This is a genomic window from Streptomyces sp. NPDC007189 (assembly GCF_040703635.1).
In the GTDB taxonomy this organism is placed as follows: Bacteria; Actinomycetota; Actinomycetes; order Streptomycetales; family Streptomycetaceae; genus Streptomyces.
Window position 1 is genome coordinate 56,801 of the sequence record NZ_JBEYEY010000005.1, and the last position, 57,671, is coordinate 114,471.

Consider the following 57,671-nt stretch of genomic DNA (forward strand, 5'->3'; position numbering starts at 1 on the left):
CCCGTACCGCCCGGTCCGGCCCCGCCGAGCCCCGTACCGCCCGGTCCGGCCCCGCCGAGCCCCGTACCGCCCGGTCCGGCGCCGCTGAGCCCCGTACCACCCAGTCCGGCGCCGAGCCCCGTACCGTCCGGTCCAGGACCACCCGGCTCCGCACCCGGCCCCGGATCTCCCGGCATCAGAAGGCGGCGCTGCTCGCCTCCGCCGTCTCCGTCTGCCTCCTCGCCGCCGCGGCCCAGGCCGAGCCGCTCGGCATCGGCGACCGGCTCTACCCGTACCTGGGCAACCCCGGCTACGACGTGGCGTCGTACGACGTGTCCCTCACCTATCCCGGCAGCAACGACAAACCCCTCCAGGCCGTCACCACCATCGACGCCCGGACCACCGCCGACCTGGACCGGATCAACCTCGACTTCGCGCACGGCACCGTGCGGTCGGTCGACGTCGACGGGCGTCCGGCGTCCTTCACCAGCACCGGCGAGGACCTGGTCGTCACCCCGGAGAGCCCCCTGGTGGAGGGCAGCTGGACCCGGATCACGGTGCGGCACACCAGCGATCCCGTCGCCGCCAAGAACCAGGACGGCGGCTGGGTGCGCACCACCGACGGTCTCGCCATGGCCAACCAGGCCGACGCCGCCCACCTGGTCTTCCCATGCAACGACCACCCGTCCGACAAGGCGCTGTTCACCTTCCACGTCACCGCCCCGAACGGCTACACCGTCGTCGCCAACGGCCTGCCCGCCGGAGCGGACCGGGCCGGCCGTACCACCACCTGGACCTATCGCACCCGGCACCCCATGGCCACCGAACTCGCCCAGGTGTCCATCGGCCGCTCCGCCGTGCTGCGCCGCGAGGGACCGCACGGGCTGCCGGTGCGCGACGTCGTGCCCGGCTCCGACGCCAAGGCCCTCGAACCGTGGCTTGCCAAGACGCCCGGGCAGATCGCCTGGATGGAGAGCAAGGTCGGGACGTTCCCCTTCGAGACGTACGGCCTGCTCATGGCCCAGGCCTCCACCGGGTTCGAACTCGAGACACAGACCCTCTCGCTCTTCGAGAAGAACCTGTTCACCGAGCCCGCGTACCCGAAGTGGTACGTCGAGTCGATCATGGTGCACGAGCTGTCCCACCAGTGGTTCGGCGACAGCGTCAGCCCCCGCACCTGGTCCGACGTCTGGCTGAACGAGGGGCACGCCACCTGGTACGAGGAGCTGTACGCCCAGGAGACCGCGCACCGGCCCATGGAGGAGCGGATGAAGGCCGCCTACGGCGCCTCCGACCGCTGGCGCCAGGCGGGCGGTCCGCCGGCCCGGCCCAAGCCGCCCGCCCCGGGCCAGAAGATCGGCATCTTCCGGCCCAGCGTGTACGACGGCGCGGCCCTGGTCCTCTACGCCCTGCGCCAGGAGATCGGCCGGCCGGCCTTCGAACGGCTGGAGCGCGTCTGGGTCAGCGAGCACCGGGACTCCACCGCCGGTACCGCCGACTTCGTGCAGCTGGCCTCGGCGGTCTCCGGCCGCGACCTGACCGGCTTCTTCAAGGACTGGCTGTACGGCGAGAAGACCCCGCCGATGCCGGGCCACCCGGACTGGAAGCCCCTGGCCCCGGCCAAGGCCGCCGGACCCGCGGGCCGCGCCGCGCACGGCCACACCGCGGCTCACGGCGGCGGTGCGGGGAAGCCGGGCAGCGCGCGGTGAAACCGGGGCCGTGAGGCCGGGAGCGCGCGGTGCGGCCGGGGCCGTGAGGCCGGGGAGTGTGCGGTGAAACCGGGGCCGTGAAGCCGGACGGTTGGCGGCCTGGCGAGAGCCCGGGCACCGCGGGCGCGCGATAACACGGTGACGGGGCGAGCCGCCTCGTGCGACCATCTTCGGGTCGGGCGGGACGGGACACGGGAATCTCCCGGGGCACTCGTACGTTGAGACATACACGCGGTCCCGCAGGGCCGCGCCACCGACGCCGCAACGGCATCCCATCGACGTAAGGATCCAATGACCTCCTCTTCTTCCCCTTCCCAGGAGACCAAGCGCCTCGCGCACGCCTATCCCGAAGGTCTTCGGGCCGATGCCCTGATGGAAGAGGACGTCGCCTGGAGCTACGAGATCGACGGCGAGCGGGACGGCGACCAGTTCGACCGCTCCGAGCGCGCGGCCCTGCGCCGCGTGGTGGGCCTGTCCACCGAGCTGGAGGACGTCACCGAGGTCGAGTACCGACAGCTCCGCCTGGAGCGGGTCGTGCTCGTCGGAGTGTGGACCACCGGCACCTCGCAGGACGCCGAGAACTCCCTCGCAGAGCTGGCCGCCCTCGCGGAGACCGCGGGCGCGCTCGTGCTCGACGGCGTGATCCAGCGGCGCGACAAGCCCGACGCGGCCACCTACATCGGCTCCGGCAAGGCCGCCGAGCTGCGGGACATCGTGCTCGAGACCGGCGCGGACACCGTGATCTGCGACGGTGAGCTGAGCCCGGGCCAGCTGATCCAGCTGGAGGACGTCGTCAAGGTCAAGGTCATCGACCGTACGGCCCTGATCCTGGACATCTTCGCCCAGCACGCCAAGTCCCGCGAGGGCAAGGCGCAGGTCGCGCTCGCGCAGATGCAGTACATGCTGCCCAGGCTCCGCGGCTGGGGTCAGTCCCTGTCCCGGCAGATGGGTGGCGGTCGCGGCGGCCTCGCCACGCGTGGCCCCGGTGAGACCAAGATCGAAACGGACCGGCGCCGGATCCGCGAGAAGATGGCGAAGATGCGCCGGGAGATCGCGGACATGAAGACCGGCCGCGAGGTCAAGCGCCAGGAGCGCCGGCGCAACAAGGTGCCGTCCGTCGCCATCGCGGGCTACACCAACGCAGGCAAGTCCTCCCTGCTCAACCGCCTCACGGGCGCCGGCGTCCTGGTCGAGAACGCCCTGTTCGCGACCCTGGACCCGACCGTCCGCCGGGCCCAGACCCCGAGCGGCCGGCTGTACACGCTGGCGGACACCGTCGGTTTTGTCCGGCACCTGCCGCACCACCTGGTCGAGGCGTTCCGCTCCACCATGGAGGAGGTCGGCGACTCCGACCTGATCCTGCACGTGGTGGACGGCTCGCACCCGAACCCGGAGGAGCAGCTCGCCGCCGTGCGCGAGGTGATCCGGGACGTCGGCGCCACCGACGTGCCCGAGATCGTCGTGATCAACAAGGCGGACGCGGCCGACCCGCTGGTCCTCCAGCGGCTGCTCAGGGTCGAGAAGCGCTCCATCGCCGTCTCGGCCCGCACCGGCCGGAACATCGACGAGCTGCTCGCCCTGATCGACAACGAGCTGCCCCGTCCCTCGGTCGAGATCGAGGCGCTCGTGCCGTACACGCACGGCAAGCTCGTCGCCCGCGCCCACACCGAGGGCGAGGTGATCTCCGAGGAGCACACCGCGGAGGGCACCCTGCTCAAGGTCCGGGTGCACGAGGAACTGGCAGCGGACCTGGCGCCGTACACCCCGGTCTCAGCGGCCTGACCCACGGCTGCACCAAAAGGCCCGCTCCCTCTGTACGAGGGGGCGGGCCTTCGTGCACTCCGTCAGGGGCGCAGGGCCGTGTCAACATGCGGCTTCGCCACGTGTGCGCGAACAGCCGCAGACGACAGTCTGCCGCCGGCGCACAGCACCCCTATGGCGAGACGTCCAAGCTTGCCGCCCTTACTGCCCGGCGAACTTCTTGCTCACCGACGCGTACACATCCTTGGCCACCGGACCCAGCCGAGGACCGGCAAGCCATCCCGAGGTCACCGGACCAATGGACGTGTTGGACACGAGCGCGGGCTTGCCGTCGGCACCCGTCTCCACCCAGCCGCCGCCGGAGGAACCAGCCGTCATCGTGCAGCCGATCCGGTACATCGTCGGGTCCGACTGGTTGATGGACAGCCGGCCCGGCTTGTCCTTGCACTGGTACAGCAGCTGACCGTCGAACGGAGCCGCCTCCGGGTAGCCGGACGCGGTGATGCTGCTGACCTTCGGCACCGCCGGCGCGTCGAAGTTCACCGGCAGCGCCCCGCCGACCGTCTCCTCCAGCGACTTGCCGCCGTTGCCCTGCTCCGGGGTCACGTGGATCACCGCGAAGTCGTACGGCGCACCGTTGCCGCCGCTCTCACCGCCCTGGTCGATCCACTGCTGCGAGGTACGCGCCCCATCGGCCCACCAGACGCCGTACGGCGCGATCTCGGACCGGCTGGCGTTCTGCAACTGGGCAACCGACTTGCCGGAGTTGTTGTACGACGGCACGAAGGCCATGTTGCGGTACCAGCCGCCGTTCTTGCCGGCGTGCACACAGTGCCCCGCCGTCCACACCAGGTTGGACTTGCCCGGGTGCGCGGGGTCCTCCACGACCGTGCCCGAGCACACCATGTGACCCTCGGGCGAGTCGAAGAACACCTTGCCCGAGGTGGCCGCGTTGGTGTGGTACGGCGGCACGACCGCCTGGGCCTTCACCGGCTGCGGGGTCGGGTCCGTCACGCCCTGGTCACCGGAGATGTCGTTGTCGTGGACACCCTTGTTGGGGTCGTTTGCGTGACGCATCCGGTCGGGGTCCCACAGACCCTTGATGATCGGGTTGATGAAGTCGTTGGCCTCGCGCAGCCAGTCCTGCTTGTTCCAGTTCTTCCAGGCGCCGTTCTTCCACTTGTCGATGTCGATCCCGTGTTCCTTCAGCCTCTGCTTGAGGTCGTCCGGGATCTTGATCTTGCCGTCGCCGCCACTGGCCGCGGTCGCCGAGGCGCTCGGCTTGCCGTCGGCCGTGTCGTCGCCGTTGCAGGCGGTGGCGGTCAGCGCCAGCACCGAGGCGAGGGCGACCGCCGCCAGTGCGGGGGAGGTCCGGCGGGGGCCACTCCCTCGCCGAACGGTGAACGACGGCCGTATGGATCGCATGCTCTGACTCCCCCTGAATGAAGGTACTCGGCGCTTCGGCCGTGCCACCGGCCGTGAACTCATGGGGAGTTCATGCCGGTCTCACGACCGTCTAGGAACGGCATCACACACTATGCGCTCGCTGTGGGGGACTGCCGCCGGAACGGCAACGGTTCGGCTACAAGCCGTCTGACCAGGCCCGTCATCCACGGATTGCCCGATTTGACGTTCACTCACCGGTGCGGGCGTCATCAGGCCAGTGCCTTCGGGGCGGGCGAGTCCGGCGCCGAGGCCGCCCTCCGGCCCGCCGCCCACGCCCGACAGCCGCCCCTGCCCTTCCGGCCGCCGGTGTTCGCCTCAGCGTCCCGTGTGTTGTGCCGCCGGGCGGTGTTCGCTGCACGGTCCCGTGTGCTACGCCGCCGGGCGGTCTTCCCTTTACCGTCCCGTGTGTTATGCCCCCGGGCAGTCTTCGCCCGACGGATCCGTGTGTTGTGCCGCCGGGCGATCTTCGCCCCACGGATCCGTGCGTTGTGCCCCCGGGCGGTCTTCGCCCCACCGACCCGTGCGTTCTGCCGCCGGACGGCCCCCCGGCTATCGCGCACCGCGCGTGCCGCCTTCCCGTCCCGGTAATGATCTTGGGTGAAACCGTAACCCGTCGAACCCTTCGCGGTTGTAGCGGTGGGGGGCCAGCTGCCTGCACCCGGTCCCCGCCGACCAACACGCCTGTGGACAGCCAGGAGGACAGCGAGCCGTGGCCGTTACGGAGTCGATGGCCGGGGGCATGCCCGGGCAAGCGCGTGCGCTGCACGAGGGGATCCTCAGACGTCAGTCGGCGCGTGAATCCTCCGCCCGCACCTACGCCCGGGCCCTGCCCATCGTCCCGGTCCGGGCTCGCGGGCTCACCATCGAGGGCGCCGACGGCCGCCGCTACCTGGACTGTCTGTCCGGGGCCGGCACCCTCGCCCTCGGACACAACCATCCGGTCGTGCTGCAAGCCATCCGCAGGGTCCTCGACTCCGGCGCGCCCCTCTCCGTCCTCGACCTGGCGACCCCCGTCAAGGACGCCTTCATCACCGAGCTGTTCCGCACCTTCCCTCCTGGCCTCGCCGACCGTGCCCGCGTCCAGTTCTGCGGGCCGGCCGGCACCGACGCCGTCGAGGCCGCCCTCAAACTGGTCCGCGCGGCCACCGGCCGCACCGGCATCCTCGCCTTCACCGGCGCCTACCACGGCATGACCGCCGGCGCCCTGGCCGTCTCCGGCGACGCCCGCGACGTGCAGGTCGCCCGCCTGCCCTATCCCCAGGACTACCGCTGCCCCTTCGGCGTCGGCGGGCCGCGCGGCGCCGAACTCGCCGCCCGCTGGACCGAGTCCCTCCTCGACGACCCCAAGTCGGGCGTTCCCCTGCCCGCCGGGATGATCCTGGAACCCGTCCAGGGCGAGGGCGGGGTGATCCCGGCACCGGACGACTGGCTGCGCCGTATGCGACAGCTCACCGCGGACCGGTCCGTCCCGCTGATCGCCGACGAGATCCAGACCGGAGTGGGCAGGACCGGTGCCTTCTGGGCCGTCGACCACAGCGGCATCACCCCCGACGTCATGGTCCTGTCCAAGGCCATCGGCGGCAGCCTCCCGCTGGCCGTGATCGTCTACCGGGACGACCTCGACGTCTGGCCGCCCGGCGCCCACGCGGGAACCTTCCGAGGCAACCAGCTCGCCATGGCCGCAGGCACCGCGACCCTCGCCTACGTCCGGGAGAACGGCCTCGCCGCACGAGCCGCCGAACTCGGCGCCCGCATGCTGGACCAACTCAGGGAGCTCTCCGACACGTTCGCGTGCGTCGGTGAGGTGCGGGGGCGTGGGCTGATGATCGGGGTGGAGCTGGTGAACCCGGAAGGCACCGGATCCGAGCCCCACGACCACCCCACGCCCACCGGCCCGAAACCCACCGTCCCGGAATCCGTCGTCCCGGAATCCGTCTGCCCGGACCCCGCCAGCGCCCCGTACCCGGCCTCGCCCGAACTCGCCGTGGCCGTCCAGCGGGAATGCCTCCACCGCGGTCTGATCGTCGAACTCGGCGGCCGGCACTCGGCCGTGGTCAGGCTGCTGCCCCCGCTCACGATCAGCGACGAGCAGGCCATGGCCGTGCTGGACCGCCTCGCGGACGCGGTGGCCGCGGTGGCCCGCGCCTACGAGGAGCACGGCCCACACCGCCGTCCACACCACGGCCCTGCCCAGCGCGCGGGCTGAGACCCGCGCCCGCACCGCCCGGCTCCCGACGCCCGCCCCAGCCCTCGGACCGCTTGCCTTCCCCATCCAAATTCACCTCCTCTCAAGGACCTTCAGGCCGAAGCCGGCCACCCCTGTCACATCCACAACCCACTCGTGCACGCCCGCTCTCCCCACCGGCCTGGTCCTCGGCCGCGGCAACCGCCGACACCGCCGAGGCAACCGCCGGCCGCGCAGGAACACCGCCCGAGCGACGGCACGAGCCCCGCACCTCCCCAGCCAGCCACGAGGAGCCGTCATGAACGCCAGCCCCACTCCCGACGGCAGCTCCGGCGCTCCCGACGAACAGGGAGACTCCGGCGCCCCGGCCTCTCCGGTGCCGCTCGTCGAGTCGGTTCCCCAGCAGAAGCGCCGCACCGCTGATCTCACCCGAGTCACCGAGCCGGGCGCCGACCTGCTGGAGCATCCCGACCCGCGCACCGCGGCCCAGGCGGCCACCGTGGAGAACCTTCTGCGGTGCTGGGTCCGTGAGACAGCCCCCGCCGCCCCGACCGCCGGCACCCTGCGCCTCCCGCTTCCGGCCAGTGGCACCTGCCTGCTCGTGCCGGTCCGCTACTGGTCCCCCACGGGCACGCACCGCTTCGGCCCACCGCGCCTGGCAAACGCCCCCGACACCGCCCCCGCCGTCGACGCCGTCACCCTGGCGGCGCTGCTCACCCGGGAGGCGGCCGGTGACACGAGCGCCACGTCCGGCACAGAGACTCGTCCGGGCACCGCGGATCCCGGCGACGGCGGTGACCTCGTGGCCAGGGTGGCCGACTCCCTCCGCCGCACCGCGACCTTCCTCCGCGAGCGGCGCGAGCACCCCACCGATGTCCCCGACCTCTTCCTCTCCGCCGAGCAGGCGCTCGTCCTCGGACACCCCCTGCACCCGACTCCCAAGAGCCGGGAAGGCCTGACCGAGGCAGAAACCTGCCTCTACTCACCGGAGTTGCGCGGCTCCTTCCCGCTGCACTGGATGGCTGTCGCCTCCTCTCTCCTCGCGACCGACTCGGCCTGGACCGAACGCGGCCGACCCGTGCCGGCCGGCCACCTCACCCGACGCCTCGCCGAGATTGGCCTTCCGCTGCCCGACGGCTACGCCGCCCTGCCCCTGCACCCCTGGCAGGCCCGTGATCTGCGCCACCGCGAGTCCGTCGGCGCCCTGCTCGACTCCGGCCTCCTGCGCGACCTCGGCCCCCTCGGCGCCCCCTGGCATCCCACCTCCTCCGTACGCACGGTCCACCGGCCCGGCGCCCCCGCGATGCTCAAGCTGTCGCTGGGCCTGCGCCTCACCAACTCCCGCCGCGAGAACCTGCGCAAGGAACTCCATCGGGGAGTCGAGGTCCACCGGCTCCTGCGCTCCGGCCTGTTCAAGCAGTGGCAGGCCGCGCACCCCGGCTTCGACATCGTCCGTGACCCGGCGTGGCTCGCCGTCGACGACCCAGAGGGCCGGCCGGTGCCCGGACTGGACGTGGTGATCAGGCACAACCCGTTCACCCCGACCGACAACGTCGGCTGTGTCGCCGGATTCGTCTCGCCCCGGCCCGTCCCCGACGGCGCCGACTCCTCGACGCCGCCGACGGCCTGGCCCATGCGTTCACGGCTGGCCGAACTCGTGGAAAGGCTCGCCGCCCGCACCGGCCGACCGGTCGGAGCCGTTGCCGTGGAGTGGTTCCTCCGCTACCTGGAGCAGGTCGTCCGCCCCGTGCTGTGGCTGGACAGCGAGGCCGGCATCGCCCTCGAGGCCCACCAGCAGAACACCCTGCTCCTGCTCGACGGCTACGGCTGGCCCGTCGGCGGCCGCTACCGCGACAACCAGGGCTACTACTTCCGCGAGTCCCGGCGGGCCGAGCTGGATGCCCGGCTGCCAGGCCTCGGCGAGCGCAGCGACACCTTCGTCTCCGACGAGGTCACCGACGAACGCTTCGCCTACTACCTCGCCGTCAACAACGTGCTGGGCCTGATCGGCGCATTCGGCTCCCAACGCCTCGCCGACGAGCGGCTCCTCCTCGCGTGCTTCCGCCGCTTCCTCAGCGAGGTCGCCGCGGGACCCGCAGCACTGCGCACCCCCCTGCCACGGCACCTGCTCGACTCACCCGTGCTGCGCTGCAAGGCCAACCTGCTGACCCGGCTGCACGGCCTGGACGAACTCGTCGGCCCGGTCGACACCCAGTCCGTCTACGTCACCATCGCCAACCCCCTTCATTCCTGAGCGAATCGAACCGTCTCCCCGCCCTGCCGAGGAACATGACCCACCTCGTCTCCTGAGAGGAGCGCACCATGCCTCCCACCGACGCGAACGCCGGCCCCGGCCCTGCCCGTCCCGGCGCCCCCACCCACGCGGGCGCGCCTGCTCACCAGGCCTCCGGCGGCCCCGCCGCGGACCGAACGGGCAGCCGGAGTGCCCCCTTCGCGGGCTTCGCCATCGAGGACGACGACGGGGACTGCGAGGAAACGCTGGACCTGCATCTGCCCACCGATTTCCTCGCGCTCCTCGCCGGAGGCACCGGCTATCTCCTGGGCCGGCTCCACACGTGGGGTCCGGTGGTCACTCGCGTCGGCTCCTTCCACCTCGTTCCTGTGCGTATCGATCACGACCTGCCGCTCGTCCATCGCTGGATGAACGACCCCGCCGTCGCGGAATTCTGGGAGCTGGCCGGGCCCCCGAACCGGACGGAGGAGCATCTGCGCGCGCAACTCGACGGCGACGGACGCAGCGTGCCCTGCCTCGGCGTACTGGACGGCACACCGATGAGCTACTGGGAGATCTACCGGGCGGACCTGGATCCACTGGCCCGCCACTACCCGGCCCGGCCGCACGACACCGGCATCCATCTCCTCGTCGGCGAAGCCGCGGACCGAGCGCGGGGCGTGGGCTCTGCTCTGCTGCGGGCCGTGGCCGACCTGATCCTGGACCGGCGCCCCGCGTGCGCACGGGTCGTAGCAGAACCCGATCTTCGCAACACCCCCTCCGTCGCAGCGTTCCTGAGCGCGGGATTCCGGTTCGCGGACGAGGTCGACCTACCCGTCAAGCGGGCCGCCCTCATGATCCGGGACCGGGTCCTGCGCGATGTCCTGTAGCGCTGCGTGAGCGCGCTGTCACATGTAGTACGACTGGCGTGCCGGGCGAGTTCCCGCCGATCCCAGAAATTTTCTTCGGCCCACCACCACTCTCTCGTCCCCCCGCTCATCCACTGCCTGATCCACCCACTCACCCATCCAGGAGCCCGGCCGTGATCCCGCCCTCCCTCCCCGTCTTGGTCGCCCGTTTGTCAGTGCCGGGCCGTAGGGTGGTCGGGCTATGACGAAGCCCTCACTCCCCGAACTCCTGCACGCCGCTGTCACCGCTGTGGGCGGCACGGAGCGCCCCGGCCAGGTGACCATGGCCGAAGCGGTCGCCGAGGCGATCGACGACGGATCCCACCTGCTGGTCCAGGCCGGTACCGGCACCGGCAAGTCGCTCGGCTATCTGGTGCCGGCGCTCGCGCACGGGGAACGGGTGGTCGTCGCCACGGCCACCCTCGCGCTGCAGCGCCAGCTCGTGGAGCGCGACCTGCCGCGCACGGTGGAGGCCCTGCACCCGCTGCTGCGCCGCCGCCCGGAGTTCGCGATGCTCAAGGGCCGGTCGAACTATCTCTGCCTGCACCGCCTGCACGAGGGCATGCCCCAGGACGAGGAGGACAGTCTCTTCGACCAGTTCGAGGCCGCCGCGCCCACCAGCAAGCTCGGCCAGGATCTTCTGCGGCTGCGGGACTGGTCGGACGAGACGGAGACCGGCGACCGGGACGACCTCACTCCGGGCGTGTCGGACCGTGCCTGGGCGCAGATTTCCGTGTCGTCTCGGGAGTGCCTGGGCGCGTCGAAGTGCGCCTACGGCGCCGAGTGCTTCGCGGAGATGGCCCGGGAGCGTGCCAAGCTCGCCGACGTCGTGGTCACCAACCACGCGCTGCTCGCCATCGACGCCATCGAGGGCGCACCCGTGCTGCCGCAGCACGAGGTGCTGATCGTGGACGAGGCCCATGAACTCGTCTCCCGCGTCACCGGCGTCGCGACCGGCGAGCTCACGCCCGGCCAGGTCAACCGGGCGGTGCGCCGCGCCGCCAAGCTCGTCAACGAGAAGGCCGCCGACCAGCTGCAGACCGCCGCCGAGGGCTTCGAGCGGCTGATGGAGCTGGCCCTGCCGGGCAGTCTGGAGGAGATCCCCGAAGATCTCGGCTATGCCCTGATGGCCCTGCGGGACGCCGCGCGCACGGTCATCACCGCGCTCGGCTCGACCCGCGACAAGTCGGTGCAGGACGAGGACGCGGTCCGCAAGCAGGCACTGGCCTCGGTGGAGACGGTGCACGACGTGGCGGAGCGGGTCCTGAACGGCTCGGAGTGGGACGTCGTCTGGTACGAGCGGCACGACCGCTTCGGCGCCTCCCTGCGGGTCGCGCCCATGTCGGTCTCCGGACTGCTCAGGGAGAAGCTCTTCTCCGACCGCGCCGTCGTCCTCACCTCGGCGACCCTCAAGCTGGGCGGTGACTTCAACGGCGTGGGCGCCTCCCTGGGGCTCGGCCCCGAGGGTATGGAGGGCCAGGACCTGCCGAAGTGGAAGGGCATCGACGTCGGCTCGCCCTTCGACTACCGCAAGCAGGGCATCCTCTACGTCGCCCGGCACCTCTCGCGCCCCGCGCGAGACGGGGAGCGCTCCGACATGCTGGATGAGCTGACCGAGCTGATCCAGGCGGCCGGCGGCCGTACCCTCGGGCTGTTCTCGTCCATGCGGGCCGCGCAGCTCGCGGCGGAGGAGCTGCGCTCGAGGATTCCCGAGTTCCCGATCCTGCTCCAGGGCGAGGAGACCCTCGGCGAACTGATCAAGAACTTCGCGGCCGACCCGAAGACCTGTCTGTTCGGCACCCTTTCCTTGTGGCAGGGCGTCGACGTGCCGGGGCCGAGCTGTCAGCTGGTCGTGATGGACAAGATCCCGTTCCCCCGTCCCGACGATCCCTTGATGAGCGCCCGGCAGAAGGCGGTGGAGGACGCGGGAGGCAACGGCTTCATGGCGGTGGCCGCCACCCACGCGGCCCTGCTGATGGCCCAGGGCGCCGGCCGGCTCGTCCGTGCCTCGGGAGACCGGGGCGTGGTCGCCGTACTGGATCAGCGGCTGGCGACCGCACGGTACGGCGGCTATCTGAAGGCGTCACTGCCGGACTTCTGGTACACCACGGACCGTAACCAGGTGCGCAAGTCGCTCGCCGCGATCGACGCGGCGGCGAAGGCGGCCGAGGCACAGCAGACCGCTAAGTGATCGCGGGGTCGCCCGACCGCCGCCGGTCCGCCGGTCGGGCCGCCCCGCGATGCGGCGAGTGCCGGGAGCCAGACCGGACAGGGCAGGGCCCCGGAACCGGCGCAGGGGTTCCGGGGCCCGGTCAGGGAGCGAGCGGCCGTACGGCCCGCCCGCAGCGTCACACGCGCCGCAGTACCGCGACGACCTTGCCCAGGATGGTCGCGTCGTCGCCGGGGATCGGCTCGTAGGCCGCGTTGTGCGGGAGGAGCCAGACATGGCCGTCCTCGCGCTTGAAGCGCTTGACGGTGGCTTCGCCGTCGAGCATCGCGGCCACGATGTCGCCGTTCTCGGCGACCGGCTGGCGGCGCACGGTGACCCAGTCGCCGTCGCAGATCGCGGCCTCGATCATGGAGTCGCCGACGACCTTGAGGACGAAGAGTTCACCGTCGCCGACGAGCTGGCGGGGGAGAGGGAAGACGTCCTCGACGGACTCCTCCGCGAGGATGGGTCCACCGGCGGCGATACGGCCGACCAGCGGGACGTACGACGCGGCGGGCTTGCCGGCGGTGTCCGTGGGCTGCATGGTCACGGCCTGGTCCGAGCCGCGCACCTCATACGCGCGCGGGCGGTGCGGGTCGCGGCGCAGGAAGCCCTTGCGCTCGAGTGCCATCAGCTGGTGCGCGACCGAGGAGGTGCTCGAGAGGCCGACGGCCTGGCCGATCTCCCGCATGGACGGCGGGTAACCGCGCCGCTGTACGGAGTCGCGGATGACCTCGATCACGCGGCGCTGCCGGTCGGTGAGCCCGGAGCTGTCGGCCCGGATGCCTGGAGGTCGGCCTGGCAGGGAGCGCTTGGGCCCCTCGGGATTCGTGGCTTCATTCATCACGTGTACCGCCTCGACTCGGCCCTGGGAGCGGTCCTGGGCGGTGATGGTGGCACTGTCTGCGGTGGTGGTCACGTCGGCCCCTCTCGATGGTCTCCCTGCTGCACAACGGTAGTTGCTTTCGAAAGGTTGCGCCAAACACACGTTCGAGTGAAAAAGTGCGATTCACCTGACGCGATCATGTGTCTGGGTGTATTGCTGACGCGCCACCTGGCGGGCAAAAGCGCCCATTGTTGTACTCTTCACCGCCGGGGTTGCCGACCTCGTGGGTCGCGGCCCCAGTCTGCCATCCGGAGCCCGGCCGTCCCGGCTCCGGGTCCCTTCTGTGCCGGAGTCCCACGCGTCCTCCGTGTGGCGCTCACGGTATCTCCGTAAGCCGCACAGCGATACGGTTCTGCGGCCCGCGTGTCCCTGGGCGGGCCTTTCGCAGCCGGTGTGCGCGGCGGCCCCGCGCGACACGCGATTCTGCCTCGATGTATGAGCCAATCCCCACATCTAGTGGTTGGATGGCTACAGCAGCCCAGAAGTTGTGGTCCCCCGGGTCTGAGACGGCTCCACGATCGCCTATGCTTAGGGCTGCTTCGCGGGGCCCCTGTGGCTCGGTGAGGTTGATGAGTCTGCTGTGAGGAGGGTTGGAGATCATGCACTGCCCCTTCTGCAGGCACCCCGACAGCCGTGTGGTCGACAGTCGTACGACCGACGACGGCACGTCGATCCGCAGGCGCCGCCAGTGCCCTGACTGCTCCCGTCGTTTCACGACCGTGGAGACGTGCTCGCTCATGGTGATCAAGCGGTCCGGGGTCACCGAGCCGTTCAGCCGGACCAAGGTCATCAACGGCGTGCGCAAGGCATGCCAGGGGCGGCCTGTCACGGAGGACGCACTCGCCCAGCTCGGCCAGCGGGTCGAGGAGGCGGTACGGGCCACCGGAAGCGCCGAGCTGACCACCCACGACGTAGGGCTGGCCATACTCGGCCCGTTGCAGGAACTCGACCTCGTCGCCTATCTGCGATTCGCCTCCGTCTACCGGGCGTTCGACTCGCTCGAGGACTTCGAGGCCGCCATCGCGGAGCTGAGGGAGGCGACGGGAGGCCCCGGCGCGGACGAGGAAGACGCGGGAACGGGGAGCAAGGAAGACGATCGCGGGCCGGGCGGGACCGGCGAGGTCCCCGTGCCCGCTCACGCCGCCGACTGACGGCGGGCCGGAATCCGGGAGGAGAGCCGGGTTCCGGCCGTAAGGCGGCCAACGAAGACCTGTCGCGGGTGGCAGCTGAGGGTGCCCGCGACACACGACAGAACACCGTGCCACGGGAACAATCGGGGCACTTCAGGGCGTTTTTGCCCGTACAGGGAGGCGGCATGACAGAGACGGCGAGCGGTCCGGCACGAGGTTCCCGAGCCAAGGGCGCCAAGGCCACCAAGGGGCTGCGTGTCGAGCGCATCCACACCACCCCCGGCGTACACCCGTACGACGAGGTGTCGTGGGAGCGCCGAGACGTCGTCATGACCAACTGGCGCGACGGCTCGGTCAATTTCGAGCAGCGTGGCGTCGAGTTCCCCGACTTCTGGTCGGTGAACGCGGTCAACATCGTCACCAGCAAGTACTTCCGCGGTGCCGTCGGCACCCCGCAGCGCGAGACCAGCCTCAAGCAGCTGATCGACCGCATCGTGAAGACGTACCGGAAGGCCGGCGAGGACTACAAGTACTTCGCCTCGCCCGCCGACGCCGAGATCTTCGAGCACGAGCTGGCGTACGCCCTCCTGCACCAGATCTTCAGCTTCAACAGCCCCGTCTGGTTCAACGTGGGCACCCCGCAGCCCCAGCAGGTCTCCGCCTGCTTCATCCTGTCCGTCGACGACTCCATGGAGTCGATCCTCGACTGGTACAAGGAAGAGGGGATGATCTTCAAGGGCGGCTCCGGCGCCGGCCTGAACCTCTCCCGCATCCGCTCCTCCAAGGAGCTGCTGTCCTCCGGCGGCAACGCCTCCGGCCCGGTCTCCTTCATGCGCGGCGCCGACGCCTCCGCCGGCACCATCAAGTCCGGTGGCGCCACCCGCCGCGCCGCCAAGATGGTCGTGCTCGACGTCGACCACCCCGACATCGAGGACTTCATCGAGACCAAGGTCAAGGAGGAGGAGAAGATCCGCGTCCTGCGCGACGCGGGCTTCGACATGGACCTGGGCGGCGAGGACATCACCTCCGTCCAGTACCAGAACGCCAACAACTCGGTCCGTGTGAACGACGAGTTCATGAAGGCGGTCGAGGAGGGCGGCAAGTTTGGCCTGCGCGCCCGTATGACCGGCGAGGTCATCGAGGAGGTCGACGCCAAGGCGCTCTTCCGCAAGATCGCCGAGGCCGCCTGGGCCTGCGCCGACCCCGGCATCCAGTACGACGACACCATCAACAACTGGCACACCTGCCCCGAGTCCGGCCGGATCACCGCGTCGAACCCGTGCAGCGAGTACATGCACCTGGACAACACGTCCTGCAACCTGGCCTCGCTGAACCTGATGAAGTTCCTGAAGGACGACGGCAAGGGCAACCAGTCCTTCGAGACCGAGCGCTTCCAGAAGGTCGTCGAGCTGGTCATCACCGCGATGGACATCTCGATCTGCTTCGCGGACTTCCCGACCCAGAAGATCGGCGAGAACACGCGCGCGTTCCGCCAGCTCGGCATCGGCTACGCCAACCTCGGCGCCCTGCTGATGGCCACCGGCCACGCCTACGACTCCGACGGCGGCCGCGCCCTCGCCGGCGCCATCACCTCCCTGATGACGGGCACCGCCTACCGCCGCTCCGCCGAACTGGCCGCGGTCGTCGGCCCGTACGACGGCTACGCCCGCAACGCCGACGCCCACAACCGCGTCATGGCGCAGCACGCCGACGCCAACGGCAAGGCCGTCCGCATGGACGACCTGGACACCCCGGTGTGGGCCGCCGCCACGGAGGCCTGGCAGGACGTGCTGCGTATCGGTGAGAAGAACGGTTTCCGTAACTCCCAGGCGTCCGTCCTCGCCCCCACCGGCACCATCGGCCTCGCGATGTCCTGCGACACCACCGGTGTCGAGCCCGACCTTGCGCTCGTGAAGTTCAAGAAGCTGGTCGGCGGCGGCTCGATGCAGATCGTCAACGGCACCGTCCCGCAGGCCCTGCGCCGCCTGGGCTACCAGGAGGAGCAGATCGAGGCGATCGTCGCCCACATCGCCGAGCACGGCAATGTGATCGACGCCCCGGGCCTGAAGCCCGAGCACTACGAGGTGTTCGACTGCGCCATGGGTGAGCGCGCCATCTCCCCGATGGGCCACGTGCGCATGATGGCCGCGATCCAGCCGTGGATCTCCGGCGCCATCTCCAAGACGGTCAACATGCCGGAGACGGCGACCGTCGAGGAGGTCGAGGAGATCTACTTCGAGGCCTGGAAGCTGGGCGTCAAGGCGCTCGCGATCTACCGCGACAACTGCAAGGTGGGCCAGCCGCTGTCCGCCAAGAAGAAGGAGCCCGCGGAGGACAAGGCCGAGGAGCCCGCCGCCGAGCCCAAGGTCGAGAAGGTCGTCGAGTACCGCCCGGTCCGCAAGCGCCTGCCGAAGGGCCGCCCGGGGATCACCACCTCCTTCACGGTCGGTGGCGCCGAGGGCTACATGACCGCCAACTCCTACCCGGACGACGGTCTCGGCGAGGTCTTCCTGAAGATGTCCAAGCAGGGCTCGACCCTCGCGGGCATGATGGACGCCTTCTCCATCGCGGTCTCCGTCGGTCTCCAGTACGGCGTGCCGCTGGAGACGTACGTCTCGAAGTTCACCAACATGCGCTTCGAGCCGGCCGGCATGACGGACGACCCGGACGTGCGGATGGCCCAGTCGATCGTCGACTACATCTTCCGTCGTCTGGCGCTGGACTTCCTGCCCTTCGAGACCCGCTCCGCGCTCGGCATCCACTCCGCCGAGGAGCGTCAGCGGCACCTGGAGACCGGTTCCTACGAGCCGTCCGAGGACGAGGTCGACGTCGAGGGCCTGGCCCAGTCGGCGCCGCGCGCCCAGGAGCTGAAGGCGGTCGCCACGCCTAAGGCCGAGACCGAGGCGGCCAAGCCCGCTCCGAAGCAGGCCCACACCAGCGCCGAACTGGTCGAGATGCAGCTGGGCATCCAGGCCGACGCCCCGCTGTGCTTCTCCTGCGGCACGAAGATGCAGCGGGCCGGTTCCTGCTACATCTGCGAGGGCTGCGGCTCGACCAGCGGCTGCAGCTGACGGTCGTGAAATGAGGTGAGAGTAAGGGGCGCCGGCCATTGCCGGCGCCCCTTACTGCTAGGGCTGGGCCCTGCCCATGACGCGGGTGAAGGCCGCCGGGTCCTCCTCGAAGCCGTGCACGCCGGGACGGAAGGCCCACTCCCCGGCCTCGTCCCGCACGAACTCGGCGATCGTGGCGGCCGTCGCACCCGGGATCGAGCCGAAGTCATCCTGGGCGAGCACGGTGTAGCGGCCCTCCCGGATGCGCATACCCGGGTTCAGCACCTGGGCGAACGTCCTGGGCCCGTAGCGCTGCTGGATGACGACACCGACCACCACGCGCGCGTACCGGCCGTCCAGCCGGTCCAGTTGCAGCGTCATGACCTCGTCCCAGCCGAAGCCCTTGCCGTCCGGGCTGTCCCGGTTGAGGAAGATCGTGCCGTCCGGTGAGCGGCTGTCGAAGTGCACCACATACGCCGGGCTGCCGTACGCGTCGCCCGAAACGAAGGTCGCGGCGACGAGGTCCAGATCGCTCGGAGGCTGACCCGCCGGACTGGGGTCCCACTTGAGTCCGACCTCGACCTCGCGCATTCCCTTGCTGAAGCCGGTCAACAGGTTTCCCCTTCCCCCAGTGGCTGCCTCGTTCCCCAACTCCCGCGGAGAAGGGGCCTCTTGTTCATCGTGCCACGCGCGCGTGGGCATGTGCGCGGGTGATGTGCGTCGGAGCGTGACCGACGCCACGTCCCGTGGCCTTACGATGGCGCGGTGCTGGTCAAGTGGATTCGCTGCACCGTGGTGGACCGCCGCGGGTTCGAGCGGGGGCAGCGGAAATGGGCGGGGCTTCTGGGGGAGCCGGGATTCCGGGGGCAGGGGGGCGGCTGGAGCCGGCGGCGACCGGGCGTGGCGCACATCTTCGCCTTCTGGGAGAGCCGCGCCTTCTACGACTCCTTCATGGCCCGCTCGCACGACCGGCTGGCGTCCGCCCAGGCCGGCACGTTCAAGGACGCCCAGGCCAAGCTCTTCGAGTACCGCTTCGATGTGAAGACGGGCTTCGAGCCGAGGTTCACCGACGCCGATCTCATCCGCGTGGCCCTGTGCCGGATCCACGAGGAGCGCGCCGAGCACTTCACCCTCATGCAGGAGAAGGTCTGGAATCCCGCGATGGCCGGTTCGCCCGGCATGATCCGCGGCATGTTCGCCGAGGCGCCCGGGCAGGAGTTCATGATCCTGTCGATGTGGCGGTCGGCCGCCGAGCACGGCAAGTACCGCACCGAGCGTGTGGAACGCCTCGCGCTGCGCGCCCAGACCGAGGCCGACGTCGCGGCCCTCTCCGGCGACATCGTGGAGATGGAGCCGTCCTGGACGGTGTGAAGCCCGGGTGCGAGTTTGAAATTCAAACCCAGCGTTACCCGGGTGCCCGGAGTGGTCCTCGGGGGCGGGTTTCGTGTGACATACGCTGTATGAGCCCGCACGAGTGCGTTGATTTCCGTCGCTCGATCTAGGGTTTTGGCATGGCACGACCACGGCGCATCGTCCTTGTCCGGCACGGCGAGTCCACGGGCAACGTCGACGACTCCGTGTACGAGCGCGAGCCCGACCACGCTCTCGCGCTGACCGAGCGCGGCTGGCGGCAGGCCGAGGAGACCGGCAAGGAGCTCCGGGAGCTCTTCGGCCGGGAACGCCTGAGCGTGTACGTCTCCCCGTACCGCCGGACCCACGAGACACTCCGCGCCTTCCATCTCGACCCGGACCTCATACGCGTCCGGGAGGAGCCGAGGCTGCGCGAACAGGACTGGGGCAACTGGCAGGACCGCGACGACGTCCGCGTGCAGAAGGCCTACCGTGACGCGTACGGCCACTTCTTCTTCCGGTTCCCGCAAGGCGAGTCGGGCGCCGACGTGTACGACCGGGTCGGCGGCTTCCTGGAGAGCCTGTACCGCAGCTTCGAGGCCCCTGACCATCCGCCGAACGTCCTGCTGGTGACCCACGGGCTCGCCATGCGCCTGTTCTGCATGCGGTGGTTCCACTGGACGGTCGCCGAATTCGAGTCGCTGTCAAATCCCGGGAACGCCGAGGTGCGGATGCTCGTTCTCGGGGAGGACGGCAAGTACACGCTCGACCGGCCCTTCGAGCGCTGGCGCAAACCGGTGCCGTACTGGGTGAACGGATAGAGTGGCAGAGCGATGACCGCTGATTCCTCGACCTCGGGGCGCCTGGAGCGCGCCCTGGCCAGCCTGCGCGGACTGGCCGTGGGGGACGCCTTGGGCTCCCAGTTCTTCGTCCCGGCGAACTACCCCCTGCTGAAGCGACGCGAGCTGCCTGCAGGACCCTGGCAGTGGACGGACGACACCGAGATGGCCTGCTCCGTGGTCGCCGTCCTCGCCGCCCACGGCCGCATCGACCAGGACGCCCTGGCCTTCTCCTTCGCCGAGCACCACGACTTCGAGCGGGGCTACGGCCCTGCCGTCAACCGTCTGCTGCGCCTCGTCCGAGAGGGCCAGGACTGGCGGGAACTGGCCGCCGGGCTGTTCAACGGACAGGGGTCCTGGGGCAACGGTGCGGCGATGCGGATCGCGCCGCTGGGCGCGTGGTACGCGGACGATCCCGAGCAGGCGACCCATCAGGCGGAGATCTCGGCGTACACCACCCACCAGCACCGTGAGGCCGTCGTCGGCGCCATGGCCGTGGCCGCCGCGGCGGCGCTGGCCGGCTCGCCGGACGGCCCGCCCAGCCCCGAGGCCCTCCTCGACGGCGTCGTCGCCCTGGTGCCGAAGAGCGCCGTCGGCCAGGGGCTCCGGCGCGCCCGGGACATGCTCGACTACGGCGACGCGGGCACCGTAGCCGCGGTGCTCGGGTGCGGACGCCGTACGACGGCCCACGACACCGTGCCCTTCGCTCTCTGGTCCGCCGCGCGGAGCCTCGGTGACTACGAGACGGCCTTCTGGACGACGGCCGGAGTGGGCGGCGACATGGACACCACCTGCGCGATCGTGGGCGGTGTGCTCGCCTCCGGCAAGGCGGGGGCCCCGCCCGCGCACTGGGTGGAGCGCGCCGAAGCACTGCCGGACTGGGTGCCCTCGGGACTCTGACCGCTCAGTGCGCTGGGCCGCAGAACTCTCCGTATCCGGCGGGAACTCTGTGTGACCACCGCCCGTTCCTCCTATGTCCGTCGCACCCTTTGCCTCTCGGTGGCAGGGCGGTGGGCAGGTGAAGAGCAAGGGGCGGAGGGGGTGTGGGGATGGCGTACGGGATGCCGGTTCTGCTGCTGGTCACTGTTCTGCTGGTCGGGCGGGCGCGGACGGCCGTGAGGCGTACGGCCGGACCGCCGCCGGCGCCGTCAGGCCCCGGGTGGCGGTCCGGCCGACCATGGCTCCGTGCGCCTCGCGCCGGCTCAGCCGATGCCCGGGCCCGCCACGCCGGCGAGCGCGTCGAGATCGCTCTTGCGCACCCTGATCACCAGCCAGGCGGTGAGGAACGCGACTGCGGCCATGGCGGCGGCCGGCACGAAGGACGTGGAGATGCCGTGGGCCAGCACCTCGTGTCCCCAGGGCGCGGGCAGCTGATGCGTCTTGGCGAACTGTGCCTGCTGTTCCGGCGAACTGCCGGTGAGGAACTTCGGCAGCTGCTTCTTCGCCTCGTCCTTGGCGGCCGAGCCGAAGACGGTCGTCAGGATGGACAGTCCGAGCGAACCGCCTACCTGCTGCATGGCGTTGAGGAGCCCGGAGGCGGCACCGGCCTCGTGCTGGGCGACTCCGGACACCGCCGTGACCGTGGCCGTCACGAAGTTCAGGCCCATGCCGAAGCCGAACACCAGCATCGGCCCGAGCACTCCGCCGAGATAGGAGCTGTCCGGCCGGATGAAGGTCTGCCAGACCAGCCCGATCACCACGAGCGCCGTGCCGGTCATCATGAACGGCCTGGGGCCGAGCGCGGGAAGGAACCGCTGGGACAGACCCGCGCCGACCGCGATCGCGACCGTCACGGGAAGGAAGGCCAGGCCGGCCCTGATCGCGCTGTAGCCGAGGACGTCCTGCACGAACAGCACGATGTAGAAGAACATGCCGAACATCGCGGCGGCGAGGCTCAGCATGATCACGTACGTTCCCCAGCGGTTGCGGTCCGTGAACATCCTGAGCGGGGTGATCGGCTCCTTCGCCCATATCTCGGTGAAGACGAAGGCGAGCAGCAGCACCACGGCCGCGCCGAACGAGCCGAGGGTGAGGCCGTCCCGCCAGCCGTTCTCCGAAGCGCGGATGAACCCGTAGACCAGCGAGGCCATCCCGGCCGTCGAGGTCAGTGCCCCCGTGATGTCGAAGCGACCCGGATGCCGCTGGGACTCGCTGATGTACAACGGGGCCAGAGCGGCGATCAGCACGCCGATCGGCACGTTGACGAACAGCACCCACCGCCAGTCGAGCCAGTCCGTGAGCATGCCGCCCGCGAGCAGGCCGATGGCGCCACCGCCCGCGGACACGGCGGCGAACACACCGAAGGCCCGGTTGCGTTCCGGGCCTTCGGGGAAGGTCGTGGTGATCAGTGCCAGCGATGTGGGCGAGGCGATCGCGCCGCCCACGCCCTGCAAGGCCCGCGCGGCCAGCAGTTGCCAGGGCTCCTGGGCGAGACCGCCCAGCAGGGAGGCGAAGGTGAACAACAGGATGCCGGTCATGAACACCCGGCGGCGGCCGAGGATGTCACCGGCGCGCGCACCGAGCAGCAGCAGACCGCCGAACGTGAGCGTGTAGGCGCTGACCACCCACGTCAGGTCCGTGGTGCTGAACTTGAGCGCGTCTTGAATGTGCGGGAGCGCGATGTTCACAATCGTCGCGTCGAGTACCACCATGAGTTGGCAGGCCGCGATGACGGTGAGTGCGATGCCGGGATGCCCCTCCCGGCGGGCCACGCCCGGTTCTGGATCCTGCAGCAGCTGAGAGGTCGTCACTATGGGTCCCCCCTGAAGGCGTTAGTGAACGATCGCGTTCACTTTCGCGTCCACGGTAGTGAGTCCCCAACAGTGAACGCAAGCGTTCACTTAATCTCGTGCCCCGCGTCGCGTCCCCCTGTTGCTGCAGCGCGGCACCGCCTGCCCCCGGCAATCCCCGCTTCCCCTGTTGGAGAGACACAGATGGTTACTTCGCGCTGGACGGCTGCTCCCGCTCGAGCGGCTTCCCCTCGTCGGCGCGGCGTGGTGCTGGAGCGCGCGATCCTCGAAGCAGCGCTGGAGCAACTCGGCGAGGTCGGCTGGAAGGGCCTGACCATGGAAGGCGTCGCCGCCGGCGCCCAGACCGGCAAGGCCGCGGTCTACCGCCGCTGGCCCTGCAAGGAGGACCTCGTCGCGGACGCGCTGGTGGCCGGGCTGCCCAGGGTCGAGACGGCGCCGGACCTCGGCAGCGTGCGCGAGGATCTTCTCGCCCTGTGCCGGCAGGTGCGGCAGATCATGTTCTCGCCGCCGGGCGTGGCGCTGCGCTCGGTGATTCACGAGTGCGATCAGATCCACGCGGAGCGCTTCCAGGAAGTGATCGTCGGAGGGGTGGTGGAGCCGACCGTCCGGCTCCTGGGAGAGGTCATCACGCGCGGAATAGAGCGAGGAGAGGTGCGTGCGGACGCGGCCAACGGCTATGTCTTCGACGCCATCCCGGCCATGATGATGTACCGCTCGAAGATGTGCGCCAGCGAATGGAGCGATCAGGATCTCGAGGAGATGATCGACCGGCTGATGCTCCCGCTGCTGCGGCCCTACGGAGCCTGACGGCGCCCGCCGGTGACCTGCCGGCGGGACGGGAGACCGGGGTGTCGGCCGACCCGCCCGGCGGCGTACGCTAAGGGCGCCATGCCGTACGAACCGCCTACTCACACCGTCGAGCGCTCCCTGCGCGCCACGACCGGAGCGAAGGTCATTGCCGGTGTCGACGAGGTGGGGCGCGGCGCGTGGGCCGGACCTGTCACCGTCTGCGCGGCGGTCACCGGACTCCGCCGCCCGCCCGAGGGGCTGACCGACTCCAAGCTGCTGACGATCAAACGGCGCACCGAGCTGGCGGAGACCCTTCGGACATGGGTGACCGCCTACGCGCTGGGGCATGCTTCCCCCGAGGAGATTGACGACCTGGGGATGACCGCCGCGCTGCGGCTCGCCGCGGGCCGCGCCCTGGACGCCCTGCCGGTCCGCCCCGACGCCGTGATCCTCGACGGGAAGCACGACTACCTCGGTGCCCCCTGGAAGGTGCGCACGGTGATCAAGGGTGATCAGTCGTGTGTGGCCGTCGCGGCGGCGTCGGTGATAGCCAAGGTTCAGCGCGACAAAATGATGGCCGAACTGGGTGCCGACCATGCACACTTCGGATTTGCGGACAACGCCGGGTATCCCTCGCCCGTGCACAAGGCCGCACTGGCGGAGTGGGGGCCCACCCCGCACCACCGCTTGTCGTGGGCGTATCTTGATGCGTTGCCTCAGTGGCGGCACCTCAAGAAGGTCCGCAGCTGGGTGGAGGGAAGCGTTCCCGAGATCGAGGGCCAGCTCGGCTTCGATTTCTGACGGTTCCGCTCGCACTGATGTGCCACCCGGTCACCCGTGCCGCACCAACGTTTGATAAATATCAGCTCATGCCTCTCATTCCCGAGGAGCCTCAGATTCACGAGAGTGCCCAGGGTCCCCGCGCCACGCCGGCCAGCGGCCGTACCGCGCCGACCCCCCGCCCTGTACCCGGCCCCCGTCCCGCGGCTCCGTCCCGCCCCGGTCGTCCCGGCCCTCCGCGGCCGGCGCCGCCGGTGCAGCGCACGCCGCGTGACGTCACTCAGGCCAAGCCCGCTCCGTCCGGCCCGGCCGCTCCCGCCGCCGCGGCGGCCGGCCCGCAGATCCAGCTGATCCCGGCCTCGGCCGAGGGTGCGCTCGACGCCGCCGAGGAGGCGGTGGACCTGCTGCTGGAGTCGGGCCGTGCCCCCGGCGACGTGCTCGTGATCACCACCGGGTCCCAGCACCCGTGGGCGGAGCACGAGCTGTCCTTCGGTGAAGCTTCCTACTGGGCGCAGCACGATGCCGGTGACGACGTCTTCTATGCGGACGCCGCCGTCGCCTCCCGCGCCGCGTCCCGCCCCGTGGTCGTCGTGGCCCTCAACGGAGGCCCCGCCACCGCTGCCGCCTCGGCCCTGCCGCTGGCCCACTCCCGGGCCGGTGCCCTGCTGATCGTCTGCGGCGACCCGCAGCAGATCAACTCGGTGCTGGGCGCGGGCGTCTGATCCGCGTCCGGCGCCTCGCAGTGGCGGGGTGACGAGGGTACCGATCCGGCGGTAACCGTACGGCGTGGCCTTTGGCATGCCCGGGTGACCGGTGAAAGGACACGCGAAGGCCGCTGTCCTGGACCTGGACCAGGACGCCGAGTGCCGGGCAGCGGTTGCACGGCGGTGGCCGGATCCGGGCTCCGCCCCCTGCGCTCGCAGCGCAGGGAGGGCGAGCGCCGCCTCCTTCCGCGTGGCCACGGGCGCTTGGGGAGCGGTGTCGGATGCGGTCTCAACACGGTGGGCTCGCACGGAAGTTGGCGCGGATCCGGCGTCGGTCGCTTTCTCGGTACCGCCCCCGCGCCCTCCGGGCTACCCCAGGCCTTGCCGCCTGTAGTCATGGCACGGTCATGCCGCCCTGAGGCCACTGGCGATCGGGCGGCGGCCGGTCGGCACGCCGTCCGCGCGGACCGGGGCAGTGACCGGGGAGGCGGTCGTACGTACGATCCGGCCTTCCTCGGCGCCGTCTAGCGGGCTGCTGCGCGGCGCAGGACCTCGGAGACCGGTCCGCCGGTGCGTGGTGCGGGCGGCGGCGCGTCGGACGTGGCGAAGGGCTCGGGCACGGAGTCGGCATTGGGGCGGCGTCCGCTGCGGCCCTCGCCGAGCACGTGCCAGCCGTCGTGGGTCAGCGTGATGTACGCCCCGCACCGCAGCCCGTGCAGGGTGCAGGCGTCACGCAGGCCCCACATCCAGGCTCCGTCCTCCTCCGTCCAACGCGCGTCGCCCTCACGGCAGTAGAGGAGGATGGCCGTGCGCACCGGGGTCCGGCGCCTCAGGTCGTGCGGAATGACCCGGCGCAGCTGCGCGAGCAGCGCGTTGCGGAACATCCAGCCGTCGGCCGGGGCGGGACGGCGGGTGAACGACGCACTGGCGCAGAGCCGTTCCTCCGGATCGAGCACGGCCACGACCGCCGTGGAAGGCCTCGGCCGATGGCGGGAGTGCAGACCGGTGACGACCTCACGGGGGTTGCGCAGCAGAGGGATTCCGGCGGCGGCCCATTCGGCCGGCTCGAGCAGACGACTGGCGGAAGCGGCGGTCGCGGACGTCGAGAACGAGGCCGCCGAGGACGAGGCGAATCCGAAGGTCACGTTCCTCCCTTCGGCTGCGCGCCCATACTGCGGGCGAGGTCGGATTCGAGGGACCGCGCACCGCAGCAAAGCCCGACCGGTCACGGACGAGCCGCGCGGGGAGCGGACCTCAATTCTTCCTGCCGAACTTGGATGCGGCAACGAGCAATTGGCGCCACCGACTGTTATCTGGTGGTGCGTGGCTTATATCCCTACCCAAAGGTTGGCTCACCGACGCATGAGGTGCTGCGGTCATGTCCGCTCCGCCTTCCGGGACCAGTGCGCGGTCAGCCCTGGACGGCCAGGACCAGCGGCAACACCCCCCGAGCGCCGGACTTCCTGAGCAGTCGTGCCGCGACCGCGAGCGTCCAGCCCGTTTCGGTGAAGTCGTCGACCAGGAGCACCGGACCGCCGGCCTCAAAGAGCGCCGAAGCCAGGCCGGGCGGCACCGTCAGCGCGCCGTCGAGCGCCTTCAGCCGCTGCGCGCTGTTGCTGCGCGGCACGCGCGGCACGTCCTCGGCGTACTCCACGGAGCCCAGCAGTGGCAGCCGGCCGACCTCGGCGATGCGGGCGCCCAGCGAGTGGATCAGCAAAGGCCGGGTCCGCGAGGCGACGGTGACGACCCCCACCGGCCGTGCCTGGGCGTCGGACACATCGGAGGCCCAGCCGCCGGGGCCTTTCGCCCAGTCGGCCAGGACACCGACCACGGCCCGCGCCACGTCGTCCGGCACGGCGGTGTCCGGTGCCTGCGGTGCGAGGAGCGGACGCAGGCGGTTGCCCCAGCCGATGTCCGACAGCCGCCCCAGAGCGCGCCCCGGCGAGGCCTGTTCACCGGCCGGAATGCGTCCCTTGAGATCGATGCCGATCGCTGGCAGGCCCGTCGGCCACATTCGGCGGGGCTCCACCTCGACGCCGGCCCGGCCGAGGTCGCTGCGGGCGGAGTCCACCGCGCCCGGGGAGGTGTCCGCGGTGAAGCGAGGGCCGGCGCAGTTGTCGCAGCGGCCGCAAGGTCGGGCGGCTTCGTCGTCCAGCTGACGCTGCAGGAACGCCATCCGGCACTCGGTGGTGGACGCGTAGGCCCGCATGGCCTCCTGCTCCGCGGCGCGCTGCCGGGAGACCCAGTCATAGCGCTCGGCGTCGTACGACCAGGGCTGCCCGGTGGCGATCCATCCGCCCTGGACGCGGCGGACCGCTCCGTCCACGTCGAGGACCTTCAGCATCGTCTCCAGCCGGGAGCGGCGCAATTCGACCAGGGGCTCCAGCGCGGGCAGCGACAGGGGGCGGTCCGCTCGGGCGAGGACGTCCAGGGTGCGCCGGACCAGCTCCTCGGAAGGGAAGGCGAGGGAGGCGAAATACTGCCAGATCGCCTCGTCCTCCTTGCCCGGCAGCAGCAGGACCTCGGCGTGATCGACACCGCGACCGGCTCGGCCGACCTGCTGGTAGTAGGCGATGGGGGAGGAGGGGGAGCCGAGATGGACCACGAAACCGAGATCCGGCTTGTCGAATCCCATGCCGAGCGCGGAGGTGGCGACCAGCGCCTTGACCCGGTTGGCGAGCAGATCGTCCTCGGCCTGCTGACGCTCGGCGTTCTCCGTCTTGCCCGTGTACGAGGCGACGGTGTGCCCGCGCTGTCGCAGGAACGCGGTGACCTCTTCGGCGGCGGCGACCGTGAGCGTGTAGATGATGCCGGAACCCGGCAGGTCGTCCAGGTGGTCGGCGAGCCAGGCCATGCGGTGCGCGGCGTCCGGCAGCCGCAGCACGCCGAGGCTGAGGCTCTCCCGGTCCAGTGGCCCGCGCAGCACCAGGGCGTCGGAGGCGACGCCGGTGCCCAGCTGCTCGGCGACGTCCGCGGTCACCCGGGCATTGGCCGTGGCGGTGGTGGCCAGCACGGGAACACCGGGCGGGAGGTCGCCGAGCATGGTGCGCAGCCGCCGGTAGTCGGGGCGGAAGTCGTGACCCCAGTCGGAGATGCAGTGGGCCTCGTCCACGACCAGCAGGCCGGTCGCGGCCGACAGCTTGGGCAGGATGTGGTCGCGGAAGTCCGGGTTGTTCAGCCGCTCCGGGCTGACCAGCAGGACATCCACCTGGCCGGCCGCGATCTCGGCCTGCACCGCGTCCCACTCCTCGGTGTTGGAGGAGTTGATGGTGCGGGCGTGGATGCCGGCCCTGGCCGCGGCGTCCACCTGGTTGCGCATGAGCGCGAGCAGGGGCGAGACGATCACCGTGGGCCCGCTGCCTCTGGCCCGCAGCAACGAGGTCGCCACGAAGTACACCGCGGACTTGCCCCACCCCGTGCGCTGCACGACCAGGGCCCGGCGCCGCTCGGCGACCAGCGCCTCGATCGCCCGCCACTGATCCTCGCGCAGCCGGGCCGTGCCCGTGGCATCCCCGACGAGCCGGGCGAGGACGGCGTCCGCCTGCGCCCGGAGATCCGCGTTGCTCGTGTGCTCCATGCGTCCCATACAACAGGACGGGACCGACAAACGGCGGCCCACCGCCATGGGCTGTGGACAACACGGACGGCGTTGTCGTGTCCCTGATCCGAGTTGTCCACAGGCTCAACCGGAATCACGTAATCCGCGAGATCGTCTGCGCATGACGAACCACAGCGAAACCACCGGACCGTTCGAGAACAACGACATTTCGGGTCAGGAGCCGTTCACCGGCCCGTCCGCGCACGACACGCAGGTCACGCTGCGCACCCCGGCCGAGCTGGCCGACGCCCTGCCCTACCTCCTCGGCTACCGCCCCGAGGACAGCATGGTGCTGGTCGCCCTGCACGACCGCGAAGGCAAGGGCAGGTTCGGCGGCCGGGCCCGGCTCGGCATCCCCAAGAACGAGGAGGACTGGAAGGCGGCCGCACGCCAGCTGGCCCAGGGACTGGTGACCGGCAGCGAACGACGGGGCGCCCGGCCCGAACAGATGGTGGCCTACGTCTGCCAGGAGCCGTCCCCGGGTGAGTCCGGCCGCGACGTCAAACGACGCCTCGAGCCACTGGTCCACCTGCTGCGCACCCAGTGTGGCGAGCTCGACGTACCGGTCATCGAGGCACTGTGCATCTCCGACGGCCGCTACTGGTCGTACTGCTGCCCGATCAAGGGCTGCTGCCCCGAGGACGGCTCGCCGATGGGCCTTCCCGGCACCTCCGTACTGGCCGCGGCGGCCACCTACGCGGGTATCCAAGTGCGCGGCACACTGCGGGAGTTGCGCGCCAGGCTGCAGCCCTGGGAGACGTCCGCGGCACTGGAGCAGGAGATCGCCCTGGACGCGGTCGGCATGACCCTGGTGCCCCGCATCCTCGATGAGGCGTCCCGCGCGGAGGTGGCGGAGGAGACCCTGGGCCTCGCCGAGCGGATCATGCACCGCTTCGCCGCCGCGGCGCCCGTGTCCGGCACACATCCGGCGGACCTGCGCGACGACCGTCTGCTCGCCCATGACGAGGCGGCGACTTTGATCCTCGGGCTCCAGGACCGTACGACCCGCGACCGGGCGGCCGCCTGGATGGAGGGTGACGAGGCCGCTCCGGCCCTGCGGCTCTGGCGCGCACTGGCCCGCCGCTGCGTCGGGCCGTACGGCGAGCACGCCGCGGCTCCGCTGACCCTGGCCGGCTGGGTCGCCTGGTCGACCGGTGACGAGCTGGAGGCGCGCGAGGCGCTGGCCATGGCACTGGGCGCGGATCCCGACTATCTCTTCGCCCGCCTGCTGCACCAGGCCTGCAACGAAGGCCTCGATCCGGAAGCGATCCGCCGCTGCCTGCGCGCTGGCCGCGGGATGCGCACGCCGGAGGAAAACGGCGAACAGCCGCGCCCGGAGAAGAAGACGGCTGGGGCCGGTCTCCCGCCCGCTGAGGATGCGGGAGTCGATGCGCGAGTGGACCCCCAAGGCACCGAAGCCGGTGTCCAAGTGGATCCCCAAGACACCGGAGCCGGTGTTCGAGGGGACGGCCAAGGCACCGAAGCAGGGCGAAAGACCGGCACGCGTCGGCGGCGCCGGATGCGATCGACCGAGGCCGGCGCCGCCCCTCGCGCCGCCCGGTCCAGCGGAGGACGGCGGAGGCCCGCCGGCTCCCACCCCGGCCCGTCGGCGGCCGAGCCCTCACGTCCCGGCAGCCGCGGCCTCGGTGGCGCGCGTACGGGTGCGGCGGAGCCGGACGGCACCACGGCGGGCGCAGCACTGTCGAGGACCGACCACTGCGAGCCCGAGGACGAAGGGTGATCGTGGCTCGGGGAGCGCGACGGGGCTGGGCCGGCCGACCTTCCGCGCCCGGCTGCCCGAGGCGCCGGCGAGGGACCGTCACGCGACCGTTGGCGGACACGGCTCGCGGCAAGCCCGCGCCTACGGCTACCGGTCGAGCCGCTTCCTGCCAACCGGGCTGCGGAGTGCCGGCGCCCCGGTCGCCCTGCACATCAGCCGGCCGGGGTTAGCCATGATCGAGACGGTGGTGGACGCCCTGCGACTGCGACCGTGACCTCGCGCAACGCCAGAAGGCGACGAACAGGGCCCGGCCCCGCACCGCATACCGGAACGAAGCGGAAGCGCCACCGACGGGCCCGAGGAAGGGAGTGTTTATCGTCAGGAAGACGACTATGATCGCGGCATGCCCTACGACCCGTCAGCCTTTCCGCCATTCGCCGTGACCGTGGACCTGGTCGTGCTGACCGTACGCCGCCATGCCCTGTGCGCGCTGGCGGTCCGCCGGGGCGAGCCCCCGTTCCAAGGGCGCTGGGCGCTGCCCGGAGGCTTCGTGCGGGCCGACGAGGATCTCTCCCAGGCGGCGGCACGTGAGCTCGCCGAGGAGACCGGGCTGTGCGCGCACGACCCCACAGCCCCGGCTCAGGCCAACGGAGCCCATCTCGAACAGCTCGCCACCTACGGAGACCCCAAGCGGGACCCGCGCATGCGCGTGGTGAGCGTCGCCCACCTCGCGCTCGCACCCGACCTGCCCGCGCCGCGCGCGGGAGGCGACGCCAGCAACGCGCGCTGGGCGCCGGTCGAGGAACTGCTCCAGCAGGGCGGTTACGGCCGCGACGACGAGCCCGTGGCACCGCTCGCCTTCGACCACGCCCAGATCCTCGCCGACGGGGTGGAACGGGCCCGGTCCAAGATCGAGTACTCGTCTCTGGCCACCGCGTTCTGCCCGAGCGAGTTCACCGTCGGTGAGCTGCGCCGGGTGTACGAGGCGGTGTGGGGCGTGGCCCTCGACCCGCGCAACTTCCATCGCAAGGTCACCGGCACCCCCGGCTTCCTCGTCCCCACCGGAGGCACGACCACACGCCAGGGCGGCCGGCCGGCGCAGCTCTTCCGGGCGGGCGGCGCCACGCTGCTCAACCCCCCGATGCTCCGCCCCGAGGTCTGAGGCAGGCAGCCGCTCCCCGGACGCTCGGGAGCCCCGGCCCCGTCGCGTGCCGTGGCGTCCCTCGAACGGCGGATCTGGACGGCGTGCGGCCGCACCACGTGTGGTAGAAGACCCGGCGATACCCGGAAAACAGGACATAGCGCGCTATCTTGCTGCAGGTGATCCAGGCCTTCGGACTGACCAGCACTCCCCGCAAGGCGTACCCGCCCGCCGTCGACGACGTCACCTTCGAAGCGCGCGCGGGCCATGTCACCGTGCTCCTCGGCGACGCCGGCGCGGGCAAGACGACGGCGCTCAGACTGATGCTCGAGCTCCAACCCGGGCGCGGCATCACCTACTTCAGAGGACGGCCCCTGCATCACATCGCTCATCCGGCGCGGGAGGTCGGTGTGCTCCTCGGCGACGTGCCGGGGCATCCGGCCCGCTCGGTCCGGGGCCATCTGCGCATGCTGTGCGCGGCCTCGGGAGTCCCTGCGCGACGGGCCGACGAAGTCCTCGAAGTGGTCGGTCTCGTCAGCTTCCGCGACGAGCCCCTCGGCACGCTCTCGCGTGGCATGGACCGCAGGCTCGGCCTGGCCTGCGCCCTGCTGCCCGACCCGCACACGCTCGTCCTCGACGAGCCCGCCGCCGATCTGTCCGCCCGCGAGGCCCAGTGGCTGCACGGAATGCTGCGCGCCCACGCCGGCCAGGGCGGCACGGTGCTCTTCACCACCGCCGACCCCAAGGAGGCCGCCAGCACCGCCGACCGCGTCGTCACCCTCGACGGCGGCAGAGTGGTGGCCGACCAGGAGGCCGCCGAGTTCGCCCGCACCCGGCTGCGTCCGCGCGTGGCCGTCCGCAGCCCCCACGCAGCACGGCTCGCGGCCCTGCTCACCAAGGAGGCCCGTACGGCGCGCCGCTCCGTCGAGGTCGTCCGCGAGGGCGGTAACCGCCTGTCGGTGTACGGCTCCACGACCGCCGACGTCGGTGAGACGGCATTCCGGCACGGCATCCTCGTGCACCAACTGGCGGACGAGGTCGGCGACATGGGTCCGGGATCCGAGGGCGGGCCCGCTCTCGCCTTTGCCGAGGCGGGCGTGGCCGAACCGAGGATCGAGCGCACACACGCCGGGCCGGGGTCCTCTTCCACGGAGCCCGAGACGGTGCGCGATCTGTCGGCTGTGGAGCCGGACGCCTCGGCGTTCGGCCTTGCGGCGTCCGCGTCCGGACCCCAGGCGCTCGGCCTGGCGGCGGCGGGGGCCGGCGCGTCGGCCCACGACTCGCCGGAGCGGGCGGCGCCCGTGGCGTCCGGCCTCCCGTCCGGGGAGCGGGACGGCGCCGCAACGGGCCACACGGCGAAAGAACGGCACGCCACGCCGTTCGGCTTCACGGCACCGCAGCGAGGCGACACGGCAGCGGGCACCCCGGCCCAGCAGCGGTCCGTGCCCAGCGCCGCCGCGGGCGAAGAACCATCCGCGGGCGAGGGGACGCAGGCCCCGAGCGGTGCACGGACGTCGCTCGCAGAGACTTCCCCGGACCGGAGTGCGGCAGAGCGCACGGAGACCACCCGTCGGCTACGGTCCGAGGGCATGCCGCCCGCGGACAAGGTCCCGGGGATGAGCGGGCCTGTGCACGTCGGCCCGGCCGGCGGCGAGGACGCGGCCGAGGGCGGCCCCGGAGCAGTTCCCGCCGTAGTGCCGGCCGGAGCCGACGGCGGCCGGAGCGCCGACTCGGCGGCCTCCGCGAACGCCCGCCGTGATGCGGCCCCGGCGGCCCGGGAACCGCAGACCGGCAGCACGAGGACCCTGGCCGTGGGCATCTCCGCGCTGCGCACCCGTCTCCCCGGCGCCCGGAAGCCCCGCCCACGTCAGCCGCAGGCCACCCACGCCGCCCGCCTCGACGATGCTCCCTCCGTCGACGCGCTCTCCCCCCTCCCGCCCCCCATCGCCGTCCGCCCCGCCCCCAGCCCCCTCCGCCCCCTGCGCTACGAGATCCGGCGTGCCACCGGCATCGGTGTCGGCTTCCTCACCTGCGGTGCCGTCCTGGCGGTGTCCGCGCTCACCGCCGTAGTGCTGGCCAGGATCGGGCACACCCCACAGGCGCGGCTGTTCGCCGCGTGGCCCCGTCAACTGCCGCTGCCGCCTGCGGCACTCGCGGCGGGACTGCTCGGTGCGCTGGCCTTCGGGGACGAGTTCCGCCACCCCGCCCTCGCGGCGGACCGCGGCACCGTGCCCCGCCGGCTGGGGCTGCTCACCGCCAAACTGCTCGTCTCCGGAGCCACCGCAGCCCTGCTGGCCTTCCTCACCCTGGGCTGCGACGCCGAAGCGCTCTACATCGTCTACGGACGGGAACTCACGCAAGTTCCCCCGGACTGGCTTTCGCTGAGCGTGAGTTGGTTCGGTCTCGTCGTCGGGTGCGCGTGGGCAGGCGTGCTGTCGGCCGGTGTGTTCCGGTCCACCTCGGCCGGCCTGGCCGCCGTACTCGCCGTACCGGTTGCGGTCGTCCCCTGCGTGCACACGGTGATGGGAGGGTCGGCCCCGCGCATGGCCGCCGGGTTCCCCATGCGGATGCGGGAGGTGCTCTTGCTGCAGTGGCCCTTCGGAGGCGAGCGCTACCTGCTCGGCTTCGCGCGTGTGCTCGCCCAACCGGTCGGCGGCGCAATGGCGTTGTCCTTGTCGGCGTTGCTGTGCGCGTACCTGTTCACGACGCTGCGCACCCGGTTCCGGTGATGACTCGGCGTCCACTTCCGATCCCGTCGCGTGCACAACTCCCCGTGGAAAGACCATTTCTTTCCGATAAGGCGTCAATTGCGATGGGGTGAGCGATCACCCTTTCGTGTGCTTTTCACCAAAGACCTCAAGGGAGTTGGAGGCGACGCCGACAAAGGATCCGTGAGTACCCTTGCGCACACCATGATGACCGCCGCCCGCTCCACCGACTCCGGTCTGGCCGGCCCGGGCGAACTCGACCGCTACCCCTACGCAGAACCGCAGGTGGCCGACCGCGTCGCAGCACCCTCCTGGGACGGCGCGGACCCCGAACTCGGCCGCGTCGGCCGACGCGCCGCCGGCAGCCGCGGACGCGGGCTGCACGGCCAACTCGTTCAGCAGCTCGGACAGATGATCGTCTCCGGCGACCTGGGCGCCGACCGCCCGCTGGTGCCCGAGGAGATCGGCCAGCGCTTCGAGGTCTCCCGCACCGTCGTCCGTGAGTCCCTCCGCGTCCTCGAGGCCAAGGGCCTGGTCAGCGCCCGCCCGAACGTCGGCACGCGCGTGCGTCCCGTCAGCGACTGGAACCTGCTCGACCCCGACATCATCGAGTGGCGGGCCTTCGGGCCCCAGCGCGACGACCAGCGCCGCGAGCTGAGCGAGCTGCGCTGGACCATCGAGCCGCTCGCCGCCCGTCTCGCCGCCGGACACGGGCGCGAGGAGGTGCAGCAGCGCCTCAGCGACATGGTCGAGATCATGAGCCACGCCATGGCGCAGGGCGACGCGCTGACCTACTCGCGCGCCGACAACGAGTTCCACGGGCTGCTCATCCAGATCGCCGGCAACCGCATGCTGGAACACCTCTCGGGAATCGTCTCCGCGGCCCTGCAGGTCTCGGGAGGCCCCGTCACGGGCTGTGACCGGCCGAACGAGGCGTCGCTCGCGCAGCACGCGCGGATCGTCGACGCGCTCGGCACCGGCGACGGCACGGCGGCCGAGACGGCCATGCGGCAACTGCTCACGGTCCACCCCGAGGTGGAGCGCGTGGTGCCCGCCCCGCGCGAGCACTGACCCCGCGGCCGGGGCGGAGCGGTCGCCGGTGTGGGGCGTCGGCCTGGTTCTCGTGGCGCGCGTGGCGGCGCCGGGCTCGTTGACGGCCGCCGCTGGACCTTGCCGGACCCTGCGCGGTCCGGCAAGGTCCAGCGGTGCGACGGGCCGCCAGGGGTGTGCGCGTGACCGTGCAGGACGTCAAAGGGTGATCCCATTTGCACATGTCTGACCGCTTTTGACCGCGTACGGGGTGTGACTCGGGCCACGCAGATTGGGCGTAACGCTCGTGGAAACAGCGCGATGACCTAAGAGGTGACAGCCGCGGAGGGAATACGGACGCCAGGACAGGCGCTGTGCATCTTCCCGGCCCCCGCCCGCGCCGTCGGCCCATCCCCAGGCCGGTGGTCGGCTCCTGTCCGCAGTGGACGGTGCCGGAAGCCGCTTTCCAACGTTCCGAGAGGTTGTTCGTGTCGGCCAGCACATCCCGTACGCTCCCGCCGGAGATCGCCGAGTCCGTCTCTGTCATGGCGCTCATTGAGCGGGGAAAGGCTGAGGGGCAGATCGCCGGCGACGATGTGCGTCGGGCCTTCGAAGCTGACCAGATTCCGGCCACTCAGTGGAAGAACGTACTGCGCAGCCTCAACCAGATTCTTGAGGAAGAGGGTGTGACGCTGATGGTCAGTGCCGCAGAGCCCAAGCGCACCCGCAAGAGCGTCGCAGCGAAGAGCCCCGCGAAGCGCACCGCCACCAAGACGGTCGCGGCGAAGACGGTGACCACCACGAGGCAGGCCACCGCCAGCACGGCCGCTCCCGCGGCGCCCGTCGCTCCCGCCGAAACCGATTCTGCCGAGGAAGCCGCCCCCGCCAAGAAGGCCGCGGCCAAGAAGACGACCGCCAAGAAGGCGGCCGCGAAGAAGACCGTCGCGAAGAAGACGGCCGCCAAGAAGACCACGGCCAAGAAGGACGACGCCGAGCTTCTCGAGGACGAGGTTCTCGAGGACACCAAGGTCGCCGATGAGCCCGAGGTCGCCGAGAACGCGGGCTTCGTCCTGTCCGACGAGGACGAGGACGACGCGCCGGCGCAGCAGGTCGCAGCGGCCGGTGCCACCGCCGACCCGGTCAAGGACTACCTGAAGCAGATCGGCAAGGTCCCCCTGCTCAACGCCGAGCAGGAGGTCGAACTGGCCAAGCGCATCGAGGCGGGTCTGTTCGCCGAGGACAAGCTGGCCAACGCCGACAAGCTGGCGCCGAAGCTCAAGCGCGAGCTGGAGATCATCGCCGAGGACGGCCGCCGCGCCAAGAACCACCTGCTGGAGGCCAACCTCCGTCTGGTGGTCTCCCTGGCCAAGCGCTACACCGGCCGCGGCATGCTCTTCCTGGACCTCATCCAGGAGGGCAACCTCGGTCTGATCCGCGCGGTCGAGAAGTTCGACTACACCAAGGGCTACAAGTTCTCCACGTACGCCACCTGGTGGATCCGTCAGGCCATCACCCGCGCCATGGCCGACCAGGCCCGCACCATCCGTATCCCGGTGCACATGGTCGAGGTCATCAACAAGCTCGCGCGCGTGCAGCGCCAGATGCTCCAGGACCTGGGCCGCGAGCCCACCCCGGAGGAGCTGGCCAAGGAGCTCGACATGACCCCCGAGAAGGTCATCGAGGTCCAGAAGTACGGCCGCGAGCCCATCTCGCTGCACACCCCGCTGGGCGAGGACGGCGACAGCGAGTTCGGTGACCTCATCGAGGACTCCGAGGCCGTCGTCCCCGCCGACGCCGTCAGCTTCACGCTCCTGCAGGAGCAGCTGCACTCCGTTCTGGACACCCTGTCCGAGCGCGAGGCCGGCGTCGTCTCCATGCGGTTCGGCCTCACCGACGGTCAGCCGAAGACCCTCGACGAGATCGGCAAGGTGTACGGCGTGACGCGTGAGCGCATCCGCCAGATCGAGTCCAAGACCATGTCCAAGCTGCGCCACCCGTCGCGTTCCCAGGTGCTGCGCGACTACCTCGACTAGGTCGCGGTCGTACGACGGCGAGGGCCCGGCTCCCTTGAGGGGAGCCGGGCCCTCGTGCTGCGCGCCGCCGCGCAGTGGATCACTCTGGGTGTCCCGGTACGACCCGAGAGTGAGGAGTCTGCATGCGCCGTTCCGTAGCCCGGGCACTGATCCGGCTGCTGGCCCTGGCGGCCGCCATGGCCGTGATACCCCTGGTGGGCGCGGCTCCCGCGACCTCCGACAGCGTGGTGGTCGGCGGCTTCCCGATAGACGTCTCCCAGGCCCCCTGGACGGTCGCGCTGTCCAGCCGTGACCGGTTCGGAGGTACGCGGGCCGGACAGTTCTGCGGGGGAGTGGCGGTCACACGGACGGCCGTGCTCACCGCGGCCCACTGCCTGACCGAGGAGGTCCTCGGGGCACCCCCTGACCGCGTGCGGGACCTGAGGGTCATCGCCGACCGCACCGACCTGCTGTCGGGCGGGGGCCAGGAGGTCGCCGTACGCGACGTCTGGACCAACCCCGGGTACGACAGCCGGACCAACGTCGGCGACTTCGCCGTGATCACACTCGCCAAGCCGTTGCCGCAGGGCGTGGCGATCGGCATGGCGGGCGCGGGCGATCCGGCCTACACGCCGGGCACGCAGGCCATGGTGTCCGGGTGGGGCGACACGACCGGCGAGGGCGCCTACGCGCGCAGGCTGTACGCCGCACATCTGCGCGTGCTGCCCGACGACCTCTGCGCCCGCGCCTATCCGGGCGGTCCCGACGGCACCTACCGGGCCGGCAGCATGCTCTGCGCCGGAGAGGCCGCCGGCGGCCCGGACGCCTGCCAGGGGGACAGCGGCGGCCCGCTGGTGGCGAAAGGCCGGCTGATCGGGCTCGTGTCCTGGGGGAGCGACTGCGGCAAGCCGGGCAGCCCTGGGGTCTACACGCGGGTCTCCGAGGTCGTGCGCGTGCTGCGGGCGGCCTCAGGCGCCCAGGGGGCCCTTCGTGGCCGTCATGGCCCGCTGGCTGGCTCATGAGCCTCCGCACGGAGACATGAGCACGGGCGGCCGCTCCTGGAGGGAGTGGCCGCCCGTTTCACCGGCCTGTGCCGGCTCTGGCTCGTCGTGGGTGCGAGATTCAGCGCTCTTCTTCGGAAGCGTTGTTCGGAACGGTCGTCAGCCGCTCCGTCTCGTCCTGTATCTCAGCGGCGATCTTCTTGAGTTCCGGCTCGAACTTGCGACCGTGGTGGGCGCAGAAGAGCAGTTCTCCGCCGCTCAGCAGGACGACGCGCAGGTATGCCTGGGCGCCGCAGCGGTCGCAGCGATCGGCGGCCGTCAGCGGGCTCGCGGGGGTCAGAACAGTAGTCACGTCGCCTCTTCTCTAGCTCGACGAGCTGTCGTACCAGGGTCAACATCCAACCAGCCCGAAAACGTTCCCGCTCGTGGCTTTTCCTCGAAAAAAATCTTCCGGGGCGGCTGTCTGCTGCCGGTTGGCGGCGAATGTGCCGTAGTGCGTCTCTTGGGGTGCGTACGGTTTCGCTCAGTGTTGTGTCTCGGTCCTCCAGGCCGGGTTGCCTGTTGTTCAGGAGGACGTGCCCGGAGCCTAAATGGTTCATGCCTCCAATGGAACGTGATATGTACTTCACTCCAACGAGGGATCGAACGTCTATGCGAGCCTGGACTAGTCTGAGTTCCCGACGAGGGTGGCGTTACACCGGCTCTACCAGGCCTCGGTACCCTCTGAGCGGCGACCGAAGCCGTCCCCTTACCCAGTAGGGGGCCAACTGAAATTCAGCGAGGAGCGAACCGCGTGACCGCCGACACGTCCGTGCCGTCCACAGCGCTGCTGGCAGGAGCAGACCGGGACGGTTCCAACTACACCGCGCGGCACCTGCTCGTCCTCGAGGGCCTCGAGGCCGTGCGCAAGCGCCCGGGCATGTACATCGGATCGACCGACAGCCGTGGTCTGATGCACTGCCTGTGGGAGATCATCGACAACTCGGTGGACGAGGCCCTCGCGGGCGTCTGTGACCGCATCGAGGTGATCCTCCACGACGACGGCTCGGTGGAGGTGCGCGACAACGGCCGGGGCATCCCCGTGGACGTCGAGCCCAGGACCGGCCTGTCCGGCGTCGAGGTCGTCATGACCAAGCTCCACGCGGGCGGCAAGTTCGGCGGCGGTTCGTACGCCGCCTCCGGCGGTCTGCACGGCGTCGGCGCCTCCGTGGTCAACGCCCTGTCCGCCCGTCTCGACGTCGAGGTGGACCGCGGCGGCCACACGCACGCCGTCAGCTTCCGGCGCGGTGTGCCGGGCGCCTTCGCCGGCGAGGGCGCCGACGCGAAGTTCGAGGCCAAGAGCGGGCTGCGCAAGACCAAGAAGATCCCCAAGACCCGCACCGGCACGCGCGTGCGCTACTGGGCCGACCGCCAGATCTTCCTCAAGGACGCCAAACTCTCCTTGGAGAACCTGCACCAGCGCGCCCGGCAGACCGCCTTCCTGGTGCCGGGCCTGACGATCGTCGTCCGCGACGAGTTCGGCCTCGGCGAGGGCGGCAGCAAGGGCGAGGAGTCCTTCCGCTTCGACGGCGGCATCAGCGAGTTCTGCGAGTACCTGGCGGGCGACAAGCCGGTCTGCGACGTCCTCCGCTTCTCCGGCAAGGGCAGCTTCAAGGAGACGGTCCCCGTCCTCGACGAGCACGGCCAGATGACGCCGGCCGAGGTGACGCGTGAGCTGGGTGTGGACGTCGCGTTGCGCTGGGGCACGGGCTACGACACGACCGTCCGGTCCTTCGTCAACATCATCGCCACCCCCAAGGGCGGCACCCACGTCTCCGGCTTCGAGCAGGCCGTGACCGGGGTGTTCAACGAGGTTCTGCGTGCCAAGAAGCTGCTGCGTGTGGCCGAGGACAACATCGTCAAGGACGACGCCCTCGAGGGCCTCACCGCCGTCGTGACCGTGCGCCTGGCCGAGCCGCAGTTCGAGGGCCAGACCAAGGAGGTCCTGGGCACCTCGGCGGCCCGCCGCATCGTGAACAACGTGGTCACCAAGGAACTGAAGGCGTTCCTGACCAGCACGAAGCGGGACGCCGCCGCCCAGGCCCGCGTCGTCATGGAGAAGGTGGTGGCCGCCGCCCGCACGCGCGTGGCGGCCCGCCAGCACAAGGACGCCCAGCGTCGCAAGACCGCCCTGGAGTCCTCCTCCCTGCCGGCGAAGCTGGCCGACTGCCGCAGTGACGACGTCGACCGCAGCGAGCTGTTCATCGTCGAGGGCGACTCCGCGCTGGGCACGGCCAAGCTGGCGCGGAATTCGGAGTTCCAGGCTCTGCTGCCGATCCGCGGCAAGATCCTCAACGTGCAGCGGTCGTCGGTGACCGACATGCTCAAGAACGCCGAGTGCGGCGCGATCATCCAGGTCATAGGAGCGGGCTCCGGCCGCACCTTCGACATCGACCAGGCCCGCTACGGCAAGATCATCATGATGACCGACGCCGACGTGGACGGGTCCCACATCCGCTGCCTGCTGCTCACGCTGTTCCAGCGCTACATGCGGCCGATGGTCGAGGCCGGCCGGGTCTTCGCCGCGGTGCCGCCGCTGCACCGCATCGAGATCGTCCAGCCGAAGAAGGGCCAGGACAAGTACGTCTACACGTACTCCGACCGCGAGCTGCGCGACAAGCTCATGGAGTTCCAGAGCAAGGGCATCCGGTACAAGGACTCCATCCAGCGCTACAAGGGTCTGGGCGAGATGGACGCCGACCAGCTGGCCGAGACCACGATGGATCCGCGGCACCGCACGCTGCGCCGGATCAACCTGTCCGACCTGGAGGCCGCTGAGCAGGTCTTCGATCTCCTCATGGGCAACGAGGTCGCGCCGCGCAAGGAGTTCATCTCCAGCTCGGCGGCAACGCTGGACCGCTCACGCATCGACGCGTAGCCGCTGCGCGGGGCTCGGCCGACGGGGGGTTGGTGACGGGGGTTGTTGGAGGCGGAGGGTGTGGGCCTGCGCCGGTTGACTGGCGTCGTTCGTCGTCGGGTGGCCGGTCGCATGCCCTGTACTTCCGCCGGCTGCCGACTCGCCTCTTTCAAGCCAAGTCGTAGGGGGCGTGACCGGCCCAGGCATTCCAAGCAGACGCCGGGGGTGTCGCCGCTGTTGCTGAAGAGCGCGCATCCAGCCAGCGGAGCCCGCCGACCCAGAAGCGGCCCGCCTGCATCTGTAGGCCCGGTGGTTGCCACTGGCGCCTGCCGACCCGCACCGCCGCCGCCACCGCTGGCCCCCGGCCGGGACCGGCCTCCCAACCGCTCATCGACCGGGACTGCGCCGCCTCCGGTCGACCCGGTCGCGCTGTCCCACCGCTTGTCGGCCGAGATAGCGCCGCCCCACCGCGCCCGCGGGCCAGGACCAGGCCCCGACCGCTCGTCGGCAGGACCGCGCTCCCACACCGCCTCGGCCGGGCCCGCCCTGCGCTCGCCGACCCCGCTGTCCCGCCCCCGTCGGCCGGGGTCGGGCTGCCCCACCGCCCGTCGCCCAGGACCACCCCTGACCGCTCCTAGGCCAGTACTCCGCCACCGCTCTGTCCACCGGCCGGTATGCGCCGCACGACTGCCCGTCGGTCAGAGCCACGCCCCCTCAACCGTCTGTCGGCAGGACCGTGCCCCCACACCGCCTCGGCCGGGCCCGCCCCCCCCGCTCGCCGACCCCGCTGCCCCACCCCCGTCGGCCGGGGTCGGGCTGCCCCACCGCCCGGCGCCCAGGACCACCCCGACCGCTCCTAGGCCAGTACTCCGCCACCGCCCTGCCAACGGGCCGGTACGCGCCACACGACTGCCCGTCGATCAGAGCCACGCCCCCTCAACCGTCTGTCGGCCGGACCGGGTCTCCCACCAGCCGGTCTCCGCCTCAGCCCCGTCTCTGCCCAGGGATCTACACCCGTGGGTGGAGACGGGCGGCTGTAGGTTTCCACCCGTGATCCACCCCGGCTCCGATCTCCCGACCTGCGGCTTTCCGTAGTTTCGTAGGTGTCGGCGGCACCCGCTCCCGGCGCACCATCTTCTCGTTCATGGAGGTTCGATGTCCGGGGTCGTCAACGCGCTGCTGATCGTTGCCGTCGCCGTCATAGTGATCGTGCGGCAGTTCCGCGCCCGGGCGATCAACACCGACCGGCGCTGGTGGCTGATCCCCGTGGTCCTCGTCGTCGTGGCGCTGCGCGAGCCCGGCATCCTCGACGCCCACCACCGTACGGAATCCGCCCTGCTGCTCGTGGTGGAGCTGATCATAGGTGCCGCCACGGGCGCCGGCTGGGCTTGGACGACCCGGATCTGGAGGGAACCGGACGGCGTCGTGTGGACCAAGAGCACCAAGGCGAGCGTGGCGGTGTGGATCGTGGGCATCGCATTGCGCATCGGCATCTACGGCATCGGCTCCGCACTCGGCCTGCACCAGGACAGCTCCGCCCTGATGATCGCCCTCGCCTCCACCCTGCTGGTCCGCGGCGGCATCCTGGTCTGGCGGGCTCAGTCGCTCGGCGCCGAGGACGGTCCAGCTCCGGCGTACGGTGACGGCATGCGGTCGGTCAGGAGGGAGCGCGCGTGACGGAGAACGCCTGGACACGCTGGCCGTCGCGGGAGGCACTCGGCCGCGAGGGCACCTCCCGGCCCCGGCGCATCCTCGCCTGGGCCGTCAGGGTCCTGGTGCTCGCCATGCTGCTGTGGGGCGCCTACCACCAGAGACACATGGGCGTGCAGGGCGTGGCCGCAGGGATGGCGGGGGTTGTCGTCGCCGGCGTCCTCGCCTGGGCCCTCTTCCGGACCACCTACCAGCACCGCCTGGTGCCCTCGCTTGCGCTGATGTGCGCGCTCATGGCCCTCGCCGCCGGCGCCGAGGCCACCGGGTTCCAAGGAGCAGCACTCGTGATCTGGTGCGGTTGCGCGATCACGGGGCTGGAGCGACTGCCGCTCGGAGCCGCCCTCCCGGTGACGACGACGTGCCTGGCCGCGTACTCGGCCTTCAACAACGACGTCTGGATGACCACGGCCGCCACGGTCGCGGGCATGGCCCTCGCCGGGTACGTCCTGCGGCTGGACGCCGAGGCACGCGGCAACGCACAGCGGCTGCTCGCTCAGGAACGCGCCGCCCGGGCGGCCGAGGCCGAGTCCGCGGCGCTGGCCGAGCGGGCGAGGATCGCACGGGAGATCCACGACGTGCTGGCCCACAGCCTCTCGGCGCAGCTGGTGCACCTGGAGGCGGCGCGGCTGCTGATCGAGAACGGCGCGGACCGCGACCGCATCCTGGAGCGGGTGGTGGCCGCCCGCGGCATGGCCCGCGACGGACTCGCCGAGACCCGGCAGGCCCTGTCCGCCCTCCGGGGCGAGCTGACTCCGCTGGAGGACTTCCTGAGCGACCTCGTCAGCGGAGCCGATGGCGCCGAGGTCACCGTGACGGGTGAGCGCAGGCCCCTGCCGGCCGAGGCCTCCCAGGCCGTGCGCAGAGTCGCCCAGGAGGCGCTGACGAACGTCCGCAAGCACGCCCAGGGCTCCAAGGTGCGGCTGAGACTCGACTACAGCGAGCACGAAGTGACGCTGGACGTACGGGACTCGGGCGGGCGGCCGGGCGAACTCACGGCGTCCGGAGCCGGGTACGGTCTGCTGGGCATGCGGGAGCGTGCCGAGTTGCTGGGCGGCTCACTGGACGCGGGGCCGGACGAGGAGGGGTTCGTGGTGACGCTGAAGGTGCCTGTATGACCGAGACGGAGGGGGAGAAGAAGCCCGCACGGGTGGTGGTCGCCGACGACCAGACCGTGGTCCGGGAGGGCATCGTGATGCTGCTCGGGCTGCTCCCCGGGGTGGAGGTCGTGGGTGCCGCGGGAGACGGCGAGGAGGCGGTGCGGCTGGTCGGGGAACTCGCTCCGGATGTCGTCCTGATGGACCTCAGGATGCCCCGCTGCGACGGTGTGGAGGCCACCCGGCGCATCCGGCAGCAGTACCCGGGAACCCAGGTCGTGGTGCTCACCACGTACGCGGACGACGAGTCGCTGTTCCCCGCGCTGCACGCCGGCGCCCGGGGGTATCTGACCAAGGATGCTGGTGGTGACGAGATCGTGCGTGCCGTGGAGAGCGTGCTGTCGGGAGACGCGGGGCTGTCGCCGAGTGTCCAGCGCCGGCTGCTGGAGCGGCTGTCGCGGTCCGAGCCCGACCCGCCGGTGACCGCCGAGGCGCCGCCCGACGGGCTGACCGCACGGGAGACCGAGGTGCTGATGCTGATCGCCGAAGGGCTCAGCAATCAGGAGATCGCCCGCAAGCTGCATGTGTCGACCGCGACCGTGAAGACCCACATCAACAACCTGTTCTCCAAGACGGGCGTCAAGGACCGGGCGCAGGCGGTGCGTTACGCCTACAGCAAGGGGCTGGTGCGGCCGCCGACGCAGTGAATCACCTGATGGGGTGAAGTGCGGAGGGAAGAAGAGTCAGGGATCTTCCCGATCTGTCCATCCTTGGGCATGCAGTCAAGCAACGGTCGTGCCGGTGGAGCCGGGGACGGTCCCGAGACGTCGTCCGGGAACCGGGAAGACCACGGCGCATCCACCCGCGACATGACGTACGAGGACCCTTGGTACGACGGGCTGGCCTCCGGCTGGGGCGAGGCGGACGGCACGGGTGCGCCGGCGCCGGCGGTGCCCTCCGCTCGCGGAGAACGGAGCGCGGCTGCGGTTCGCGCACGGGACGTGTACGTCGAGGTGCAGCGCAGCGCGGCCTTCCAGGAGGTGCGGGGCAGGTACCGGCGGTTCGTGGTGCCGGGGGTCGTGGCCTTCCTAGCCTGGTACGTGGGCTATGTGGTCACCGCCACGACCGCGCCGGCACTCATGGCCCGGCCGGTGGCGGGAGCGGTGAACGTGGCCATGGTGGCCGGGCTGGGACAGTTCCTCACCACGTTCCTGTTCACCTGGGCCTACGCCCGGCATGCGCGGCTGCGCCGGGACCGGGCGGCGCTGGAGCTGCGCTGGGACACCCAGGAAATGACCCGGGAAGTGCGGGGAGGCGCCTCGTGACCGGTGACCATCAGACGCCGGCGCTGCTGCTGTTCAGCGGTTTCGTAGCCGTGACCCTCGGGATCACGACATGGGTGAGCCGGCGCCGGCAGGGTTCGGCGGAGGAGTTCTACGCCGGAGGGCGGCTGTTCTCCCCCATGGAGAATGGTTTTGCCATCGCGGGCGACTACATGTCCGCCGCGTCCTTCCTCGGGGTCACCGGGCTCATCGCGCTGTACGGCTACGACGGCATGCTGTACGTGGTGGGCTTTCTCGTGGCCTGGCTCGTCGTGTTGTTCCTGGTGGCAGAACTGGTGCGCAACTGCGGGCGGTTCACCCTGGCCGACGTGGTGGCCGCGCGGATGAGTGAGCGTCCGGTGCGGATCGCGGCGGGAACGTCCTCGGTCACGGTGTCCGTGCTGTACCTGGTGGCGCAGATGGTCGGCGCGGGCAGTCTGGTGGCGCTGCTGCTGGGGCGGACGGACCAGGCCGCGCAGGCCTGGGCGGTCATCGGGGTCGGCGCGCTCATGGTGATCTATGTGTCGCTGGGCGGGATGCGGGCGACCACCTGGATCCAGATCGTCAAGGCGGTCCTGCTGCTGAGCGGCACGATCGTGCTGACCGTACTCGTCCTGGTCCGCTTCCACGGCGATGTCGGCCGCCTGCTGCTCACGGCCGCGGACCGCAGCGGTCACGGAAGGGCGTTCCTGGCGCCGGGCCTGAAGTACGGCGGGAGCTGGACCGCCCGCCTCGACTTCATCAGCCTGGGGCTCGCCCTCGTGCTGGGCACCGGGGGACTGCCGCACATCCTGTCCCGCTTCTACACGGTGCCCACCGCGCGGGCCGCCCGCCGTTCCGCGGTGTGGGCCATCGGGCTGATCGGCGGCTTCTACCTGATGACGATCGTCCTCGGTTTCGGGGCGGCCGCCGTGGTGGGGACGGGCGCGGTGCGCGGCTCGAACGCGGCCGGGAACACCGCGGTGCCGCTGCTCGCCCGCGAGCTGGGCGGAGGCGCGGGCTCCACTGGCGGAACGGTTCTGTTCGCGGTCGTGGCCGCCGTCGCCTTCGCCACGATCCTCGCCGTGGTCGCCGGCATCACGCTCGCCTCGTCGGCGTCGGTGGCGCACGACCTGTACGCGTCGCTGCGACGCCCGCGCGGCAGGGCGCGCAGCGAGGTGGCGGTGGCGCGCTGGGCGGCGGTGGGCATCGGCGTCGTGGCGATCGCGCTCGGTCTGCTGGCCCGCGATCTCAACGTCGCCTTCCTCGTCGGCCTCGCCTTCGCCGTCGCCGCGTCGGCGAACCTTCCGGTGCTGCTGTACTCGCTGTTCTGGCGCGGCTTCACCACCCGGGGCGCGGTGTGGGCGGTGTACGGCGGGCTGATCCCGGCGCTGGGACTGGTGCTGCTGTCCCCGGTGGTGTCCGGCAGCGCCGCCTCGCTGTTCCCGGACGTCGACTTCCAGTACTTCCCGTTGCAGAACCCGGGCATCGTCTCCATCCCGCTCGGCTTCCTCGCCGGCTGGCTCGGCACGATCACCTCCCCGGAGGTCGCCGACGAGGCCAAGTACGCCGAGACGGAGGTGCGGTCGCTGACCGGCGCCGGTGCCGTGTAGCGCCCGGGAGTCCCGCTACGGCGCCACCCAGGCGTACCGGTGCTCCGGGCGGCCGGTGTCGCCGTACTTCAGGGAGAGCCGGAGCCGGCCCGCCTGTTCCAGGTGGCGCAGATAGCGCTGGGCCGTGGAGCGGCTCAGGCCGGTCCGGGCGGCCACCTCGTGGGCGGACAGCGGATGGTCGGCTCGGTGCAGGACGCCGCAGATCAGATCGGTCGTGGGTTCCGAGTGGCCGCTCGGCAGGCCGGGCGCGGACGGTGCGGGAGACGTCCGCAGCGCCCCGAAGATCCGGTCGACCTGCTCCTGTCCCGTCAGACCCCGGCCGCCGACCCGGTCCACCGTGCGGCGCAGGGCGGCGTAGGAGTCGAGGCGGGCCCGCAGGGCGGCGAAGGTGAACGGCTTGACCAGGTAGTGCAGGGCGCCCAGGCGCATCGCCTGCTGCACGGTCGTCACATCGCTGGCCGCGGTGATCATGATGACGTCCGTGCCGTAGCCCTGGTCCCGCATGCGGTGCACGAGATCGAGGCCCGTCTGGTCCGGCAGATAGTGGTCGAGCAGGACCAGGTCGACGGTGCCGCGTTCCACGGCCGCAAGGGCCTGGGCAGCGCTGTGCGCGCGGGCGGTCACCCGGAAGCCGGGAACCTTTCCCACGTACTTCGCGTTTATCTCAGCGACGCGGAAGTCGTCGTCCACGACCAGGACGTCAATCATCGGGCCTCTCCTCCAAGGCCGACGGGCGTTAAGCCCGTGTTTCGGCTCCGCAGTTGTAGCGCGAGCAAAATGAGCACAACAGGCTCTTGCGAGCAAAAGAACGGCTTGTGCCCACAAGACTGCTGCTGTGGCCGGGGCCACACCTACCGTCCCGGGCCATGAGCGCACACACCAGCCCCGCCATCGAACTGCGGGGCGCGAGCAAGACCTTCAGAACCCCGTCAGGGGGACTGCACACGGCCGTGCGCGGTCTGGATCTCACCGTCGGACGCGGCGAGTTCGTGGCCGTCGTAGGCCCGACGGGCTGCGGCAAGTCCACCACGCTGACGCTGGTCAGCGGCCTGGAAGAGCCCACCGAGGGCGAGGTGCTGGTGGCCGGCGAGGCGGTCGACGGCGTCGGTGACAAGGTCGGCTTCGTCTTTCAGCAGGACGCCACCTTCCCCTGGCGCACGGTCCTGTCCAACGTCATGGCCGGCCCCCGCTTCCGGGGCGTACCGAAGGCCGAGGCCAAGGAGAAGGCCCGTGAATGGCTGGCCCGCGTCGGCCTCGCCGCCTTCGAGGACCGCTACCCGCACCAGCTCTCCGGCGGTCAGCGCAAGCGCGTCGCCCTCGCCGCCACGTTCGTCAACGACCCCGAGATCCTGCTGATGGACGAGCCGTTCTCGGCGCTGGACGTGCAGACCCGGGCGCTGATGTCGGACGAGCTGCTGGAGCTGTGGGAGGGCACGGGCTCCTCCGTCGTCTTCGTCACCCACGACCTGGAGGAGTCCATCGCGCTCGCCGACAAGGTCGTGGTGATGACCGCCGGACCCGCCACCGTGAAGCAGGTCTTCCAGATCGACCTGCCCCGGCCGCGCAAGGTGGAGACCGTGCGCCTGGAACCGCGGTTCATCGAGATCTACCGCGAGATCTGGGAGTCCCTCGGCGAAGAGGTCCGCATCACCCGCGAAAGAGGTGCCGCCCATGTCGCCTGAGACTCTCGAGACCCCGGTCGTCGGCACCGCCAAGGTCACCGACCGCGCGCAGACCCGCGCCCAGGCCGCCCGCCGTCGCAGGGCCCTCGTCGTCGCCGTACGCGTGCTGCTGCTGGTGGCCGTCCTCGGGCTGTGGGAGGGACTGTCCCGGGCGGAGATCATCGACCCGTTCAACTTCTCGATGCCGTCGAAGATCTGGGACCAGATCTGGACCTGGGTCACGCACGGCACCGCGCTCGGCTCGCTGGGCGAGCAGATCTGGTACACGCTCTACGAGGCGCTGCTCGGCTGGGTCATCGGTGTGGTCGCCGGTGTCCTGCTCGGCATCGCACTCGGGCGGATCAGATTGCTCGCCGAGGTCCTTGGTCCATACATCAAGGTGCTCAACTCGATCCCCAGGATCGTCCTGGCGCCGATCTTCCTGATCTGGTTCGGGCTCGGGCCGTCCTCCAAGATCGCCTCCGCCGTCGTGCTCGTCTTCTTCCCGGTGTTCTTCAACGCCTTCCAGGGCGCCCGCGAGGTGGACCGCAACCTGGTGGCCAACGCCCGCATCCTGGGCGCCAGCGACCGCCGGGTGACGCTCCAGGTGGTCATCCCGTCGGCCACCACCTGGATCTTCACCAGCCTCCACGTCAGCTTCGGCTTCGCCCTCATCGGCGCGATCGTCGGCGAGTACATCGGCGCGACCAAGGGCATCGGCCTGCTCGTCGCGCAGTCGCAGAACACCTTCAACGCGGCCGGCGTCTACGCCGCCATGGTCATCCTCGCCGTCGTCGCCCTCGCCGCCGAGGGGCTGCTGACCTTCGCCGAGCGCCGCATCTTCCGCTGGAAGCCCGCCGGTTCCGACAGCTGACCGGCCCCTCGCGGACCAAACCCCCCACGCCTTCCCCGTACCGCCCTCTCACAAGGACGTGAACCGCATGCGCAACACCGCCAGATACGCCTCCCTGGCCGCCGCCGGCCTGCTGGCGCTCTCCTCGCTCACCGCCTGTGCCAACGACGCGGCCAGCTCCACGACCGACACCGGCAGCGGTGGAGGCGGCGGCAAGGGCAAGGGCGCGAGCGTGAAGATCATGGTCGGCGGCCTGGACAAGGTCATCTACCTGCCCGCGATGCTCACCCAGCGCCTCGGCTACTTCACGTCGGAGGGCCTGAACGTCCAGCTTCTCAGCGAGCCCGCCGGCGTCCAGGCCGAGACCGCGCTCGTCTCCGGCCAGGTGCAGGGAGCGGTCGGCTTCTACGACCACACCCTCGACCTGCAGGTGAAGGGCAAGTCGGTGGAGTCGGTGGTGCAGTTCTCGCACGCGCCCGGCGAGGTCGAGGTGGTCTCCAACAAGGCGGCGGGCAACCTCACGTCGCCCAAGGACTTCAAGGGCCGCAAGCTGGGCGTGACCGGTCTCGGTTCCTCCACCGACTTCCTCACCAAGTACCTGGCGGTCAAGAACGGTGTGAACGTCAGCGAGTTCACGCCCGTGGCCGTGGGCGCCGGACCGACGTTCATCGCGGCCCTCCAGAAGGGGGCGATCGACGGCGGGATGACCACCGATCCGACCGTCGCGACGATCCTCGACAAGAAGGCCGGCAAGGTCCTCATCGACATGCGCACCCCCGAGGGCTCGCAGAAGGCGCTCGGCGGGCCGTACCCGTCGTCAAGTCTCTACATGCAGACGGACTGGGTGAACGGACACAAGGACACCGTCCAGAAGTTGGTCAACGCATTCGTCAAGACGCTCAAGTGGATGTCCACCCACAGCGCCGACGAGATCGCCGCCAAGATGCCCGCCGACTACTCCCAGGGCAACAAGACGCTCTACGCGCAGGCCATCAAGAGCACCCTGCCGATGTTCACCGACGACGGCGTGATGCCCCAGGGCGGTCCCGAGACCGTGGAGAAGGTGCTCAAGTCGTTCAACCCCAACATCAAGAACGCCAAGGTCGACTTGAGCAAGACGTACACCACCGAGTTCGTCAAGGCGGTCAAGTGACCGCCGCCTGATACGCGCTCAGCCGCGGGTCGCCCACACGTAACGGTGTTCCGGGCGGCCCGCGTCGCCGTACTTGAGGGTCAGCCGCGCGCGTCCGGTGCGTTCCAGCAGCTTCAGATACCGCTGGGCCGTCTGCCGGCTCACCCCCGTCCGCTCGGCGATCTCCTGGGCGGACAGCGGTCCTTCGGCGTTCATCAGCGCCTGGCGCACCAGCTCGGCCGTCGTGGGGGAGTGCCCCTTGGGCAGACCGGGCTCCGACGGCGCGGACAGGGCGCCGAAGATGCGGTCCACCTCGGCCTGCTCCGCCTCGCCGCCGCCGTCCAGGGTACGCCGCAGCCGCGCGTACGCCTCCAGCTTGGCCCGCAGACCGGCGAAGGCGAACGGTTTCACCAGATACTGCAGCGCCCCCTGCCGCATCGCGGCCTGGACGGTCGACACGTCCCGCGCCGCCGTCACCATGATCACGTCGGCCTGGTGGCCGCGCCGCCGCATCTCGCGGACGACCGCGAGACCGGTGTCGTCCGGTAGGTAGTGGTCCATGAGGACGAGGTCCAGCCGGGGCAGCTTCTCCACCTGGCGCAGCGCCTCCGCAGCGCTGTGCGCCTCTCCGGCCACATGGAAACCCGGCACCTTCTCCACGTACGCCGCGTTGACCCTGGCGACGCGCGTGTCGTCGTCCACGACCAGGACCTCGATCATCGGGTCTCCTCCTCGGTGACGGCAGCGGGCTGCAGGGACTCGTCGGGCACCGCGGGCTCCAGCTCCGGCTCGGTCAGCGCCTCCGGCAGCACCACGGTGAACTCCGCGCCGCCGCCGTCCGCCGCGCCCACCGTCGCGCTCCCGCCCTGCCGTTCGGCCAGCCTGCGCACCAGCGACAGCCCGAGGCCCCGCTTGCCGTGCGCCGGCGGCTTCTTGGTGGACCAGCCCTCGGTGAAGATCAGCTCACGCTGGTCGGCCGGGATCCCGGGACCGGTGTCGCGCACCCTGAGCACGACCGCACGGCCCTCGGCGCGCAACTCGACCTCCACGCGCGCGTGGAGGGTGCCGGCGACCGCGTCGAGGGCGTTGTCGACCAGGTTGCCGACCACCGTGACCAGACCGCGCGGATCGATCAGCCGGTCCGGCAGCCGGGTGCGCTCCGACACCCACAGCGCGACCCCGCGCTCGGCCGCGACGGTCGCCTTGCCGACCAGCAGCGCGGCCAGCAGGGGATCCTGGATCTTCTCCGTGATCTGCTCGGCGGTGGCCCGGTGGTCGCCGACCACCTCGCCGACGAACTCCACGGCGTCGTCGTACATCTCCAGTTCCAGCAGCCCGAGCAGGGTGTGCATGCGGTTGGCGTGCTCGTGGTCCTGGGCGCGCAGGGCGTCGATCAGCCCGTGCGTGGAGTCCAGTTCGCGTCCCAGCCGCTCCAGTTCGGTGCGGTCGCGCAGGGTGGCCACGGCGCCCCCGTCGTCGGTGGGCATGCGGTTGGCGACCAGCACCCGCTGGCCGCGCACGGTGAGCAGATCGGTGCCGGTCACGCGGCCGGCCAGGACGTCCGTCGTACGGCCCGTGCCGAGCGCCTCGTCCGGGGTCCGCCCGATGGCCTCGTCGCCGATGCCGAGCAGCCGCCGCGCCTCGTCGTTGAGCAGGCGGACACGGCCGACGCGGTCCAGGGCGACCACGCCCTCACGGATGCCGTGCAGCATCGCCTCGCGCTCCGCGAGCAGCGCCGAGATGTCGGAGAACGCCAGGTCCCGGGTCTGCCGCTGGACCCGGCGGGAGATCAGCCACGCGGCCAGCGCGCCCACCGCGAGAGCGCCGCCGGCGTACGCGAACAGGCCCGGTATGGCGCCGATCAGCCGCGCCCGCACGCTTTCGTAGGCGATACCGACCGAGACCGCCCCGATGATCCGGTGACGGGTGTCGTACAGCGGCACCTTGCCGCGGGCCGAGCGGCCCAGGGTGCCGCTGTCGATCTCCATGACCTCGTTGCCGGCCAGGGCGTCCTTGGGGCTGGTGGAGACGACGTGGCCGATCTTGGACGCCGTGGGATGCGACCAGCGCACCCAGTGCCGGTCGAGCACCACGATGTACTCCGCGTGCGTGGCCTTCCGGATCCGCTCGGCCTCCCGCTGCACCGGCCCGCCCGCCGTCGGTGGCGTGCTCATGACGCCTTCGGCGATCTGCGGGTCCTGGGCCGTCGTCTCCGCGATGGCCAGCGCGCGGCGTTCCGCCTCCTGGTCCAGCTGCCTGCTCAGCGGCGCCAGGAACAGTCCGGTGGCGAGCACCGCCACCCCCGCGGCGATCGCCACCTGCATGAGCAGCACCTGCGAGAACACCCGCCGTGGCAGACCTAGGCGCAGGCGGCGTGCGGGGGGAGTGGGGCTCATACCCACGACGGTACGTGGACGCGTGCGCCCGTCCCCAGGGGGTGTGGCGGGGATCTCTTGACCGGTTCTTGAAAGAGGCGGCGGCAGCCGCCGACAGCCCTGAGGGACGTCCGCTCAGGCCTCCGGCGCCGTCGGCCGCAGCTCACGCACGGACAGCACGTCCATCCGCGCCGGCGTGCCGAGCACCCCGGCGCCGCAGCTCTCCGGGCGGGGCGGCAGGGACGCCCCCTCGGCCACCGTCACCCGCCAGCGGCGGCCGTCGGCGTGCCCGACGGTGACCTCCCGGTGCAGGATCTCACCTTCGGCCCGTACGGCCTGTGTCCGAACGATGCTCAGCACACCCATCCGGTACTCGCCCGCCGCCGACCGCACGGCCAGCTCGGCCGCCTGGCCGGGCCGTTCCCAGGCGGAGCAGCCGCGGCACCCCTCGACCACCACGCGCCCCTCCTGGACGCCGTGCAGCGCCTCCTTGACGGTGTGCGCCTCGGCGCGGCCGTAGGCGTAGCCGTACGGCAGGACGAGCACGGTCGGCGAGAAGCGATGTCCACCCAGATGGGTGACCTCCCAGACGCCGCGCACGCCGGAGGCGGCGAGTTCGGTGGCGAGCGGGCGGCCCAGGAGGGCGCAGCAGCGGTCCCGCTTGCCGTTGGTGCACACGAGCGCGAGCGGGTCGCCGCGGTGCGGCCGCCCGTCGAGCGCCTCGCCGAAGGAGCGGTGTTCGCCGGCTCCGAGGGCGGCGAAGTCCAGGCCGAGCAGCCGCCGCGGGTCGCGGGTCGTGGCGCTGTGCAGCCATATGCGGCCGGGCACGGTGTGGGCGGCGTACACCTGCCGGACGGCGGGCCGGCCGGGGTCCGCGTGGCGTCCGGGGCGGCGGATCAGCGCGATGCGGACGCCGGTTCCCTCCGCGGCCGCCTCCAGTGCCCGGCCCAGCACGGGGTCCAGGTGGCTCGAAGTGAGCGCCTTGGCACCCCACGGGCCGGGCTGTTCCAGCAGCAGCCACGTCGTAGCCGTGGCCGCCGTGCCGGAAACGGGCTCGTCGAGGCTCCGGGAGACGGTCGTGCACCTACTCACACAGGTGAGCCTAATCTGACTCTCCCTGGGGCGACTTCCGGCCGCAGGCGTGTCCTACTCCGGGCGGGTTCCCGGGCCGGTCTCCTCGGGGAGCGGCTGCGGAGGGCGCGTACCGACGTAATGGCCCACCGGGCGCATCCGCAGCGGCCGTTCGCCGTACTCCTCCAGGGCGTGGGCGATCCAGCCCGCCGTCCGGGCGACGGCGAAGATCGTCTCGCCGGCCGTGGCGGGCATGCCGCTGGACGCGGTGAACACCGCCAGGGCCAGGTCGACGTTGGCGTGCAGCGGAGTGTGCCGGGCGGTCGTGGCGACGATGTCCCGGGCGGCGAGCAGGGCGGACTCAGCGTGCGGGACCTCCTCCAGCAGGCCGAACAGCACACGCGCGCGGGGATCCTCGCCGGCGTACAGCCGGTGGCCGAGCCCGGGGACGCGCCGTCCCGCGCGCAGTTCCTCGGCGATCACGGGGACGGCCGTGCCCTGGTCGAGCACGTCGAGCAGCATGCGGTGGGCGTTGCCGCTCGCGGCGCCGTGCAGCGGGCCCTCCAGGACGCCGAGGCCGGCCGAGACGGCCGCGTACGCGTGCGCGCGGGCGGAGGCGGCGACCCGGACCGCGAGCGTGGAGGCGGCCAGGTCGTGGTCGGCGAGCAGGGCGAGCGCGGTGTCCAGGACGCGCAGGGACGCCTCGTCGGCGGGGCGTCCGGTCAGCCGGCCCCACAGCCGGCGGGCGAGCGGTCCGTCGTCCTCGGGGGCGTACAGGACGGGTGGCAGCGCGGCGACGAGCGTGGGGATCAGAATGCGCGCGGTGTTCAGTACCGCGTCTTCGGACAGGTCGAAGCGCAGCGGGTCCTCGGCCGCCGCGGCCACGGCCGCCACGCGCAGCCGGTCGGTGGGGGAGGCGTGTTCGGACAGCGCGTTCACCGCGCGGCGCGCGACCTCGACGGTGGGCCCGGGTGCGGAGAAGGTGACGCCCGGGGTGAGCCGGCCCGTCCACAGCCACTCCGCGACCTCCTCGTAGGAGTGACGGAGGGCCAGCTCGACGGCGTCCACGCCGCGGAAGTAGTACCGGTCCTGCTCGATCAGCGTGATGCGGGTCCGCACGGAGAGGTCCCCGCCGGAGCCAGGAGTTCCGGCCGCCTCACGGCGGTGCCGGCGGGCTAGGGACTCCACCTCCTTCGCCTCGAAGGTGCTGGCACGCCCGCCGGGCTCGCGCCTGCTGCTGAGCAGGCCCCGGCTCACGTACGCGTACACCGTCTCCGGCTTCACGCCGAGCAGTTCGGCGGTCTCCTTGGTGGTCAGCCTGCGCCCGGGACGGCCGGGAGCGGGTTCGTGATCGCGCATGGGGTCACCGTAGCCGCGTCTGTACACCTTGATTCTTATCCGTTGATCGAATCAACATTGACAGGAAATGAGTCAAGCATGGACAGTCGGATCAAGTCCAGGGAGGAGAACCATGGCCATCAACACGACCGCAGCCCCGCTCATCGACGCACCACGCGGTCTCGCCGGCGTCGTCGTCGCCGAGACCGAGATAGGTGACGTCCGCGGGCGCGAGGGCTTCTACCACTACCGCCAGTACTCGGCCGTCGAACTCGCGCAGACCCGCGGCTTCGAGGACGTCTGGCACCTCCTCGTCCACGGCACGCTTCCTGACGTCGAGCGCCGCGCCGCCTTCACCGCCGAGACCGCGGCGCTGCGGCGGCTGCCCGAGGAGGTCGCCGCGGCGCTGCCCGCGATCGCCGCGGCGAGCCGCGTCTCCGGCCCGCTGTCCGGGCTGCGCACGGCCCTGTCCCTGCTCGGCTCGGCCCGGGGTCTGCGACCGGTGTACGACATCGACGCCGACCGGCGCCGCGCCGACACCGTGGCCGTCTGCGCGGCCGTGCCCACGCTGCTCACCGCGCTGTACCGGCTCGGGCAGGGCCTCGAACCGGTCGAGCCGCGCGACGACCTCCCCCATGCGGCCAACTACCTGTACATGCTCACGGGCGAGGAGCCCGAGCCGCGGCGCGCGCGTGCGGTCGAGCAATACCTGATCTCAACCATTGATCATGGATTCAATGCATCAACCTTCACCGCCCGCGTCATCGCCTCCACCGGCGCCGATGTCGCGGCCTGCCTGACCGGAGCGGTGGGCGCCCTGTCCGGGCCGCTGCACGGAGGCGCGCCCAGCCGCGCCCTGGACACCCTGGACGCCATCGGCACACCGGAGCGGATCGACCCCTGGATCCGCGCACGGGTGCTCGCCGGTGACCGGATCATGGGCTTCGGACACGCCGTCTACCGCACCGAGGACCCGCGTTCGCGGATGCTCCGGGAGATCGCCCAGGGCTTCGGCGGTCCGCGCGTGGACTTCGCGGTGGAGGTCGAGCGCCGGGTCGAGACGATTCTCGCCGAGCTGAAGCCCGGCCGCGAACTGCACACCAACGTCGAGTTCTACGCCGGTGTGGTCATGGAACTGTGCGGCCTGCCCCGGGAGATGTTCACCCCCACCTTCGCCGCGGCGCGCGTGGTGGGCTGGAGCGCCAACATCCTTGAACAGGCGGCCGATTCGAAGATCATCCGGCCGGTGGCACGGTACGTGGGGCCGACGCCGCCGGTCGCCGTGCCGGCCGCAGGCTGACACATCCGCCCCACGGGCCCCTCCTATCCTGGACCGGCAGCCGGTCCACACACAGAGAGAGGTCACCCGTTGGGGAACAGCAGCGGTCCGCAGATCCCGGTCGTCGTGCTCGCGGGGTTCCTGGGCTCCGGGAAGACCACGCTCCTCAACCACCTCCTGCACCGCAGCGGAGGTAGCCGTATCGGGGCGATCGTCAACGACTTCGGCGCCATCGAGATCGACGCGATGGCCGTCGCCGGCGCCCTCGGCGACTCCACCGTCTCGCTCGGCAACGGCTGCCTGTGCTGCGCGGTCGACGCGAGTGAACTCGACGGCTACCTGGACCGGCTCGCCGACCCGGCCACCGGCATCGACGTGATCGTCATCGAGGCCAGCGGACTCGCCGAGCCGCAGGAACTCGTCCGGATGGTGCTCGCCTGCGAGAACCCGGGAGTGGTCTACGGCGGACTCGTCGAGATCGTGGACGCCGCCGAGTTCGACGACACCCGGGCCCGGCATCCCGAGCTCGACCGGCATCTCGCCCTCGCCGACCTGGTCGTGGTCAACAAGCTCGACCGGGCCGCCGACGGCGACCGGGTGCTCGCTCTCGTCCGGTCCCTCGCGGACCGCGCCGCCGTCGTCCCCGCCACCTACGGCCGGATCGACCCGGAGTTCCTCTTCGACTGCAGGCCGAGCGAGGAGCGGATCGGCCAGCTCTCCTTCGACGACCTGCACGATCACGGCACGGACGCGCACACCGGCCATCTGCACACCGGCTACGACAGCCTCTCCTTCGCCTCCGACGTGCCGATGGAGCCACGCCGCCTCATGCGGTTCCTGGACAGCCGGCCCGAGGGGCTGTACCGGATCAAGGGGTACGTCGACTTCGGGCCGTACGACACCCGCAACCGGTATGCCGTGCACGCCGTCGGCCGGTTCCTGCGTTTCTACCCCGAGCCCTGGCCCGCGGCCGGCGCCCGCCGCACCCAGCTCGTGCTGATCGGCTCCGGCATCGACACGGAGGCCCTCGGCCAGGAGCTCAAGGGGTGCGAGAACGACGCCCCACACGCCGACGAGCACGGCATGTGGGGCGTCCTGCGCTATGTCCAGGGCAGTGAGGAGGATCCCGGCGCCGAGGAGGATCCCGGCGCCGAGGTCCGCTAGAGCACCGGTCCGGCGACCACGGCCACCGTCTTCGGCAGCGACGTGCCCGAGCCGTCGCGGCGCGGGTCCAGCTCCGGCAGCTCCGCCGGGGTGCCGTTCTTCTGCGCCGCGCGCGCGGGAGCGGCGCCCGCCCAGGCCAGCGACAGGCAGTCCTCGCCCTTCAGGAACCGCTGGCAGCGCACACCGCCCGTGGCCCGGCCCTTGCGCGGGAACTGGTCGAACGGCGTCAGCTTGGCCGTCGTCTGCACCGAGTCGTCCAGCGTGCCG

General features: G+C 71.1%; 44 protein-coding genes (2 of these 44 running past the window's edge). 31 read left to right on the forward strand and 13 right to left on the reverse strand.

Annotated elements, in window-relative coordinates; genetic code table 11:
- A protein-coding gene (locus AB0950_RS12305) for a M1 family metallopeptidase (RefSeq protein WP_366778460.1) crosses the window boundary here: on the forward strand, window positions 1-1,688 show its 3' portion. It extends 73 nt beyond the left edge of the window; only the last 1,688 of its 1,761 coding nucleotides appear in the window; its start codon lies beyond the left edge, outside the window; it ends in the stop codon at window positions 1,686-1,688.
- Between the two features lie 291 nt (window positions 1,689-1,979).
- Entirely contained in the window at window positions 1,980-3,470 is a 1,491-nt protein-coding gene (gene hflX / locus AB0950_RS12310; RefSeq protein ID WP_360148367.1) for a GTPase HflX, read from the forward strand.
- Window positions 3,471-3,650: 180 nt separating this feature from the next.
- Here hflX and AB0950_RS12315 read toward each other — a convergent pair whose 3' ends face one another.
- Window positions 3,651-4,874, reverse strand: a complete 1,224-nt coding sequence (locus AB0950_RS12315; RefSeq protein WP_360148364.1) for a hypothetical protein — start codon at window positions 4,872-4,874, stop codon at window positions 3,651-3,653.
- A 760-nt stretch (window positions 4,875-5,634) separates the two neighbouring features.
- Here AB0950_RS12315 and AB0950_RS12320 point away from each other — a divergent pair.
- From AB0950_RS12320 to AB0950_RS12335, 4 genes are all read left to right on the forward strand, one after another.
- Window positions 5,635-7,101, forward strand: coding sequence for a diaminobutyrate--2-oxoglutarate transaminase family protein (locus AB0950_RS12320; RefSeq protein WP_366778461.1), 1,467 nt, complete (start codon window positions 5,635-5,637; stop codon window positions 7,099-7,101).
- 277 nt (window positions 7,102-7,378) lie between these two features.
- Window positions 7,379-9,334, forward strand: coding sequence for an IucA/IucC family protein (locus AB0950_RS12325; protein ID WP_366778462.1), 1,956 nt, complete (start codon window positions 7,379-7,381; stop codon window positions 9,332-9,334).
- Window positions 9,335-9,402: 68 nt separating this feature from the next.
- On the forward strand, window positions 9,403-10,203 hold the full coding sequence (locus AB0950_RS12330; protein WP_360148358.1) for a GNAT family N-acetyltransferase: 801 nt from the start codon (window positions 9,403-9,405) through the stop codon (window positions 10,201-10,203).
- Window positions 10,204-10,423: 220 nt separating this feature from the next.
- Window positions 10,424-12,412 (forward strand): ATP-dependent DNA helicase, encoded by a 1,989-nt coding sequence (locus AB0950_RS12335; RefSeq protein ID WP_360148355.1) that lies wholly within the window; start codon window positions 10,424-10,426, stop codon window positions 12,410-12,412.
- A gap of 157 nt (window positions 12,413-12,569) precedes the next feature.
- Here AB0950_RS12335 and lexA read toward each other — a convergent pair whose 3' ends face one another.
- Window positions 12,570-13,349, reverse strand: coding sequence for a transcriptional repressor LexA (lexA, locus tag AB0950_RS12340; protein ID WP_330337407.1), 780 nt, complete (start codon window positions 13,347-13,349; stop codon window positions 12,570-12,572).
- Window positions 13,350-13,915: 566 nt separating this feature from the next.
- Between lexA and nrdR the strand changes: the two genes are divergently transcribed.
- Both nrdR and AB0950_RS12350 read left to right on the forward strand, forming a co-directional pair.
- The gene (nrdR, locus tag AB0950_RS12345) at window positions 13,916-14,467 is read left to right on the forward strand and encodes a transcriptional regulator NrdR (RefSeq protein ID WP_360148351.1); all 552 of its coding nucleotides are present in this window, start codon (window positions 13,916-13,918) and stop codon (window positions 14,465-14,467) included.
- A 164-nt stretch (window positions 14,468-14,631) separates the two neighbouring features.
- Window positions 14,632-17,517 (forward strand): vitamin B12-dependent ribonucleotide reductase, encoded by a 2,886-nt coding sequence (locus AB0950_RS12350; protein ID WP_366778463.1) that lies wholly within the window; start codon window positions 14,632-14,634, stop codon window positions 17,515-17,517.
- A gap of 57 nt (window positions 17,518-17,574) precedes the next feature.
- On the opposite strand, the gene AB0950_RS12355 is transcribed toward AB0950_RS12350, so the two are convergent.
- Entirely contained in the window at window positions 17,575-18,108 is a 534-nt protein-coding gene (locus tag AB0950_RS12355) for a TerD family protein (RefSeq protein ID WP_360148345.1), read from the reverse strand.
- Between the two features lie 153 nt (window positions 18,109-18,261).
- On the opposite strand from AB0950_RS12355, the gene AB0950_RS12360 reads away from it, so the two are divergent.
- The 3 genes from AB0950_RS12360 (at window position 18,262) to AB0950_RS12370 (ending at window position 20,585) form a co-directional block, all read left to right on the forward strand.
- Window positions 18,262-18,867 carry a YdbC family protein gene (locus AB0950_RS12360; RefSeq protein WP_360570102.1) on the forward strand — a complete coding sequence of 202 codons (606 nt, stop codon included), beginning with the start codon at window positions 18,262-18,264 and terminating at the stop codon, window positions 18,865-18,867.
- A gap of 140 nt (window positions 18,868-19,007) precedes the next feature.
- Window positions 19,008-19,667 carry a histidine phosphatase family protein gene (locus AB0950_RS12365; RefSeq protein WP_366778464.1) on the forward strand — a complete coding sequence of 220 codons (660 nt, stop codon included), beginning with the start codon at window positions 19,008-19,010 and terminating at the stop codon, window positions 19,665-19,667.
- A 12-nt stretch (window positions 19,668-19,679) separates the two neighbouring features.
- Window positions 19,680-20,585: an ADP-ribosylglycohydrolase family protein gene (locus tag AB0950_RS12370; protein ID WP_366778465.1), complete on the forward strand. Its 906-nt coding sequence runs from the start codon at window positions 19,680-19,682 to the stop codon at window positions 20,583-20,585.
- Window positions 20,586-20,887: 302 nt separating this feature from the next.
- Here AB0950_RS12370 and AB0950_RS12375 read toward each other — a convergent pair whose 3' ends face one another.
- Window positions 20,888-22,435 carry an MFS transporter gene (locus AB0950_RS12375; protein WP_366778466.1) on the reverse strand — a complete coding sequence of 516 codons (1,548 nt, stop codon included), beginning with the start codon at window positions 22,433-22,435 and terminating at the stop codon, window positions 20,888-20,890.
- A gap of 183 nt (window positions 22,436-22,618) precedes the next feature.
- On the opposite strand from AB0950_RS12375, the gene AB0950_RS12380 reads away from it, so the two are divergent.
- From AB0950_RS12380 to AB0950_RS12390, 3 genes are all read left to right on the forward strand, one after another.
- Window positions 22,619-23,242, forward strand: coding sequence for a TetR/AcrR family transcriptional regulator (locus AB0950_RS12380; RefSeq protein ID WP_360570108.1), 624 nt, complete (start codon window positions 22,619-22,621; stop codon window positions 23,240-23,242).
- An 81-nt stretch (window positions 23,243-23,323) separates the two neighbouring features.
- The gene (locus AB0950_RS12385; RefSeq protein WP_360148327.1) at window positions 23,324-24,025 is read left to right on the forward strand and encodes a ribonuclease HII; all 702 of its coding nucleotides are present in this window, start codon (window positions 23,324-23,326) and stop codon (window positions 24,023-24,025) included.
- A gap of 68 nt (window positions 24,026-24,093) precedes the next feature.
- Window positions 24,094-24,726 carry a hypothetical protein gene (locus AB0950_RS12390; protein WP_360148324.1) on the forward strand — a complete coding sequence of 211 codons (633 nt, stop codon included), beginning with the start codon at window positions 24,094-24,096 and terminating at the stop codon, window positions 24,724-24,726.
- Between the two features lie 506 nt (window positions 24,727-25,232).
- Here the strand turns inward: AB0950_RS12390 and AB0950_RS12395 are convergent.
- Together AB0950_RS12395 and AB0950_RS12400 are read right to left on the reverse strand one after the other, a co-directional pair.
- Complete coding sequence (locus AB0950_RS12395; RefSeq protein WP_360148321.1) at window positions 25,233-25,853, reverse strand: hypothetical protein; 621 nt, start codon at window positions 25,851-25,853, stop codon at window positions 25,233-25,235.
- 266 nt (window positions 25,854-26,119) lie between these two features.
- Window positions 26,120-28,285, reverse strand: a complete 2,166-nt coding sequence (locus AB0950_RS12400) for a RecQ family ATP-dependent DNA helicase (protein ID WP_366778467.1) — start codon at window positions 28,283-28,285, stop codon at window positions 26,120-26,122.
- Between the two features lie 142 nt (window positions 28,286-28,427).
- Between AB0950_RS12400 and AB0950_RS12405 the strand changes: the two genes are divergently transcribed.
- The 6 genes from AB0950_RS12405 (at window position 28,428) to AB0950_RS12430 (ending at window position 37,938) form a co-directional block, all read left to right on the forward strand.
- On the forward strand, window positions 28,428-30,047 hold the full coding sequence (locus tag AB0950_RS12405) for a DUF4192 domain-containing protein (RefSeq protein ID WP_366778468.1): 1,620 nt from the start codon (window positions 28,428-28,430) through the stop codon (window positions 30,045-30,047).
- A gap of 382 nt (window positions 30,048-30,429) precedes the next feature.
- Window positions 30,430-31,188 carry an NUDIX hydrolase gene (locus tag AB0950_RS12410; RefSeq protein WP_366778469.1) on the forward strand — a complete coding sequence of 253 codons (759 nt, stop codon included), beginning with the start codon at window positions 30,430-30,432 and terminating at the stop codon, window positions 31,186-31,188.
- A gap of 158 nt (window positions 31,189-31,346) precedes the next feature.
- Window positions 31,347-33,896, forward strand: coding sequence for an ATP-binding cassette domain-containing protein (locus AB0950_RS12415; RefSeq protein WP_366778470.1), 2,550 nt, complete (start codon window positions 31,347-31,349; stop codon window positions 33,894-33,896).
- Between the two features lie 162 nt (window positions 33,897-34,058).
- Window positions 34,059-34,946, forward strand: a complete 888-nt coding sequence (locus AB0950_RS12420; protein ID WP_360148306.1) for a FadR/GntR family transcriptional regulator — start codon at window positions 34,059-34,061, stop codon at window positions 34,944-34,946.
- 446 nt (window positions 34,947-35,392) lie between these two features.
- A complete protein-coding gene (locus AB0950_RS12425; RefSeq protein ID WP_366778471.1) occupies window positions 35,393-36,937 on the forward strand; it encodes an RNA polymerase sigma factor in 1,545 nt (514 codons plus the stop codon).
- A gap of 122 nt (window positions 36,938-37,059) precedes the next feature.
- Window positions 37,060-37,938, forward strand: a complete 879-nt coding sequence (locus AB0950_RS12430; RefSeq protein WP_366778472.1) for a serine protease — start codon at window positions 37,060-37,062, stop codon at window positions 37,936-37,938.
- A gap of 100 nt (window positions 37,939-38,038) precedes the next feature.
- Here the strand turns inward: AB0950_RS12430 and AB0950_RS12435 are convergent, their stop codons facing one another.
- Window positions 38,039-38,269, reverse strand: a complete 231-nt coding sequence (locus AB0950_RS12435) for a hypothetical protein (RefSeq protein ID WP_360148297.1) — start codon at window positions 38,267-38,269, stop codon at window positions 38,039-38,041.
- A 441-nt stretch (window positions 38,270-38,710) separates the two neighbouring features.
- Between AB0950_RS12435 and AB0950_RS12440 the strand changes: the two genes are divergently transcribed.
- From AB0950_RS12440 to AB0950_RS12465, 6 genes are all read left to right on the forward strand, one after another.
- Window positions 38,711-40,834 carry a DNA topoisomerase IV subunit B gene (locus tag AB0950_RS12440; RefSeq protein ID WP_360148294.1) on the forward strand — a complete coding sequence of 708 codons (2,124 nt, stop codon included), beginning with the start codon at window positions 38,711-38,713 and terminating at the stop codon, window positions 40,832-40,834.
- 1,134 nt (window positions 40,835-41,968) lie between these two features.
- Window positions 41,969-42,490: a DUF1453 domain-containing protein gene (locus tag AB0950_RS12445; protein ID WP_360570120.1), complete on the forward strand. Its 522-nt coding sequence runs from the start codon at window positions 41,969-41,971 to the stop codon at window positions 42,488-42,490.
- Window positions 42,487-43,638, forward strand: a complete 1,152-nt coding sequence (locus AB0950_RS12450; RefSeq protein WP_366778473.1) for a histidine kinase — start codon at window positions 42,487-42,489, stop codon at window positions 43,636-43,638. The genes AB0950_RS12445 and AB0950_RS12450 overlap by 4 nt, the downstream gene beginning before the upstream one ends.
- Window positions 43,635-44,324 carry a response regulator transcription factor gene (locus AB0950_RS12455; RefSeq protein ID WP_360570122.1) on the forward strand — a complete coding sequence of 230 codons (690 nt, stop codon included), beginning with the start codon at window positions 43,635-43,637 and terminating at the stop codon, window positions 44,322-44,324. The genes AB0950_RS12450 and AB0950_RS12455 overlap by 4 nt, the downstream gene beginning before the upstream one ends.
- A 162-nt stretch (window positions 44,325-44,486) precedes the next feature.
- Window positions 44,487-44,942, forward strand: a complete 456-nt coding sequence (locus tag AB0950_RS12460) for a DUF485 domain-containing protein (RefSeq protein ID WP_366778474.1) — start codon at window positions 44,487-44,489, stop codon at window positions 44,940-44,942.
- Window positions 44,939-46,531: a cation acetate symporter gene (locus AB0950_RS12465; protein WP_360570124.1), complete on the forward strand. Its 1,593-nt coding sequence runs from the start codon at window positions 44,939-44,941 to the stop codon at window positions 46,529-46,531. Before AB0950_RS12460 ends, AB0950_RS12465 begins: the two co-directional genes overlap by 4 nt.
- Window positions 46,532-46,546: 15 nt before the next feature.
- On the opposite strand, the gene AB0950_RS12470 is transcribed toward AB0950_RS12465, so the two are convergent.
- Entirely contained in the window at window positions 46,547-47,239 is a 693-nt protein-coding gene (locus AB0950_RS12470; RefSeq protein ID WP_360148276.1) for a response regulator, read from the reverse strand.
- 158 nt (window positions 47,240-47,397) lie between these two features.
- Here AB0950_RS12470 and AB0950_RS12475 point away from each other — a divergent pair, with 158 nt between their 5' ends.
- The 3 genes from AB0950_RS12475 to AB0950_RS12485 all read left to right on the forward strand — a co-directional run bounded on the left by AB0950_RS12475 (window position 47,398) and on the right by AB0950_RS12485 (window position 50,198).
- Complete coding sequence (locus AB0950_RS12475; protein ID WP_366778475.1) at window positions 47,398-48,213, forward strand: ABC transporter ATP-binding protein; 816 nt, start codon at window positions 47,398-47,400, stop codon at window positions 48,211-48,213.
- Window positions 48,203-49,066, forward strand: coding sequence for an ABC transporter permease (locus AB0950_RS12480; protein ID WP_360148270.1), 864 nt, complete (start codon window positions 48,203-48,205; stop codon window positions 49,064-49,066). The genes AB0950_RS12475 and AB0950_RS12480 overlap by 11 nt, the downstream gene beginning before the upstream one ends.
- A gap of 67 nt (window positions 49,067-49,133) precedes the next feature.
- Window positions 49,134-50,198, forward strand: a complete 1,065-nt coding sequence (locus tag AB0950_RS12485; protein WP_366778476.1) for an ABC transporter substrate-binding protein — start codon at window positions 49,134-49,136, stop codon at window positions 50,196-50,198.
- A gap of 18 nt (window positions 50,199-50,216) precedes the next feature.
- Here AB0950_RS12485 and AB0950_RS12490 read toward each other — a convergent pair whose 3' ends face one another.
- From AB0950_RS12490 to AB0950_RS12505, 4 genes are all read right to left on the reverse strand, one after another.
- A complete protein-coding gene (locus AB0950_RS12490; RefSeq protein ID WP_360148264.1) occupies window positions 50,217-50,897 on the reverse strand; it encodes a response regulator in 681 nt (226 codons plus the stop codon).
- Window positions 50,894-52,573, reverse strand: coding sequence for a sensor histidine kinase (locus AB0950_RS12495; protein ID WP_360148261.1), 1,680 nt, complete (start codon window positions 52,571-52,573; stop codon window positions 50,894-50,896). The genes AB0950_RS12490 and AB0950_RS12495 overlap by 4 nt, the downstream gene beginning before the upstream one ends.
- A gap of 114 nt (window positions 52,574-52,687) precedes the next feature.
- Window positions 52,688-53,644 carry a sucrase ferredoxin gene (locus AB0950_RS12500; RefSeq protein ID WP_366778477.1) on the reverse strand — a complete coding sequence of 319 codons (957 nt, stop codon included), beginning with the start codon at window positions 53,642-53,644 and terminating at the stop codon, window positions 52,688-52,690.
- Between the two features lie 54 nt (window positions 53,645-53,698).
- Window positions 53,699-54,982, reverse strand: coding sequence for a citrate synthase (locus AB0950_RS12505; protein ID WP_360570134.1), 1,284 nt, complete (start codon window positions 54,980-54,982; stop codon window positions 53,699-53,701).
- Window positions 54,983-55,094: 112 nt separating this feature from the next.
- On the opposite strand from AB0950_RS12505, the gene AB0950_RS12510 reads away from it, so the two are divergent.
- On the forward strand, window positions 55,095-56,261 hold the full coding sequence (locus AB0950_RS12510) for a citrate synthase/methylcitrate synthase (RefSeq protein WP_366778478.1): 1,167 nt from the start codon (window positions 55,095-55,097) through the stop codon (window positions 56,259-56,261).
- A 69-nt stretch (window positions 56,262-56,330) separates the two neighbouring features.
- Window positions 56,331-57,404 carry a GTP-binding protein gene (locus AB0950_RS12515; protein WP_360148249.1) on the forward strand — a complete coding sequence of 358 codons (1,074 nt, stop codon included), beginning with the start codon at window positions 56,331-56,333 and terminating at the stop codon, window positions 57,402-57,404.
- On the opposite strand, the gene AB0950_RS12520 is transcribed toward AB0950_RS12515, so the two are convergent.
- Window positions 57,401-57,671 carry the final stretch of a DNA topoisomerase IV subunit A gene (locus tag AB0950_RS12520; RefSeq protein ID WP_360148246.1) on the reverse strand. 2,189 nt of this gene lie beyond the right edge of the window, so only the last 271 of its 2,460 coding nucleotides appear in the window; its start codon lies off the right edge, out of view — the gene reads right to left on this strand; the stop codon is at window positions 57,401-57,403. The genes AB0950_RS12515 and AB0950_RS12520 overlap by 4 nt on opposite strands.

Coding starts and splice junctions, on each gene's coding strand:
- AB0950_RS12470 (WP_360148276.1), bottom strand. CDS start 47,239: ATGATTGACGTCCTGGTCGTGGACGACGACTTCCGCGTCGCTGAGATA.
- AB0950_RS12400 (WP_366778467.1), bottom strand. CDS start 28,285: ATGGAGCACACGAGCAACGCGGATCTCCGGGCGCAGGCGGACGCCGTC.
- AB0950_RS12330 (WP_360148358.1), top strand. CDS start 9,403: ATGCCTCCCACCGACGCGAACGCCGGCCCCGGCCCTGCCCGTCCCGGC.
- AB0950_RS12430 (WP_366778472.1), top strand. CDS start 37,060: ATGCGCCGTTCCGTAGCCCGGGCACTGATCCGGCTGCTGGCCCTGGCG.
- nrdR (WP_360148351.1), top strand. CDS start 13,916: ATGCACTGCCCCTTCTGCAGGCACCCCGACAGCCGTGTGGTCGACAGT.
- AB0950_RS12320 (WP_366778461.1), top strand. CDS start 5,635: ATGCCCGGGCAAGCGCGTGCGCTGCACGAGGGGATCCTCAGACGTCAG.
- AB0950_RS12315 (WP_360148364.1), bottom strand. CDS start 4,874: ATGCGATCCATACGGCCGTCGTTCACCGTTCGGCGAGGGAGTGGCCCC.
- hflX (WP_360148367.1), top strand. CDS start 1,980: ATGACCTCCTCTTCTTCCCCTTCCCAGGAGACCAAGCGCCTCGCGCAC.
- AB0950_RS12410 (WP_366778469.1), top strand. CDS start 30,430: ATGCCCTACGACCCGTCAGCCTTTCCGCCATTCGCCGTGACCGTGGAC.
- AB0950_RS12370 (WP_366778465.1), top strand. CDS start 19,680: ATGACCGCTGATTCCTCGACCTCGGGGCGCCTGGAGCGCGCCCTGGCC.
- AB0950_RS12480 (WP_360148270.1), top strand. CDS start 48,203: ATGTCGCCTGAGACTCTCGAGACCCCGGTCGTCGGCACCGCCAAGGTC.
- AB0950_RS12460 (WP_366778474.1), top strand. CDS start 44,487: ATGACGTACGAGGACCCTTGGTACGACGGGCTGGCCTCCGGCTGGGGC.
- AB0950_RS12485 (WP_366778476.1), top strand. CDS start 49,134: ATGCGCAACACCGCCAGATACGCCTCCCTGGCCGCCGCCGGCCTGCTG.
- AB0950_RS12505 (WP_360570134.1), bottom strand. CDS start 54,982: ATGCGCGATCACGAACCCGCTCCCGGCCGTCCCGGGCGCAGGCTGACC.
- AB0950_RS12405 (WP_366778468.1), top strand. CDS start 28,428: ATGACGAACCACAGCGAAACCACCGGACCGTTCGAGAACAACGACATT.
- AB0950_RS12490 (WP_360148264.1), bottom strand. CDS start 50,897: ATGATCGAGGTCCTGGTCGTGGACGACGACACGCGCGTCGCCAGGGTC.
- AB0950_RS12445 (WP_360570120.1), top strand. CDS start 41,969: ATGTCCGGGGTCGTCAACGCGCTGCTGATCGTTGCCGTCGCCGTCATA.
- AB0950_RS12365 (WP_366778464.1), top strand. CDS start 19,008: ATGGCACGACCACGGCGCATCGTCCTTGTCCGGCACGGCGAGTCCACG.
- AB0950_RS12380 (WP_360570108.1), top strand. CDS start 22,619: ATGGTTACTTCGCGCTGGACGGCTGCTCCCGCTCGAGCGGCTTCCCCT.
- AB0950_RS12495 (WP_360148261.1), bottom strand. CDS start 52,573: ATGAGCCCCACTCCCCCCGCACGCCGCCTGCGCCTAGGTCTGCCACGG.
- AB0950_RS12385 (WP_360148327.1), top strand. CDS start 23,324: ATGCCGTACGAACCGCCTACTCACACCGTCGAGCGCTCCCTGCGCGCC.
- AB0950_RS12455 (WP_360570122.1), top strand. CDS start 43,635: ATGACCGAGACGGAGGGGGAGAAGAAGCCCGCACGGGTGGTGGTCGCC.
- AB0950_RS12325 (WP_366778462.1), top strand. CDS start 7,379: ATGAACGCCAGCCCCACTCCCGACGGCAGCTCCGGCGCTCCCGACGAA.
- AB0950_RS12510 (WP_366778478.1), top strand. CDS start 55,095: ATGGCCATCAACACGACCGCAGCCCCGCTCATCGACGCACCACGCGGT.
- AB0950_RS12350 (WP_366778463.1), top strand. CDS start 14,632: ATGACAGAGACGGCGAGCGGTCCGGCACGAGGTTCCCGAGCCAAGGGC.
- AB0950_RS12475 (WP_366778475.1), top strand. CDS start 47,398: ATGAGCGCACACACCAGCCCCGCCATCGAACTGCGGGGCGCGAGCAAG.
- AB0950_RS12390 (WP_360148324.1), top strand. CDS start 24,094: ATGCCTCTCATTCCCGAGGAGCCTCAGATTCACGAGAGTGCCCAGGGT.
- AB0950_RS12335 (WP_360148355.1), top strand. CDS start 10,424: ATGACGAAGCCCTCACTCCCCGAACTCCTGCACGCCGCTGTCACCGCT.